The organism is Petrotoga sp. 9PW.55.5.1, from assembly GCF_003265365.1.
Lineage (GTDB): Bacteria > Thermotogota > Thermotogae > Petrotogales > Petrotogaceae > Petrotoga.
In genome coordinates this window covers 1-57671 of sequence record NZ_AUPM01000038.1, presented here as the reverse complement: position 1 = coordinate 57671, position 57671 = coordinate 1, and the positions used below count along the sequence as shown (strand labels likewise).

General features: G+C 30.5%; 60 protein-coding genes, 1 tRNA gene and 1 pseudogene (1 of these 62 running past the window's edge). 45 read left to right on the top strand and 17 right to left on the bottom strand.

Features of this window, described 5'->3' with window-relative positions; all coding sequences use genetic code 11:
- The 4 genes in view from PW5551_RS05880 to PW5551_RS05865 are tightly spaced (at most 42 nt apart) and all read right to left on the bottom strand, a layout consistent with a single transcriptional unit that may run on beyond the window.
- Window positions 1–666: the 5' portion of a glycine betaine ABC transporter substrate-binding protein gene (locus PW5551_RS05880; RefSeq protein WP_233488453.1), read on the bottom strand. 228 nt of this gene lie to the left of the window's left edge; only the first 666 of its 894 coding nucleotides appear in the window; its start codon is at window positions 664–666; its stop codon lies off the left edge, out of view.
- 42 nt (window positions 667–708) lie between these two features.
- A complete protein-coding gene (locus PW5551_RS05875; RefSeq protein WP_113074867.1) occupies window positions 709–1359 on the bottom strand; it encodes an ABC transporter permease in 651 nt (216 codons plus the stop codon).
- 13 nt (window positions 1360–1372) lie between these two features.
- A complete protein-coding gene (locus tag PW5551_RS05870; protein ID WP_113074866.1) occupies window positions 1373–2473 on the bottom strand; it encodes an ATP-binding cassette domain-containing protein in 1101 nt (366 codons plus the stop codon).
- A 34-nt stretch (window positions 2474–2507) separates the two neighbouring features.
- A complete protein-coding gene (locus PW5551_RS05865) occupies window positions 2508–3164 on the bottom strand; it encodes an ABC transporter permease (protein WP_113074865.1) in 657 nt (218 codons plus the stop codon).
- Window positions 3165–3349: 185 nt separating this feature from the next.
- Here PW5551_RS05865 and PW5551_RS05860 point away from each other — a divergent pair, with 185 nt between their 5' ends.
- Together PW5551_RS05860 and PW5551_RS05855 are read left to right on the top strand one after the other, a co-directional pair.
- Window positions 3350–3676 (top strand): helix-turn-helix domain-containing protein, encoded by a 327-nt coding sequence (locus PW5551_RS05860; protein WP_113074864.1) that lies wholly within the window; start codon window positions 3350–3352, stop codon window positions 3674–3676.
- A gap of 36 nt (window positions 3677–3712) precedes the next feature.
- A complete protein-coding gene (locus PW5551_RS05855) occupies window positions 3713–4141 on the top strand; it encodes a hypothetical protein (RefSeq protein WP_113074863.1) in 429 nt (142 codons plus the stop codon).
- A gap of 7 nt (window positions 4142–4148) precedes the next feature.
- Here PW5551_RS05855 and PW5551_RS05850 read toward each other — a convergent pair whose 3' ends face one another.
- From PW5551_RS05850 to minC, 5 genes are read right to left on the bottom strand one after another with little or no spacing between them, the layout of a single operon-like run.
- On the bottom strand, window positions 4149–4535 hold the full coding sequence (locus tag PW5551_RS05850; protein ID WP_113074862.1) for a methylglyoxal synthase: 387 nt from the start codon (window positions 4533–4535) through the stop codon (window positions 4149–4151).
- 35 nt (window positions 4536–4570) lie between these two features.
- A complete protein-coding gene (locus tag PW5551_RS05845) occupies window positions 4571–5575 on the bottom strand; it encodes a M42 family metallopeptidase (protein ID WP_113074861.1) in 1005 nt (334 codons plus the stop codon).
- A gap of 17 nt (window positions 5576–5592) precedes the next feature.
- Window positions 5593–6615, bottom strand: a complete 1023-nt coding sequence (locus PW5551_RS05840; RefSeq protein ID WP_113074860.1) for a M42 family metallopeptidase — start codon at window positions 6613–6615, stop codon at window positions 5593–5595.
- Entirely contained in the window at window positions 6612–7652 is a 1041-nt protein-coding gene (locus PW5551_RS05835; protein ID WP_113074859.1) for a M20/M25/M40 family metallo-hydrolase, read from the bottom strand. The genes PW5551_RS05840 and PW5551_RS05835 overlap by 4 nt, the downstream gene beginning before the upstream one ends.
- 40 nt (window positions 7653–7692) lie before the next feature.
- On the bottom strand, window positions 7693–8295 hold the full coding sequence (gene minC, locus PW5551_RS05830) for a septum site-determining protein MinC (RefSeq protein WP_113074858.1): 603 nt from the start codon (window positions 8293–8295) through the stop codon (window positions 7693–7695).
- 201 nt (window positions 8296–8496) lie between these two features.
- On the opposite strand from minC, the gene yajC reads away from it, so the two are divergent.
- From yajC to secF, 3 genes are read left to right on the top strand one after another with little or no spacing between them, the layout of a single operon-like run.
- Window positions 8497–8901, top strand: a complete 405-nt coding sequence (gene yajC / locus PW5551_RS05825) for a preprotein translocase subunit YajC (RefSeq protein ID WP_113074857.1) — start codon at window positions 8497–8499, stop codon at window positions 8899–8901.
- Window positions 8902–8937: 36 nt separating this feature from the next.
- Entirely contained in the window at window positions 8938–10356 is a 1419-nt protein-coding gene (gene secD, locus PW5551_RS05820; RefSeq protein ID WP_113074856.1) for a protein translocase subunit SecD, read from the top strand.
- On the top strand, window positions 10356–11264 hold the full coding sequence (gene secF / locus PW5551_RS05815) for a protein translocase subunit SecF (protein ID WP_113074855.1): 909 nt from the start codon (window positions 10356–10358) through the stop codon (window positions 11262–11264). The genes secD and secF overlap by 1 nt, the downstream gene beginning before the upstream one ends.
- 71 nt (window positions 11265–11335) lie before the next feature.
- On the opposite strand, the gene PW5551_RS05810 is transcribed toward secF, so the two are convergent.
- Window positions 11336–13741, bottom strand: a complete 2406-nt coding sequence (locus tag PW5551_RS05810) for a WD40 repeat domain-containing protein (protein ID WP_113074854.1) — start codon at window positions 13739–13741, stop codon at window positions 11336–11338.
- Window positions 13742–13841: 100 nt separating this feature from the next.
- On the opposite strand from PW5551_RS05810, the gene PW5551_RS05805 reads away from it, so the two are divergent.
- Window positions 13842–14966 carry an alanyl-tRNA editing protein gene (locus tag PW5551_RS05805; RefSeq protein ID WP_113074853.1) on the top strand — a complete coding sequence of 375 codons (1125 nt, stop codon included), beginning with the start codon at window positions 13842–13844 and terminating at the stop codon, window positions 14964–14966.
- On the opposite strand, the gene PW5551_RS05800 is transcribed toward PW5551_RS05805, so the two are convergent.
- Window positions 14963–15643, bottom strand: coding sequence for a thioredoxin fold domain-containing protein (locus PW5551_RS05800; protein WP_113074852.1), 681 nt, complete (start codon window positions 15641–15643; stop codon window positions 14963–14965). The two genes, PW5551_RS05805 and PW5551_RS05800, sit on opposite strands and share 4 nt — an antisense overlap.
- 27 nt (window positions 15644–15670) lie before the next feature.
- Window positions 15671–16354 carry a cytochrome c biogenesis CcdA family protein gene (locus PW5551_RS05795; protein WP_113074851.1) on the bottom strand — a complete coding sequence of 228 codons (684 nt, stop codon included), beginning with the start codon at window positions 16352–16354 and terminating at the stop codon, window positions 15671–15673.
- Between the two features lie 244 nt (window positions 16355–16598).
- Between PW5551_RS05795 and rpmH the strand changes: the two genes are divergently transcribed.
- The 6 genes from rpmH to PW5551_RS05765 are packed head-to-tail and all read left to right on the top strand — an operon-like array spanning window position 16599 to window position 20269.
- On the top strand, window positions 16599–16733 hold the full coding sequence (rpmH, locus tag PW5551_RS05790; protein WP_113074850.1) for a 50S ribosomal protein L34: 135 nt from the start codon (window positions 16599–16601) through the stop codon (window positions 16731–16733).
- On the top strand, window positions 16733–17122 hold the full coding sequence (rnpA, locus tag PW5551_RS05785) for a ribonuclease P protein component (RefSeq protein ID WP_113074849.1): 390 nt from the start codon (window positions 16733–16735) through the stop codon (window positions 17120–17122). Before rpmH ends, rnpA begins: the two co-directional genes overlap by 1 nt.
- The gene (gene yidD, locus PW5551_RS05780; RefSeq protein ID WP_113074848.1) at window positions 17085–17336 is read left to right on the top strand and encodes a membrane protein insertion efficiency factor YidD; all 252 of its coding nucleotides are present in this window, start codon (window positions 17085–17087) and stop codon (window positions 17334–17336) included. Before rnpA ends, yidD begins: the two co-directional genes overlap by 38 nt.
- Window positions 17337–17357: 21 nt before the next feature.
- Window positions 17358–18746: a membrane protein insertase YidC gene (gene yidC, locus PW5551_RS05775; protein ID WP_113074847.1), complete on the top strand. Its 1389-nt coding sequence runs from the start codon at window positions 17358–17360 to the stop codon at window positions 18744–18746.
- An 8-nt stretch (window positions 18747–18754) separates the two neighbouring features.
- On the top strand, window positions 18755–19420 hold the full coding sequence (jag, locus tag PW5551_RS05770; protein ID WP_113074846.1) for an RNA-binding cell elongation regulator Jag/EloR: 666 nt from the start codon (window positions 18755–18757) through the stop codon (window positions 19418–19420).
- Window positions 19421–19438: 18 nt separating this feature from the next.
- Entirely contained in the window at window positions 19439–20269 is an 831-nt protein-coding gene (locus PW5551_RS05765; RefSeq protein WP_113074845.1) for a hypothetical protein, read from the top strand.
- Between the two features lie 42 nt (window positions 20270–20311).
- Here PW5551_RS05765 and PW5551_RS05760 read toward each other — a convergent pair.
- Both PW5551_RS05760 and PW5551_RS05755 read right to left on the bottom strand, forming a co-directional pair.
- Window positions 20312–20386: transfer RNA gene (locus tag PW5551_RS05760), tRNA-Glu, on the bottom strand.
- An 82-nt stretch (window positions 20387–20468) separates the two neighbouring features.
- Entirely contained in the window at window positions 20469–21716 is a 1248-nt protein-coding gene (locus PW5551_RS05755) for an RNA polymerase sigma factor RpoD/SigA (RefSeq protein WP_113074844.1), read from the bottom strand.
- Between the two features lie 290 nt (window positions 21717–22006).
- Here PW5551_RS05755 and rsxC point away from each other — a divergent pair, with 290 nt between their 5' ends.
- Genes rsxC through rsxA form a run of 5 tightly spaced genes read left to right on the top strand, consistent with a single transcriptional unit; the run spans window position 22007 to window position 26229 of the window.
- Window positions 22007–23332: an electron transport complex subunit RsxC gene (rsxC, locus tag PW5551_RS05750; RefSeq protein ID WP_113074843.1), complete on the top strand. Its 1326-nt coding sequence runs from the start codon at window positions 22007–22009 to the stop codon at window positions 23330–23332.
- 1 nt (window position 23333) lies between these two features.
- On the top strand, window positions 23334–24344 hold the full coding sequence (locus PW5551_RS05745) for an RnfABCDGE type electron transport complex subunit D (protein ID WP_113074842.1): 1011 nt from the start codon (window positions 23334–23336) through the stop codon (window positions 24342–24344).
- A complete protein-coding gene (locus PW5551_RS05740) occupies window positions 24337–25035 on the top strand; it encodes an RnfABCDGE type electron transport complex subunit G (protein ID WP_113074841.1) in 699 nt (232 codons plus the stop codon). The genes PW5551_RS05745 and PW5551_RS05740 overlap by 8 nt, the downstream gene beginning before the upstream one ends.
- Window position 25036: 1 nt before the next feature.
- A complete protein-coding gene (rsxE, locus tag PW5551_RS05735) occupies window positions 25037–25657 on the top strand; it encodes an electron transport complex subunit RsxE (protein ID WP_113074840.1) in 621 nt (206 codons plus the stop codon).
- The gene (gene rsxA / locus PW5551_RS05730) at window positions 25654–26229 is read left to right on the top strand and encodes an electron transport complex subunit RsxA (protein ID WP_113074839.1); all 576 of its coding nucleotides are present in this window, start codon (window positions 25654–25656) and stop codon (window positions 26227–26229) included. Before rsxE ends, rsxA begins: the two co-directional genes overlap by 4 nt.
- A gap of 26 nt (window positions 26230–26255) precedes the next feature.
- Here the strand turns inward: rsxA and PW5551_RS05725 are convergent, their stop codons facing one another.
- On the bottom strand, window positions 26256–28298 hold the full coding sequence (locus tag PW5551_RS05725) for a metallophosphoesterase (protein WP_113074838.1): 2043 nt from the start codon (window positions 28296–28298) through the stop codon (window positions 26256–26258).
- 175 nt (window positions 28299–28473) lie between these two features.
- Between PW5551_RS05725 and frr the strand changes: the two genes are divergently transcribed.
- The 28 genes and pseudogenes from frr (at window position 28474) to PW5551_RS05585 (ending at window position 55017) form a co-directional block, all read left to right on the top strand.
- Window positions 28474–29037 carry a ribosome recycling factor gene (gene frr, locus PW5551_RS05720; protein WP_113074837.1) on the top strand — a complete coding sequence of 188 codons (564 nt, stop codon included), beginning with the start codon at window positions 28474–28476 and terminating at the stop codon, window positions 29035–29037.
- Window positions 29038–29054: 17 nt separating this feature from the next.
- Window positions 29055–29750 (top strand): polyprenyl diphosphate synthase, encoded by a 696-nt coding sequence (gene uppS, locus PW5551_RS05715; protein WP_113074836.1) that lies wholly within the window; start codon window positions 29055–29057, stop codon window positions 29748–29750.
- A gap of 19 nt (window positions 29751–29769) precedes the next feature.
- Window positions 29770–30615 carry a phosphatidate cytidylyltransferase gene (locus PW5551_RS05710; protein ID WP_158526150.1) on the top strand — a complete coding sequence of 282 codons (846 nt, stop codon included), beginning with the start codon at window positions 29770–29772 and terminating at the stop codon, window positions 30613–30615.
- A 9-nt stretch (window positions 30616–30624) separates the two neighbouring features.
- Complete coding sequence (locus PW5551_RS05705) at window positions 30625–31041, top strand: type II secretion system protein (protein WP_113074834.1); 417 nt, start codon at window positions 30625–30627, stop codon at window positions 31039–31041.
- 43 nt (window positions 31042–31084) lie between these two features.
- Window positions 31085–33716: pseudogene (gene alaS / locus PW5551_RS05700) on the top strand (alanine--tRNA ligase).
- Window positions 33717–33718: 2 nt separating this feature from the next.
- Window positions 33719–34522, top strand: coding sequence for a patatin-like phospholipase family protein (locus tag PW5551_RS05695; RefSeq protein ID WP_113074833.1), 804 nt, complete (start codon window positions 33719–33721; stop codon window positions 34520–34522).
- Entirely contained in the window at window positions 34519–35157 is a 639-nt protein-coding gene (locus PW5551_RS05690; RefSeq protein ID WP_113074832.1) for a hypothetical protein, read from the top strand. Before PW5551_RS05695 ends, PW5551_RS05690 begins: the two co-directional genes overlap by 4 nt.
- A gap of 8 nt (window positions 35158–35165) precedes the next feature.
- Window positions 35166–36314 carry a type II secretion system F family protein gene (locus PW5551_RS05685; protein ID WP_113074831.1) on the top strand — a complete coding sequence of 383 codons (1149 nt, stop codon included), beginning with the start codon at window positions 35166–35168 and terminating at the stop codon, window positions 36312–36314.
- Complete coding sequence (locus PW5551_RS05680) at window positions 36292–36723, top strand: hypothetical protein (RefSeq protein WP_113074830.1); 432 nt, start codon at window positions 36292–36294, stop codon at window positions 36721–36723. Before PW5551_RS05685 ends, PW5551_RS05680 begins: the two co-directional genes overlap by 23 nt.
- Before the next feature lie 19 nt (window positions 36724–36742).
- Entirely contained in the window at window positions 36743–37219 is a 477-nt protein-coding gene (locus PW5551_RS05675; protein WP_113074829.1) for a hypothetical protein, read from the top strand.
- A complete protein-coding gene (locus PW5551_RS05670; RefSeq protein WP_113074828.1) occupies window positions 37200–37601 on the top strand; it encodes a hypothetical protein in 402 nt (133 codons plus the stop codon). The genes PW5551_RS05675 and PW5551_RS05670 overlap by 20 nt, the downstream gene beginning before the upstream one ends.
- Before the next feature lie 13 nt (window positions 37602–37614).
- Entirely contained in the window at window positions 37615–38205 is a 591-nt protein-coding gene (locus tag PW5551_RS05665; protein WP_113074827.1) for a hypothetical protein, read from the top strand.
- Complete coding sequence (locus PW5551_RS05660) at window positions 38190–40355, top strand: hypothetical protein (protein ID WP_113074826.1); 2166 nt, start codon at window positions 38190–38192, stop codon at window positions 40353–40355. Before PW5551_RS05665 ends, PW5551_RS05660 begins: the two co-directional genes overlap by 16 nt.
- Window positions 40356–40365: 10 nt before the next feature.
- A complete protein-coding gene (amrB, locus tag PW5551_RS05655) occupies window positions 40366–41190 on the top strand; it encodes an AmmeMemoRadiSam system protein B (protein ID WP_113074825.1) in 825 nt (274 codons plus the stop codon).
- Window positions 41191–41204: 14 nt separating this feature from the next.
- Window positions 41205–41549, top strand: coding sequence for an Asp23/Gls24 family envelope stress response protein (locus PW5551_RS05650; protein ID WP_158526149.1), 345 nt, complete (start codon window positions 41205–41207; stop codon window positions 41547–41549).
- A gap of 16 nt (window positions 41550–41565) precedes the next feature.
- The gene (locus PW5551_RS05645) at window positions 41566–43233 is read left to right on the top strand and encodes a DAK2 domain-containing protein (RefSeq protein WP_113074823.1); all 1668 of its coding nucleotides are present in this window, start codon (window positions 41566–41568) and stop codon (window positions 43231–43233) included.
- Window positions 43234–43278: 45 nt separating this feature from the next.
- Entirely contained in the window at window positions 43279–44142 is an 864-nt protein-coding gene (locus tag PW5551_RS05640; RefSeq protein ID WP_113074822.1) for a glycine--tRNA ligase subunit alpha, read from the top strand.
- The gene (glyS, locus tag PW5551_RS05635; RefSeq protein ID WP_113074821.1) at window positions 44135–46201 is read left to right on the top strand and encodes a glycine--tRNA ligase subunit beta; all 2067 of its coding nucleotides are present in this window, start codon (window positions 44135–44137) and stop codon (window positions 46199–46201) included. The genes PW5551_RS05640 and glyS overlap by 8 nt, the downstream gene beginning before the upstream one ends.
- 27 nt (window positions 46202–46228) lie before the next feature.
- Window positions 46229–47329 carry a TM0106 family RecB-like putative nuclease gene (locus PW5551_RS05630; RefSeq protein WP_113074820.1) on the top strand — a complete coding sequence of 367 codons (1101 nt, stop codon included), beginning with the start codon at window positions 46229–46231 and terminating at the stop codon, window positions 47327–47329.
- A 90-nt stretch (window positions 47330–47419) separates the two neighbouring features.
- The gene (locus PW5551_RS05625; RefSeq protein ID WP_113074819.1) at window positions 47420–47965 is read left to right on the top strand and encodes a chromate transporter; all 546 of its coding nucleotides are present in this window, start codon (window positions 47420–47422) and stop codon (window positions 47963–47965) included.
- On the top strand, window positions 47962–48525 hold the full coding sequence (locus PW5551_RS05620) for a chromate transporter (RefSeq protein WP_113074818.1): 564 nt from the start codon (window positions 47962–47964) through the stop codon (window positions 48523–48525). Before PW5551_RS05625 ends, PW5551_RS05620 begins: the two co-directional genes overlap by 4 nt.
- A gap of 12 nt (window positions 48526–48537) precedes the next feature.
- Window positions 48538–49236, top strand: a complete 699-nt coding sequence (locus PW5551_RS05615) for a deoxynucleoside kinase (RefSeq protein ID WP_113074817.1) — start codon at window positions 48538–48540, stop codon at window positions 49234–49236.
- Entirely contained in the window at window positions 49237–50697 is a 1461-nt protein-coding gene (gene cls, locus PW5551_RS05610; protein WP_113074816.1) for a cardiolipin synthase, read from the top strand.
- Window positions 50698–50984: 287 nt separating this feature from the next.
- Window positions 50985–51926, top strand: a complete 942-nt coding sequence (locus PW5551_RS05605) for an ABC transporter substrate-binding protein (protein WP_113074815.1) — start codon at window positions 50985–50987, stop codon at window positions 51924–51926.
- A gap of 28 nt (window positions 51927–51954) precedes the next feature.
- A complete protein-coding gene (locus PW5551_RS05600; RefSeq protein ID WP_113074814.1) occupies window positions 51955–52944 on the top strand; it encodes an ABC transporter permease in 990 nt (329 codons plus the stop codon).
- Window positions 52917–53645: an ABC transporter ATP-binding protein gene (locus tag PW5551_RS05595; protein ID WP_113074813.1), complete on the top strand. Its 729-nt coding sequence runs from the start codon at window positions 52917–52919 to the stop codon at window positions 53643–53645. The genes PW5551_RS05600 and PW5551_RS05595 overlap by 28 nt, the downstream gene beginning before the upstream one ends.
- Window positions 53646–53810: 165 nt before the next feature.
- Window positions 53811–54368, top strand: a complete 558-nt coding sequence (locus tag PW5551_RS05590; RefSeq protein ID WP_113074812.1) for a GNAT family N-acetyltransferase — start codon at window positions 53811–53813, stop codon at window positions 54366–54368.
- Between the two features lies 1 nt (window position 54369).
- Window positions 54370–55017, top strand: coding sequence for a hemolysin III family protein (locus PW5551_RS05585; RefSeq protein WP_113074811.1), 648 nt, complete (start codon window positions 54370–54372; stop codon window positions 55015–55017).
- Between the two features lie 34 nt (window positions 55018–55051).
- Here the strand turns inward: PW5551_RS05585 and PW5551_RS05580 are convergent, their stop codons facing one another.
- Entirely contained in the window at window positions 55052–55936 is an 885-nt protein-coding gene (locus tag PW5551_RS05580) for a bifunctional enoyl-CoA hydratase/phosphate acetyltransferase (RefSeq protein WP_113074810.1), read from the bottom strand.
- A 27-nt stretch (window positions 55937–55963) separates the two neighbouring features.
- Window positions 55964–57340: an MATE family efflux transporter gene (locus PW5551_RS05575; RefSeq protein WP_113074809.1), complete on the bottom strand. Its 1377-nt coding sequence runs from the start codon at window positions 57338–57340 to the stop codon at window positions 55964–55966.
- Window positions 57341–57671 lie beyond the last annotated feature (331 nt).

Genomic DNA, 57671 nt, shown 5'->3' with positions numbered 1-57671 from the left:
TAAATTATATCTTAAAATCTTTGGATCGGTGGCAAAGACCATTGCTATGTCTATTTTTTTGTTTGCAAGAGCTTCATAAGTCAAACCGTCATCCATAGTTGATACTTGAGAATTTGGAATATTTAAACCGTAATGTTCTGCAAAAGCAAAGAATCCATCTGGTCTTTCGTAAAATTCATAACCAACTCCTACAACAAATTCTTTAGGATGTTCATTCCAATAAGCAACTAAATCAGATAAATTTTCAAATCCATACTTTTCATGATCTTCTCTTCGTATAGCTAATGCATAGGTATTATTAGCGTTGATCCTATCAAGCCAAACTATTTCATTTTCTGCATCTAATTCTCTTACTTTTTGAAGTAATTCATCGGGATCTGCTATCAATTCTTCTTGGTCAAGATAAGTAACCCATGCTGTACCTGTATAATCTGCGTATAAATCAATTTGTCCTGTTAACAAGGCTTGTCTTGCAACTAAAGAACTTAGTCCAAATCTTTCGACAATTTGAAAACCATTTTCTTCAAGAAGTAATGATGCTAAATTACCTAAAACATATTGCTCAGTGAAATTTTTTGCACCAACGGTTAAAGTAGCTCCAAACACACTAGTTAATGAAACAACACCTATTAAAAGAAGTAATACCAATTTTTTCAATGTTAACACCTCCATTAAAAGATTTTGGAAAGAAAGTAAACCAATATATCTTTATTCACTTTGTAATTTGAGACCTTCCGATGTCATTTTATTTTGAACTACTCCTAGAATGAGATCAATTAAGACAGCCATTATTGAAACAGGTATCGCACCGGCTAATATCATTTCATATTTGAACGTACCTAGTCCGATAAAGATAAGTTCTCCTAAACCTCCTGCACCAATTGCTGATGCTATAGTAGCTGTTCCCAGGTTTATAATAGCTGCGTTTCTAATACCTGAAAAAATAGTTGGTATTGCGTTAGGTATTTCAACTCTCCATAAAATCATTCTGTTGGTCATGCCCATACCTTTCGCTGCTTCAATCATATCTTTATCGATTCCGAAAAGCCCGGAAGCAGTATTAAATGTGATAGGGACTATACTATATAGAAAAAGTGCGAAAATCGCTGGAGCAGCTCCTATTCCCATGAATATAAAAACTAGAGCAATAACAGCTATACTTGGTACGGCTTGCGCCATACCGGTAATTATTAGAGCTACTCTTCCTCCTCTTTCTCTACCAGGGCGAGTAACGTATATTCCTATTAACATTCCAACAACAATAGCTAGTGCCCAAGATATAGCGAATAAATATAAATGTTCTAAAGCTTTTATTCCCATATATCCTAAATTCTGACTTACGTAAGAAAAAAAAGCCATATTATCCTCCTTTTCAAACTTCTTCACTGTTTGGTATCTGTTCGAATATAGCTTTTAAGTTTATTACTCCTAAGACCTCTTGCTTATCTGTGATTACTGGTATATTTGTACTAGAAGAACTTAATATCTTATTCAAAGCTTCATATAAGCTAGAATTTTCTGTGACAAAATCTTTTTTAAATGCTTTTTGAAGTCTGGAAAAATCGGGTATGCGTTTTAATTTTTTGGTTTCAACGAAGCCTATAAATTTATTATTTTGATTGACAAATATGGTGATAGGATAATAATTTTTTGATTTGCTTTTAATTTTTTCAAAATCTTCGTTCAATTTGAATATTTGAATGTCTTTGAATAAACTTTCCTTTACTTTCATGAATTCCAAGGATTTAAATTGGCTATCCTCACCTAAAATATCTTTCACGAAATCATTTTTTGGATTTTGAACAACTTGTTGTGTCTCATCATATTGAACGAGTTTTCCTTCATTAAAAATTGCAATTTTATCTCCTAGTTTTAATGCTTCTCTAATATCATGGGTAACAAAAATGATCGTCTTTTTAATTTTTTCTTGTATTTCTATAAAAGCATCTTGTAAAGTTTCTCTATTAATCGGATCGATAGCGCCAAAAGGTTCATCCATTAACAAAATATCTGGATCAGCTGCAAGACCTCTTGCTACACCCACTCTTTGCCGTTGCCCACCTGATAATTGAGCAGGATATTTTAAAGTTTGAGATTCTTCCAAATTTACTAAATCCACTAACTCATATACCCTCTTTTTTATTTTATCTTCAGTCCATTTTAAAAGTCTCGGAACAACTGCTATATTGTCAAAAACATTCATATGTGGGAATAATCCAATCTCTTGAATAACATAACCAATACGTCTTCTAAGTTCAATTGGGTTTATATCATCTATTGAAGTTCCATCGAATTTAATATCCCCTGAGGTTCTTTCAATTAATCTATTTATCATCTTTAATGTTGTGGTTTTTCCACATCCAGAAGGTCCTATTAGAATCGTTAATTTATGATCTTCAAATTCAATATTTAAATTGTTAACTGCTGTGAAATCTCCATATTTTTTGGTTAGATCTATTAATTGTATAGCCATTTGAAATTGTTCCTCCTATTTCTTTATAGTGTTTTTAATCTTTTATTTTTAATCCTTTAGGAGTTATTAAATCTTCGAATTTTAGAAGTAAATAATTAGCTAAAATACCTAAAATTGAAACTAAAATTACCCCAGTAATAACCATTGGATATCTTGATCGGCTTAAACCTGCGAATATAAAATATCCTAATCCTCCAGATGCAACAAAGTATCCTAAAGTTGCTACTCCTACTCCCATGACTACAGCGTTTCTTACACCGGACATTATTGTTGCTATAGATAATGGTAACCTGATTTTGAATAAAATCTGAGATTCTGTCATGCCCATGCCTTTGGCGGCTTCAATCATTCCGGGATCAAGAGATTGAATAGCAACTAATGTGTTTCTAATTATAGGTAGTAGAGAATAAATTATTAAAGCGATAACTGCAGGAGTTACCCCCAATCCAGCACCAAAAGGAGAAAGAACAACAACCATGATTCCAAAAAGCGCTAAACTAGGTATGGTCATTAAAATGCTTGCAATGTATATTACTATATTTGCAGCTTTAGGATGGCGGGAAATAAAGATTCCTGTAGGAACTCCTATACCAATAGAAAAAGGTAATGATAATCCAATAATCTTTAAATGATTCAGGAATTCTTTCCAAATAATACTTGAATTAGTCGAAATATATTCAAAAAGCTCCACAATCTCACTCCTTTACTGTTTCTTCATAAATAAATATTTTGAATAGAAATTTAATTGGATATAATTAGTTTGGTAATAATTATTATAACATACTTTTAATCTTTTTAAAATATAAAAAAGTTACAATTGAGTAAAAATATAAAAATTAAAATCTTTTAAAATATTTTTATTGAGAGGTGAGATAATTGAATGAGAAAGAAAATAAATGGGAAGAAATAGATAAGAGCTCTTTATTAGATTTCGTGTACGAGATAAAGAAAAGAAGGTTACAATTAGGGATTACCCAAAAAAGTCTCGCACAGAAGATGGGTACAACTCAAGCTATTATCTCCAAATTTGAAAAAGGTAATTATAACCCCACTTTTATGTTCTTACAGAGACTTGCAGAAGTTTTGGGTGGTAAGATAAAATTATATTTGGAGGTAGTAAATGATGAAAAAATAAAAAAAGATTCAAATTTTAATAATGAAGATAATTTCGAAGAGATTTTTCACCTAAAATTAGAGGAATAATTTGATAATAAATATAAAATAAGGAGTAGATTTTTTGTGAAAGAAAAAAACAACAAGATAAAGCTTCTTAGAGAATTAAAAATTAAAAATATCTTTTTAGAGAGTGAATTTTTTGAAAGAACAAGTAAAAAGCAATTGGAAAAAATTGATGAAATTTCTATAGAAAGAGGATATGTTTATGAGCAAGTTCAAAAAGAATTAAATTTAATAGTAACTTATAGAATCTTTCTGGAAAGAGAAAATACTAGGGTAGCATATTACACTATAACTTTTAGAGAAATTTTTGAAACTGATATAAATTTTGAATCATTGTTAAAAAATTCTAGGGCCAAAAAATTCTATCTAGAAAACTATGCAGATAAAATTCTTTGGCCCTATCTTAGAATATATTTAAATGAAGTTCTTATGAAATCCAGACTTCCGCAAATAATATTACCTATTAATATAGAAAATCAATCTTTTTAGAAAAATTTCACTTTTGATTGTTAAGCTTTTTTTGAATCTCTAAGACTATGGCTTCAGCAGTTGCTAAATTAGTTGCTAAAGGTATATTATGTACATCACATATTCTCAGAACAGCAGATACATCAGGTTCGTGTGGTTGAGCAGTTAAGGGGTCTCTAAGGAAAATAACAAAATCAATTCTACCGGATACTGCCAAAGCACCGATTTGCAAATCTCCTCCTAACGGTCCAGATTCAAAGGTTTGTATTTCTAATCCCACTTTCTCTTTTAAGATTTTTCCAGTGGTATTTGTGGCATATAATTTGCAATTTTTGAATACATCTTTCCATTCTTTGGCGAACATTGCTAAATCTAGCTTCTTTTTGTCGTGAGCTATCAAAGCTACATTTACCATGTTTTAATCTCTCCCGAAATAGATTTATTGAAAATTTAAAATTCACTTTCTGTTAGTTTTGACAACAACTCAACCGAGTGGGTTACATCATTATATGCGATCATTTCGTGTGGTGAGTGAATATATCTTGTTGGAATAGATATCGTACAGCTTGGGATACCTGATTTTGTTCTTTGATATCCTGCCGCATTTGTTCCTCCAAAAGTGAGCACTTCTAGTTGATAAGGAATATTATTTTTTATTGAAGTGTCTTTTATCCATTCTACAACTTCTCGGTCACTTACTGATAGGTTATCTTTTATTTTAATGCAAGGTCCTTTACCTAAGGCCATATTCATTCTTTTAAGAGCTTTTGGAGTATCCAAAGAATCTGTTACATCTACTGCTATAGCCCTGTCAACATCATAGTCATATGAAGAAACAAAAGCTCCAACAATACCAACTTCTTCTTGGACGGTAAAGGCAAAAATAATTGTATGTTTATTATTTTTTATGGTTTTTATGGTTTCTATAAGAATAGCACAACCAATTCTGTCATCCATGGCTTTTGATAAACAGTAATTCCCATAATCAACAAAACCATCGGAAAAAGTTCCAAAAGTACCGATTGGAGTTATTTTTTCCGCTTCCTCTTTTGATGAAACACCTATATCTACATATATATTATCGAAAGATAAATTTTTATAATTTTCTTGTAGTTCTTTCTGACTTTCTCCTTCAACCCCAACAACTCCGATTCTATCGTTCAATTTGAGTCTACTTCCAATTAAATTAACAACATCTTGCCCACCAACTTGTTCTACTTTCAAAAAACCATTATCTAATATGTGTGTAACAACAACGCCTATTTCATCCATATGAGCATCAAATAATATAGTTTTTCCAGAATTTCCTTTTTTTATAGCAATCAAGTTTCCTATTTTATCAGTTTTTATTTCATCTACGTGGTCTTTAATCTCTTCTTTTATAAAATCTCTTACCTTTTCTTCCCTTCCACTTGGTCCGTATAATTCAGTTATCTTTTTTATTAGCTCTTTCATAATTTATGCACCTGCCTTTAAAATTCTGTTTTAAAAACTAATTCTCTTACCAGGATGAAAGTATTTTCATAGTCGTTTAAATCAATTATAGATTGAGGGGAATGGATATATCTACATGGAACTGAGATAACGCCCGCGGGGATTCCGTATAAAGTTTTTGCAAGCCTTGCAGCATCTGTTCCACCAGCAGTTCGCATTTTATACTGATATTTTATTCCTAAATTCTTTGCAGTATCTACGATTTTTTCAAATATTTCTTTATTTAAAACTAATCCGCTATGCATGAAGGTTAGAACAGGGCCATTTCCAATGTGAGTAGCCCATTTATCAGGAGTGTTTTCAGGGTTATCTCCCGCAGTAGTTCCTTCTAGTACAATAGCAAAATCCGGTTTGATCTTTGAAGCGGCCGTTCCTGTACCTCTTAAGCCTGTTTCTTCTTGAGTTGCAAAATTGAAGTATGTATCATAAGTGGGAGTTTCATTATTTTTATGGTAAAAATCAATTAAATCAAGCATAATGGAACAACCAACTCTATCATCAAAGGCTTTTGCTAATGCATAATGATCTTTTTCAAGGTAAGAAGTGTCGAAAGTAACCATATCTCCTAAATTAACTTTTTCAGATGATTCTTCTTTATTTGAAAAGCCAGCGTAGATTTTCATTACATCATAATTTACTACTTTGGAAGTTTCTTTTTCAAGATGAATGGGCATTGAATTAACAACAGCAGTTATTTTCCCTTCTATTTTTAGCCGTTGACTTTTAACTACCCTTGGGTCTACTCCACCTACTGGAGAAATTCCAAAAGTTCCATCATCGTTTATTTTTGTTATCATAAAACCTACTTCATCCATATGAGCATCTATCATTAATCTTTTTGAAGGGTCTTTTCCTGGAACAAATGCCGTTAAATTTCCCATATTGTCTTCAAAAATTTCATCTACTTTATTTTCAATTTGATTTTTTATGTAATCTCTAACTTGTTCTTCCCTGGAAGCTATTCCTGGAATTTCTGTAAGTTCTTTTAAATATTCTCTCATTTCGAACTACTCCCTTTCTCTTTTACAGAAACATTTAAAGCAAATAAAGATAAAAGTTTTGAAGTTTCTTCAATATCTTTTACATCAACAACTTCATTTGGAGAATGCATATTTAAGATAGGGACCGATACAATACCTGTCTTTATCCCGCTATTTACAATTTGAACTACATCCCCTTCTGTTCCGCTTCTACGTGTTATCGTTTCTACTTGATAACTTATGTTATTATCTTTCGCTATTTTAGTAAGTTCTTGAAAGATAGTTCTATCAACTGTTGTTCCGATAGCGATAGCTGGCCCAGCACCTAAATTTATAGGTTCTATATTTTCAGGAAGTTTTTCTCCAAAGGTTACATCAGTAACTATGGCATAATCAGGATTAATATACTCAGCACTGCCTTTTGCTCCAACAAGTCCCACTTCTTCTCCTTTGTTGAATGAAAGTATTAATTGACCATCAAAACGTAATTTTTGTAGGTATTCTAATGATTTAATTAAAACAGCGCATCCTACCCTATTGTCTAGAGATTTTCCGGTTATCTTATTGTTTTCAAGTTCAATAGCTTCAGTTTTTATAACCCCCATATCGCCAACATTTAAATCTTTTGTGCCACCAGAAATAGAGAAGTCAATAAAAAGTTCGTCAAACGATGGTGATTTATCTCTGTCTTCTTTTTTTTGAAGATGTGGGGCCAAAAATCCAACTACACCGATTTTTTCTTGGTTTGCTGTTTTGAAGACCACTCTCTTTCCAATTAAAGTTCGAGGATCTACTCCTCCAACAGATGCTAGACGAGCGAAATGTTCATCAATAATTTTCGATACGACAATACCAATTTCATCAACATGGGCAAAAAAAGAAATTTTAGGTTTACCACTTCCATATGTAGCAATTAAATTACCTATTCCAATTTTTTCTAGCTTAATATCTGGTACAATATTCTTTAGTTCCTCTTCTATTACAGGAAAAGTATAACTTTCAAGAGAAGAAACGCCAAAAGAATTTGACAATTTTTTGATTAACTCAGAAGTTCGCATTTGTAGCCTCCTTTGCTCTTACAGTGTTATGTATATTTTTTTATAATTCAACGGGTTCGACTAATGCTTTATTTTCCTCTATTCTAATAGATACTGGTGATTTAGGCCACTCATGGTTGAAGAAAGGAATACCAGCAATTTCTACTAAAGGGGAGTTTAACTCGTAGGCTATAATAAAAACATTCTTTTTTAAAGTAATTCCTGCTCTAAGAGTGCCATATACCTTACCGAATATTATAATACTTCCGCCCGCATTAACTTCGGCACCTTGGTTCACATTGCCAAAAATAATTATGTCCCCTGGATTTTGTACTACTTGACCTGATCTTAAATGTTTTCTATAGATCTGGGTACTAGATAAATTTAACTCTTTGTTACCCACTTTTCCTTCAGGCAATTTACCAAAATAAGCGCCTGCAACGTTTAAATCCAAAGTTTTAGCGAATTTAATTACGCTATTTAATAAGTTATGCTGGGATCCGTCTTCAAAATAAACATAAAAACTATCTCCTATGTTAAAAAAGCTTTTCATCTTAACTAGTTCCTTTTTGAAGTGTTCAAATAGTTCTTTTTGAGTATTTCCTTTGGTGAAATAAAAAATTATATCACCATCGATGATTTTTGCATAAACGGGTTCTTCCATAAAAAACCCCCCTAAAGCATTTTTATATTTTTATATCAATAAATATCTACATATATAATAACACAATTTTTAGAAAACGTAACTTAAACTCTAGATATTTTCAAAAGGGTGTTTTTGAAATAATTGACCCTAACAAAAAAATATGGTAAAATCTAACGGTAAAGAAGCATGATATTAAGAAAATAATTTTGGAGGTGTATTATGTTATTTGATTTTATAAACTTTGGTCCTGCCGGAGTAACGGATTCGGCAAATGTTGTTGAGCAAGCTCAAGCTGCGCCTGCAGGTGGCGGTGGATTTGGAGGCTTACTTTTCTTTTTGGTTATAATAATATTAATGTGGGTGATGTTATTTTTACCTCAAAGAAGGCAAGAGAAGAAACATAAGGAAATGTTATCAGCATTGAAAAAAGGAGATAAAATAGTTACTTCTTCTGGTATAATAGGAAAAATTATATCTATAACTAACGAGAGAATTAGAATTACAACAGCAGATAAAACTGAAATTGATATAACAAAAAATGCTGTAGCAGCGGTTCTTTCTAGAAGTAATACAGAAGGAGAACAAGAAGTTTCAGCTGAAAAACCTGATAAAACAGAAGAATAAATATTTTTAGCATGTTTTAAAGAGGGGGCGAAGTTGTTGAGGAATCGAAGAATAAGGGCATTGTTTACAATAGTAATTATAGTTTTCGCTTTTTTAGGAATTATATTACCTCTTTCTGATAATGAGAATGATATAAGCATACTCAAGTTTTTCCCGAATATTAATTTAGGATTGGATATACAAGGTGGAGTCCTATTAGAGTATAGTTTAGATATACCCGAAGGACAAGACGGGGGAACAATTGTTGACAATGTAATAACAGTTTTAAGAAGAAGAATGGATAGTGCCGGTTATACAGAAGCTATAGTTTCTGAAGTTAACTCTGGTGGGGAAAGAAGGGTTAGGGTCGAGATACCCGGTATATCTGATACACAAAGAGCTGAGGAATTGATAGGTAGTAAGGGGAAATTGTATTTTGCCGAAGTTTTGGAGGTGGTTGAATCTTCAACAGTCCCTCAAATTACAAGAAATAGAGTAGTAACTATCGACGGAGAAGAAATCGAAATGTACAGTTACGTTAGGGATAGTAATAACCCTAATGTTTGGTATAGGGTAAAGAATATTTTTGAATTTGGTGATGATCCTTTTCAAATCACCGGATTAGATGTTAGCGATACAGTCGCTTCTCTCAACCCTCAAGGAGCAGGATTCGTTGTTAATTTGAGTTTTAACAACGAAGGTAGAAGAAAGTTTGAACTTGCAACAGCTAATCTTGTAAATCAAAGAATAGCCATAATCTTAGACAACGAAGCTATAATAGCCCCTGTTGTAAGAGAAAAGATTTCACAAGGTAGAGCAGAAATTAGTGGGATTGAAAATTTGCAAGAAGCACAAAATATTGCAGTTTTAATTAAATCCGGTAATTTACCCGTTGATTTGATCAAATTCCAAGAAAGAACTTTAGGCCCTACCTTAGGAAGAGATATAGTTACAACGATTATTAATGCTGGAATTATTGGGTTACTAATTGTGATGATTTACATGATAGTAGTTTATAAATGGATGGGAATTGTTGCTGTAATAGCTTTATTATATAACTCATTATTGTTGATGGGTATTTTAAGTTGGACAGGTGCAATACTAACTCTCCCTGGTATTGCAGGTATTATCCTAACTTTTGGTACTACGGTAGATGGCAACATTATTATATATGAAAGAATAAAGGAAGAACTTCGAGTTGGGAGGCCCCCTTTAACGGCAGTGAAGTTTGGATTTAATAAAGTTTTTTCAACTATTTTTGATGCAAATTTGACAACTATCTTAGCTGGTTTAGTATTGTTCTTTTTCACCTCAGGAAGTATCAGAGGATTTTCAGTTACTTTGATTATAGGTGTTTTAGGAGCCATGTTTACAAATTTAGTTGTTAGTAGGTTGCTTTTAGAAAGTACTTCAAGATTTTTAAAACCTGAAAAATATGTTAAAGGTATTGTTGTGGAAAAAGGGGGAGTTAAGTGATGCCTAATCTAGATTTCGTAGGTAAGAGAAAATTATTTCTTTATATATCATTTGCTTTAATAATATTTTCGTTAATCGTTATTTTTGTAAAAGGGTTTAACTTTGGAGTAGATTTTTCTGGTGGAAGTGAAATTATTTTATCTTTTGATAAAGAATACACAATTGAGGAATTGAGAGAAGGAATGCAAATCATTGACCCAAATTATGCTACAGCTAGAATTATAGAAACTAATCCTGGTGTAGGCTCAAGCGATAAATATTTCTACATAATAACAGTGAGAGATTCTTTTCCATCTTTAGAAGAAAAAGAAAAGTTTATAAGTGGTCTTGAAGAAGTTTTTTCTGATTCTAATTTAAAAGTAGAACAGTTTAACGATGTTTCAGGTTATGCTGCTAGAGAAATAAGATCCTATGCTTGGTATGCAGTAATAATTGCTTTAGTTGTTTTATTAGCTTATATTACCATTAGATTTCAATTCGTTTATGGAGTTGGTGCCATCATTGCTTTAGCACATGATGTAATTATTACTTTAGGTTTTTATTCGTTATTTGGCATAGAAATGAATTTAACAGCTATAGCAGCTTTTTTAACGTTAGCAGGATATTCTTTGAACGATACTATAGTTATCTATGATAGGATAAGGGAAAACAGGTCTAAAAGCAGAGGAACCCCTATTGAAGTAATAACAAACAAAAGTATTAACGAGGTAATTATAAGATCTTTAAACACTTCCATAACAACTTTTATTGTAGTTTTTATGATGTTTATCCTTGGTGGAAGATCTATCGCTTCGTTTGCTTTCGGTCTGACGATTGGTGTCATAATAGGTACTTATTCTTCTTTATACATAGCCAGCCCAATAATTATTGGATTTGTAAGTCGAAAGAGAAAAAAAGCAAAAGCTTAAATGGTTTATTGAAAATATAGAAAGCCTCTTTTTTAGAAAGAGGCTTTTTAATTGGGTGTTAAAACACTGGTTTAAAAAGGATTTGTATTTAAAGTTACATAAGCTTTTTTGATGAAACCTTCTTTGTCTTTGTATTCAACTCGGTAACTGTCTCCTAAAACTCCCTTTAATTTTAAAATATCTCCACGGTTTACAATTGCTATTACTTCGTTATTGATGTTTGTAATTTCAGCTTGATTCGTAAATACTTGGACGTAAATATCTTCGTATCTTAAATGGACAGTTTTTAGTGATCTGTTTCCATCACTATCAAAGGCTTCTATTTCTAAAACATCTGACTTAAGTTTTTCTAAGTTTACTCTCATAGATAAGTAGTAAGAATCACTATTAATTGTGAAAGTTTGATCAAGTATTCGGACTTTAGTTATAAATTCACTATCAAATATGTTGATGGGCAATAAATTATTTCTGCTAGTTATTAAAAACTCTGAAGGAGCTTCTATTATTGGGGCTTCTAAACTTCTAATATTTATAGAATCTATTCTCTGAAATTTTACAGATTCAAAAAGACTTATAGGTCTGTTTTTATAAAAGTAATTACTTTCTTTCTCTGGAGGGATATTGGTAGAGTATTCTCCGTTTTTTCTGTATGAAACAAAATATCCTTTCTCGAAGATAAGAGTTTGTAATATCACATTGATTTGCTGCAAATCTATTAGGCTTATTAAATTTCCTCTGCTTAAAACAAACAAATATCTTCCATCATCACTCCAAAATAAATCTAAGATTTCTGAATTAGAAACATTAATAATGGATTTCAAAGACCCGCTTCTAAAATCCCAAACATAAACAATTCCAGCAGTAGTTCCAGTAGCTAAGTAATTATCATCAGGGCTCCATTTAACAATATTTATAGGAGACGTCACAACTTCAAATTTTTTATATAAATTTTCAAATCTAGCATCCCAAATATGTAAAGTTCCATCAAAGCCACCAAAAGCAAGAAAGTTAGAGTTATTTGCCCAATCTATTGACCATATTATATACAAAAAATCTTCTATAAATGTTGGTAGGTGAAAGCCAGGAAACATTGATACACTTATTCTTTTATCTAACGCACTAACTGCAACTCGATTTCCTGTAGAGTTGATGGAGATATCTTTTATCCAGTTATTGTGAAGGTTCTCAACCGTTTTATAGATGCTTAAATCATCGATATTAATAACATAAATTTTATTGCCCCATCCACCAACGACTAAAAAATTTTCTTCGGGGGAAATCTCCAATGTTGTTAGTCTTGAATCACTTATCTTCTTACTTTTTTTTAAATTGCCTTCTATATCATATATAGAAACGTATCCAAGGTTATTACAAATGATTATATCTTGATTTTTGGTAATTATAAAATCATTTATTTCTTCATTAAAACTAAGATTTTTAACTATTTTTCCCGAGTCAGTATTTAGAATGCCGATTTCGTTGTTTGTAGATAAATAGTAGATTAGTTTATCTTGTTTAATTAATTTGACAACGTCAGATTTTTTTAATTCTAAAACTTTTTCTAAATTTCTGGTAGTTATATTAAAAGAGTATATATCAGAACCATTATTTATATATATGTATTCTGGGGTGATGTAATTCCAATCGAAACTTTTAGGATTTAACAAAGTGGAATTAAATTGAGATGTATTTTGTAGAGTAAAGGAATCGTAAAAGAACAAAGTATTATTTAGAGTTAAAACTGCGAATTTATCTTTGTTTGGAGAAAAAGAAACCTCTATAATTCTTTGCCCAATGTTTATTGAATTGATTGTTTCTAGTTGATAATTTAATAGATATACATTCCCATTCATAGTAAAAATTAATATTTTGTCTTCTACTATTTCCATCTCTAAGATTGAATAATTATCTATCTTTTTTGTATTAATTTCATTTCCATTTGTATAATCTATTAAATGTATATTTCCTTGATGATCGCCTATTAATATTGAGTTGCTATTATAAAATTTGATGGATACAAGGTTTGTTGAGAACTTTCTATGGTATTCTAGCCTTCTTTTTGTAATATTGTATACATAAGCAGTTTTGTCTAATGATGTAAAGGCGACTTTGTCTTCAAAAGTTGAAATATGTGTTATTGATTCATTACTAACACTTATCAGAAAGTTTAATAGTGAAGAGTCATTGTTAAAAACCTCTATTATTCCACTTTCTTCTGCAATCAAAGTGTATTTATTATCCATTATCCAAATTACATGTGTTGGCAAAGAGGATGTCTTGTAGTATTTATTAATAGATTTTTCAACAGGATCATAAGTTTTTACATAATAATTCTCTACGATTGTTGCAATTTCCCCGTTATATGGATTTACAAAAAAATCTATAATCTCTGTGTGTTCATAATTATTTACTATTAAATTGGAAAATAGACTTGTAGTCGTGAAGATAATAATAAGAATCCAATATATTTTTTTCAAAAAAGATCACTCTCTCTTTTATCAAAATTTCTTATTTAGTATAATTATATAATAAAATCTTTGTTTAGGGAAAAAATAATAAAAAAATGGAGGAATTAGATTGAACAGAACTGTTAAAATCAAAAAAATTTTCGAAGAAAATAAAGAAAAGGGAAGATACATAGCTTATTTAGAAGATTCACCTTTCTACCCAGATGGTAAAGGTGGACAGTTAGGAGACAGAGGTAAAATAGATGAAGCAAGAATCCTAGAGGTTACAAAAGATTCAGTGGTTATAGACAAATACTTAGAAATTGGAAATTACACTTACAAGATTAATGAAGAGAGAAGGGAAGATATTTCAAAGCAACATACCGCCCAGCACATTTTATCAGCGGCATTTGAAGAAGTTGCATCAATAAAGACCTTGTCTTTTAGAATGGACAATGAATATTCAACTATTGATTTAGACAGAGAATTTATTGACGTACAGATTTTTAAGAAAGCTGAAACCCTTTCAAACGAGATTATAGCAAGATGTATAAAAGTAGAAGAAATAATTACTTCTATAGAAGATATCAAAAATTATAAATTAAGAAAACCTTTAAGTCAAAAGATTTCTGGAGACGTAAGGTTAATAAAGATTGGTGATTTCGATACATCGGCATGTGGAGGGTTTCATGTAAAAAATACAGGTAACATAAATCTAATAAAAATATTAAACTCTGAAAAAATAAAGGGAAATTTAACAAGAGTGTATTTTGTTGCAGGAACTAGAGCGTTGAATGATTATTCAAAAAAAGACAGGATATTCCAAAAAATTTCTCAAAAACTAACATCTGGAATAGACGAATTGGAAAAAAAGATAGAAAATATTATTGAAGAAAACAAAGAGAGTAGAAATAAAATAAGAAAAATATCTGAGTATGCAGCGTTTTATTTAGCTAATGAATTAAAAAAAGATGCAATCTTAATAAATAACAAAAAAGTAATTTATTGTGAGAAAGAAAATGAAGCAGCAGATTTTTTGTATAAATACGTTGATTTAGAGGAATATATCTTATGTATTTACGATGGGGAAAGTAAAACAATCACTATTTTTTCAAAAGTTATAAATTGCAAGGATTTTATAGAAAAATTGAAAAAACAAAAAAGCCTCCAAGGTGGAGGCAGTCAGATAAGGGGAAATATTAAAGGTGATTTGAAAAAAGAAGAACTCCTTAAAGAACTAGAGTTATACAATTAAAGATTTTCTTCAATGATCTTTATATAGAACTCATCTAAGTCTGAAGAGTTTTTGTATGGATCTATTAAAACTATATTTGTAAAAGGATCGAGTTGTTTTTTTGAATCGTATAATTTTGTATTAGGATCAAGATAAACTAATCTTTCTATTTCATTTTGGCTTAAATAAATTGTTTTTGGTTGAATATCAATATTTTTCCCAATTTGTTCTTGAATGAATTTATCTAAGCTAATTTCATTATTAAGATCATAATTTACGTACTTTAAAACATCCAAAAATATTTCCGGCGGATATGCTCCTGTAATGGCACCAACGGGCGTTTGATCAGCTTCAAAGAAAACAAAAGTTGGTGTATATCTCGCACCTAAAACAAAGAAAAGATCACCATATCGAAATTCGTCTCCTTGAAATATAGCAATTTCATTAGTTGGATAAATCTCTGCAAAAACAAACTCTGTTCTTAACCACTTTTGGATTTCTTCATCCAAAAGCGTTGATCTTTTAAATTCAATACAAGCAGGACATGTTGGGGTGGAAAACATTATTACAACCTTTTTATTTGTAAGATTAGCGACTTCAAATGCATCGTTGAAATTTCTAAGTACAAAGTTTTCAATAGGAACTGAGAATATCACCGTTGTTATTAATATGATCAATATAGTCATTAGCTTTTTCATATTTACAAACCTCCATTTTTCATATTTTTATAAGTATCCAAGAGTATTAAAAAAACCAGTTGAAACTAATCCACCCACTAAGATAAGTAGAATACCGCCAAAAATTCTTAACGATTTCTGCCACTTTGGTTCACCAAAGGTTACTTTTGATATAATTTTGCTGACAATTCCAGTAAAAAATAAAAAAGGTATGGAAATTCCTAAAGAGTATACAAAAAGAAGCGTAGAACCTCTGAATGCGTTACCTGATGTAGAAGCAAGAGCTAGAATAGAAGCCAAAACAGGGCTAGCACATGGTATCCATACAATAGAGATTAAAATACCAATGAAAAATGCAGAGATGAAAGAGTTACTTTTGTTGTATTTATTAAGATCTATTTTTTTTGCTGAGATTATTTTTTTATTCATTAAAATCATCAAACCAAATATTATTATTAGAAGTCCCGCAAAAATATTTATTATATTTTGATATTTTGAAAATAATATTCCTATACTTCCAGAAACCACTCCTAAAATCGAAAAAAAAGTTGAAAGGCCTAAAAAGAAACCAAAACCACGTTTTAAAACTATCCATGGGTTAGAAATATTAGGTATTACTATGCCAAAAAAGACAGGTATCAAAGGTAGTACACACGGACTAAAAAAAGAAATCAAACCGCCTGTAAAAGCTGTTAAATAACCCACAGAAGTTGTAATTATTAATGAGTTCATAAGTAATTTTCACCTCACATGTACAGATAAAAAACAATTAATATACCCTTGATAGGTATTTAAATTTTATCATATTTTTCTAGATTTTCAAATATATTCTTTCTAAAAAAATGTTACGTCTATTTCTTGACATTAAAACATTAAATCATTATAATATATCCGACAACTTTAATTGGTAATCTTTCTCAAATGAATAAAAAAATAAATATTATAAAAATAAAAATTATACATCGGAGGTGAAAAGATGAAAAGAACATATCAACCATCAAGGATAAAAAGAAAAAGGACACATGGGTTTTTAGCAAGAAAGAAAACTCCAGGTGGGAGAAATGTTTTAAGAAGAAGAAGACAAAAAGGAAGGAAACGTTTAGTAGTTTGATGAAAAACCAAACCTTTAAGAAAAAAGAACGATTAAGGCTTAAAGGCAATTTTAGCAATGTTTTTGAAAAGGGCGGGCGTTTATTAAATAATTACTTGGTAATTATATATTTTCAAAACGGGTTACAATATAATAGGATTGGAATAATTGTTCCCAAAAAATTTGGTAATGCAGTAGTAAGAAATAAATTTAAAAGGTATATGAGAGAAATCTATAGAAAAAACAAAGAATCTTTTCAAAATGGTTTTGATTATATTTTTATTCCCAGAAAATTTTTGTCAAAAGAATTTAAAAGAATATCTTATAGAAAATTTGAAAGCATCCTTCTAGAAATGGTGAGGAATTTGAAAAATGAAGAAATTAGTTTTAAAAATGATAAGTTTTTATAGAAAGCGTATTTCTCCTGCGACTCCTCCAAAATGTATATATCTTCCTACATGCTCTGCATACACCTACGAAGCTGTAGAAAAATTTGGTGTTTTTAGAGGGTTGTATTTAGGTTTAAGGCGCTTCCTTAGGTGTAATCCATTCCGAAAAGGTGGGTATGATCCTGTACCCGATAGATTTTATTTTTTTGTTAGAAAATATAAAATAAAGAATTAAAAGAGAGAAGGAGTGTATGACTTGAAAAAAAGATTATATATGTTATTGTTTTTGTTTTTATTCAGTATTACTGCGTTTACGATCCCAGATATTTTCGTCACTGAAAGTACTTTGAAAGAAGAAATACGTATTGAGATGAAGCTTTATAGATTAACATTAGATCAAAAAGGCCATATATTAAATTTTGAGCTTTTTGATAGTAGAGTAAAAAAATATAACTTAATTTATGAATATATTGGAGATAGTTTTGATATTTTGGATAAACAAAATTTAGAAGAAATAGTGCCAAATAGTTATGATATAAGAATTGATAATGAACAACGTTACGTTGAAGTTGTATATTATTTTCCTGGTGGAGGTAATAAGACGTATAGATTTTATAATGATCCAAATTATCACTTTGATGTTGAATTCAATAATTTAAATGGCTATGTTGTACTCCCTACTATTTCTTTTCCTTCAGGAATAAGGTATAACAGTAATGAATTTGTTTCTTACATTGATAAATCAATTGCTACAGGAGAAAATCTTGATACTACTTTGGCTATATATACCCCACATCAGATAGAATATTCGCAGAACGAATATATGTTTGAATTAAAAGGGTATAATCAAAAAGTTGTTACATATTTGGGTCCTACTAAAAAAATATTTATTAGAGAAACATTTTCAGGTATCGAAGAAGGAGTTGTTTATTCAAATATAATTGATATGATGAAGGATTTAGGCAAGTTCGGACCTTTTTCAAACATTTTTTATTGGTTCGTATTCTTTTTTTGGTGGTTGTTCAATGTAAGTGGAAACTTTGGGTGGGCAATAATACTTTTCACACTTATTGTAAATGCTATTTTGTTTCCGATTTATGGTAAACAGAAAAAGTCGATGATTGAAATGAAGCAATTACAGCCGGAAATAGATAAACTAAAAAAGAAGTATAAAAATCCTCAAAAGCAACAAGAAGAAATGATGAAATTATATAAAGAAAAAGGTGTTAATCCAGCCGGAGGATGTTTAACTTCCTTGTTACCTTTACCTATAATGATTATTTTGTGGCAAGTTATTTATTATTTTGAAGGTAGTTATGCTTATAATCCCCAATTTCTTTTTTGGTCAGATCTTTCTCAAGGAGGGTTTCAAGCCAACTTTATTTTACTATTAGTTGCTATAGTAGCATCCCTTATTAATGCGATGTTAATGTCTCAAGATTCAAGAAGCGCTTGGACCTCAGTTATAATGTCTGTAGTATTTCCTTTTATTTTGATAAGTTTACCCTCTGGAGTTTTTATCTACTATGCTATGAACTCTATTATTCAAACAGTTTTGACTTTCGTTTACAATAAAATCTATAATGTTAAAGGTATAACTGTTAGAGAATTATTTGGTTTAGGTCCTAAACCTGTTAGGAGGTGAACTGGTTAGTGTTAAAATTGGAAAACGAGACTAAATTTGAAGGCGAAAATTTGGAAACTGTATTGGAAAAAGCCAAAATTTCTTTTAAGGCTTCTGACGTTGATGAGATATCCTACAAAATTATTCAAGAACCAAATAAAGGTTTTTTATTTGGTTTAGGTAAAAGGCCTTTAGTTATAGAAGCTTATCCAAATGAAAAATATTTAATAAACAAAGTAAAAGAGTTCTTAAAAAATATACTTTCTTATTTTGAAGAGGAAATTGAAATATATGTGAATTACAGTAATAAAATATTGAAAGTTTCATTAGAGGGAGAAAATTTAGGAAAAGTAATCGGTAAGCAAGGGAGGGTCCTTGGAGCATTACAACATCTAATCATGATTTATGTGAATCGAATGACGGATACAAAATGCGAAGTAAAATTAGATGTAGGCGAATATAGGAAAAATAGAAAAAGGAATTTAGAAATAATAGCTGAACAAGCTGCTAAAAAGGTCTTGAAAACAAAAACCTGCGTGGAACTAGCTCCGATGTTTTCATTCGAAAGAAAGATAATACATAAGTACATAAACTTTAATTATCCCAAGTTATATACTGTATCCGAAGGGTTAGAGCCCTATAGAAAAGTTATTATTTATCCTTCTAAAAATGGGAAAAAATATATAGAAAATTAATTCTTAGGAGGAATATTTTTGAAAACTTTTTATCAATATCAGGAACAATTCCTTTCTATAGTTAACAAGGAGAAAATTCCGGATATTGGGGTAGTAGGTGGGATTGAAGTTGAACATATTATTAAACATGGAGAAAAGAAAAGTAAAATAACAACTGAAGTAGGTGGTCCTGGGGGACGAGTTGCTATTTATCTTAATGATTTTTATGGCCTAAAACCTTCTCTTTTTGATTTTTTAAGTTACGATGAATATATAGATTTCATAATTAAAACTTTTAATGTAAAACAAATCCCAATAACTTGGCTTGATAAACCTAATGGAAATACTAGAAAAGTCAGGAATGTTTCTGAAGACAAAGAATACAAAGATTACCGAAATAAAGGGATTAAAATAGAACCAGAGTTCTTAAATGAGTTTTTGTATAATGTTAGCAATGTTTTTATTAGCTTTGCCTCTTGGAATAGCCAGTTATTAAGTTTCATTAATAAAAAGAACAGAAGAACCTTTCTTGATATCAGGGATTTAAACTTAATAAAAGATGAAGAAATAGTTAGCGACTATTTATTTTTTATTTCAGATAAAATTGATAATGAAATAAAAGCTCAAATTAAAAGATTTACTGGAATAAAGATTCTAATAACAAAAGATGTTATTTCTTATGAAGGCAGAATTCAAGAAGTCAAATCTAAAGAGAAAAAATATTTTGAGGAAGCAATATCAGCCTATGAGGCAACTTTTATATCAGATATTATGAAAGATCATACACTGAAAAAAGCGTTAGAGCATTCTTTCAATATTTACAACTATGTAATTGAATATGGGACATTAGTGAATTTTGATACTCTATAAATAAAATTACCCCCAATTAATTAAAGGGGGTTTTTAATTTTTTGGCAGCCCCACAGGGAATCGAACCCTGACTCTTGGACTGAGAATCCAATGGACTAGCCGTTATCCTATGGGGCCATCAATATTATTTTTAATTTTTCTTAGTTTATTATATCAGTAACCGGTAAAATTGTCAATGTGTATTATTGATTCTCTCTTTTTAAAAGTCTTGCATAATATTTTCTATCATCTTTTTTCTTGCGGGATGCTTTAATTTTCTAATAGACTTTGATTCTATTTGCCTAATCCTTTCTCTAGTAACGTTGAAAAATTCTCCAACTTCTTCTAAAGTTTTTTGTTTTCCATCTATGAATCCATATCTCATTTTTAAAATAAGGGCTTCTTTTGGAGAAAGTGTATCTATGATTTTTTCCATTCTTTGTCTAATAATCATCTTTCTTCCTTCCTCGTCAGGGGTAGGTATATCCGAATCAATAAAATCCAGAACCTCCGATTCTCCTTCTGAATCGCCATCATTTGAGATAGGCGCATTTAATGAAAATATATTTTTGGCATTTATCAAAACTTCTTTCATTTTGTCAACCGGTTTATCCATCAATTCAGCCAATTCTTCAAGGTCAGGAACTTCACCTTTTTCTTGAACATACTTGTTTACAACTCTATTCATCTTATTTATTGTTTCTACCAAATGTACGGGTATTCTTACAGTTCTTCCTTGATCAGCGATAGCTCTGGTAATAGCTTGTCTAATCCACCAATAAGAATAAGTAGAAAATTTATAACCTTTTTTCCAATCGAATTTGGTTACGGCTTTCATTAAACCTATATTTCCTTCTTGAATCAAATCCAAAAAGCTTAAACCATGACCCACATAGCGTTTTGCGATGCTAATAACCAGTCTCAAATTTGCTTTGATTAGTTCTTCTCTTGCTTTCATCTCACCCATTTGAGCTCTTCTTGCCAATTTTCTTTCCCTAGAAGGAGTAAGCAATTTACTTTTACTTATTTCTTTTAAGTAAATTTTAATTGGATCTTGCATTGAAATATTGTCACACATTTCAACTTCGACTTCAGAAAAATCACTAAATATTTCATTAAATTCTTCTGAGCCTTTGAAATCCTCAGAACCATCATCATTTTCATTATTATCCGATTCCATATCTAATTCTTCTTGTGAATCATTAATTACGTTAATATCGGCATTTTTTAATTCTTTGTAAAAAAATATTAGGAATTCCAGAGTAAAATTATCATTCATAAAATCGGGGATGGATTCATCTATCTCTTCAAAAGAGATAGTATTCATATTTTTTAAAGCCTTTTTTTTGATTTTTGATACTATTTCTTTGTTAATATCTAAACGGTTTTTTTTAACAATACTTATTATATTTGGCGAAATTTCTTCGCTCTTCGATTCAAAATGTTTACTTATTTCTTTTTTAGGCATTTATATCTCACCTTCTGTTTTGAAGTTGAAAAAATGGAAGAAACCAGTTAATAATGAAATGGCTAAGAAAGGTTAGGTATTAAAAAAATTTTTTAAAACATACAGTTATTTATCTGTTAAATATTATAACTATATAATATTAAATAAGCATGAAAAAACAATTAAGATACAATAATGTAATAAAAAAATTAAATCTGAAAATACATTTAATAAATATTCAGAAGTAAGTGTTATAATAAAAAGCGAGCTTTCAAAATAATAATAAATAATAATGAAAGGGAGGTTTGTTTGTGCCAAGTGCTACTTTTAAAGGTGGGGTACACCCACCACAGAAAAAAACTCGAACTATAAATAAGAAATTTCAAAAATTGAATTTACCAGACGTTGTCTACCTATATCTCACAAATCATTTGGGAGCACCCGCTAAGCCATTAGTAAAAGAGGGGGATAAATTAAAAACAGGTCAGTTGATAGCTGAAGCAAACGGTGCTATATCTGCAAATCTTCATTCTTCTGTTACGGGAGAGGTTATAGGAATTGAATCTTTTGTTAATGCAGCAACAGGTAGAAAAGATAACACAATAGTAATAAAAAGAACTTCCGAAGATGATTGGCAGTTGTTGGAACATGATGAGGATTTTGAAAAGTTTGCTCCAGAAAAAATTATCGAAATAGTAAAAGATGCAGGAATTGTAGGGTTGGGGGGAGCAATGTTTCCATCCCATGTAAAATTGATTATTCCCGAAGGGAAAAAAGTAGAGCATCTCATAATAAATGGAGCCGAATGTGAACCTTACATAACAGTAGATGATTCACTAATGAGAGAAAAAACTGAAGAGATAATAAAAGGTATAAGAATTATTCAGCATGTAGTCAAACCCCAACGTACCTTTATTGGTATAGAAGATAACAAAGCTGAAGCTATTAAAATTTTATCAAATGCAACAAAAAAAGAAAATATAGAAGTAATTCCTTTGAAAACAAAATACCCTCAAGGAGCAGAAAAACAATTGATTAATGCAATTACTAAAAAAGAAGTTCCTTCAGGTGGCTTACCTATAGATGTAGGATGTATTGTTTTCAATGTTTCTACAACATACGCGATTTTTGATGCAGTTGTAAATGGTAAACCTTTAGTAGAAAGAGGTATAACAATAAGTGGGGAGGGGGTTAGAAACCCTGGTAATTTCTGGTTTCGTATCGGGACTAAGGTTTCAGATATATTAGATCAAGTTGGTATCATAGAAGAGGAAAACATTGACAGAATTTTGTATGGTGGCCCAATGATGGGTATTCCTCTTCCAAATATAGATCTTCCAACTTTCAAAGGAAATAATGCACTAACAGTTTTAAGTAAAGGTGAAATTCAAACGAAAACAGAATATCCATGTATTCGATGCGCATCTTGTGTAAAAAGTTGTCCAATAGGTCTTCAACCTTACTATCTTAAGAAACTTGTTGATAGTAGAAAAAACAATATTGCAGAGGAAAATGGAATTATGGATTGTATAGAATGTGGTTCATGTTCATATATATGCCCTTCAAATATTGATTTGGTAAAAAGTTTTAAAACAAGTAAAAAAGTTATAAAAGCTATTCAAAAGAGGAGGGGTTGAGTTGAAGCTAAGTACTGAAGCAGCTCCCCATTTCAGAACAAAGGATACTACTAGAAAGATAATGCTTGATGTATTAATAGCGTTGATACCTGCTGTAGTTTTTTCCACATGGATCTTTGGATTAAGAGCTTTATATATAATGTTGTTTTCTATGGTTTTTTCTGAAATACTAGATTTTGTAGTGGTACGTTTTCTCAGAAATCAAAAAAATTATACACCTGATCTTTCTGCATCAGTAACCGGATTACTATTGGGTATGAACTTATCCTTAGCAGTAAATTGGTGGCAAATTTTACTTGGTGTAACTGTTTCTATTGTGTTAGCTAAACAAATTTTTGGAGGTTTGGGGCAGAATTTCTTCAACCCAGCTTTGGTTGGAAGAGCATTTATGCTTATTTCTTTTCCAACCGCAATGACTACATGGTATGCACCTTTTTTTTATAATAATTCAGATATTATAACCATAGCTTCACCTTATCAAGATATTATAACCACAGCATCACCTTTGGGAATGGTTATTGGATCAAGTTTCGAAAATGTTCTTCAAAGCTATAGTTATTGGGATATGTTTATTGGGAAGATTCCTGGTTCAATAGGGGAAGTAAGCGCTCTAGCTTTGTTGATAGGTTTTATATATCTAGTTATAAAAGGAAGAATTAAATTAATGATTCCTGTATCGTATATATCAACCGTGTTAGTTTTTAGTTCTATATTTTATTTAGTCGATCCATCTAGATTTGGATCACCTCTATTTCATCTTTTGGCAGGGGGGTTAATGCTTGGAGCTTTGTTTATGGCTACAGACATGGTAACATCTCCCATGACATTAAAAGGCCAATTTGTTTTTGGATTAGGTGCAGGAGTTTTAACAATGGTTATAAGATATTTTGGAAGTTATCCAGAAGGCGTTTCTTTCTCAATATTAATTATGAATGCTTTGGTTCCATTGATAGATGATTGGCTTAAACCAAGAATCTATGGAACAAATAAAGGTGGGATAACAAATGCGTGAATATTTAAAGACTGGACTTATCTTAGCTTTATTCATGATAGCTTCTGCTTTACTTGTTTCTGTGGTTTATAATTTTGTAAATCCTTTAATTCAACAAGCTGAGTTTGATAATACCTTATCTGCCATTGAAAAAGTACTAAAAGATGCTGAAAGCGAAGAATATCTTATTAGTAATATCCCTTCAAACAAAGAAGAATTAAACCAAAATATTTGGAAAGAAGATGAATCAGGTGTTTTGTTTGTAAGCCTTAAAAATGCAAAGGTTTATTCTCCTGTATATAAGTTTAATACTGAAACTCTTGATGTTTTTGTTTTAACTGTTTCTGGTGTAGGATACGGTGGTGATGTGACTAGTGTAATTTCTTTTGTAAAGGAGAAAAATAATGAGATAGTTTTGAATAAAATAGAAGTGATAAACTACTCTCAAGAAACACCCGGTTTAGGAGCGAGAATTGCTGAAGATGAAGTAAAAAAGAGATTCAGTCTAATTCCAGAGTCTGGTTTAATCTCGGGAGTAAAAGTTGACAAAGATGCGGGAGTTAATATCCCTTCTAATTCTTTAGAATCGTTTAAATCAGAAGGTGTAGTTAAAACGAGTGATGTCATGACAGGAGCAACTATTACTCCTCGTGCGGTATCAGATTCTATTAACGCTGCTGTTGAATTTTTGACTCAAGAAGGGGTGATCTGAGGTGGCGAATTTTAAAAATTTTACCAATGGTTTAATAAATAACAATCCCGTTTTTGTACAAGTTTTAGGAATGTGTCCAACTTTGGCAACTACTACTAGTGCTCAAAATGCTCTTGGAATGGGTATAGCAACTTTATCTGTTTTAACCATGTCTAATATTGTTATTTCTTTAATAAGAAAAATAGTTCCAAAAAAAATAAGGATACCTATTTATATTGTTGTTATTGCTTCTTTTGTTACAATGATTGATCTAATCATGCATGGGTTAACTTATGAATTATGGCAAACTTTGGGAATTTTCATTCCTTTGATAGTTGTAAATTGTATTATTATGGGAAGAGCAGAAGCCTTTGCCTCCAAAAATGGTGTAATAGACTCAATTTTCGATGCTTTGGGAATAGGCATAGGATTCACTGGGGCATTAGTTCTCTTGGGTTCAGTAAGAGAATTATTAGGAAATGGTACTATTTTTGGATTTCCTATCTGGGGAGATGCCTTGAATCTATATCTTTTCATCCTTCCTCCCGGAGCATTTATAGCTTTGGGGTTGTTGTTGGGAATGTTTAATTCCATAGGTATAAGTAGAGAAAACAGAAGGAAAAAGGCAGGTGCTAAGAAATGAATTTAGTTTTGTTATTTATTTCTGCGGCTTTAGTCAATAATATAATTTTAACAAGGTTTTTGGGTATCTGTCCCTTTTTGGGAGTTTCAAGATCTAAAAGTTCAGCTATAGGGATGTCTATTGCGGTTGTGTTCGTAATGACAATGGCGGGAGTAATCACATGGTTTTTAAACCAATTACTTATTATACTTGGCGTTGAATTTTTAAAAACCATTGTATTCATCTTAGTAGTTGCTGTTTTAGTACAATTTGTTGAGTTTTTTATAAAAAAATCAAGCCCGGCTTTGTACGAGGCCTTAGGAATATATCTTCCACTTATTACAACCAACTGTGCTATATTAGGAGTAGCCTTATTAAATGTTCAAACTAATTATAATTTTATGGAAACCTTGGTGAATTCTTTTGCATCTGGGTTAGGTTTCGCGTTAGCATTGATAATCTTCTCTTCTATTCGAGAAAAGATGGAGTTAAATAACGTTCCAAAAGCTTTTCAAGGAACAGCATTGGCCCTTGTAACAGCAGGATTATTATCTATGGCTTTTATGGGGTTTTCTGGACTTGTAAAACTCTAATAAATGAGGGGAGCTTTTCCCCTTTTTTATTTTTTGTAGATATAAAACTCATCTATTATTTCGTTAATTTCAGTATATTCGTTTGGGAAAAGAGGATTGTCAATCTCTCCAACTGCTTTTACAGTAACTTTTATAGAATCTTCAAACACTTCAAAGAGTATGTAATGCAGCTTTCCTAAAACGTGCTTAACGTGCCAAGGTAGGGGGTTAGCTTCATGAGAAGTATTGAGTTTTGCTCCACCACCACCTGTAGTAATGAACATTATGCCGTCTCTGAAATGTCTTTCATATGCGTGAATATGTCCGTTAATTACGACATCAACATTGTATTTTTTAAACAAAGGAAGCCAATTTTTTGTGTTGAAATGCCCTTGTGGTGAATTTTCTTCCATTGATCCATATTCAGTAGCAGTAGTCCAAAAAGGATGGTGAAAAATAACAAACGTGAATTTCTTGTCTTGATTGTCTTTGAGATCGTTTTCTAACCATTCCATTTGTTTTTTATATAAAGAAGAAGACTCTAAAATATTGGAATCTAATATTATGAAATGAGCATTTCCATAATCAAAAGAGTACCACCTTTTTGAGTAATCCCCACCACCCTTTGGGAGTGCAAAAGCTCTATAATAAAGCAAACTATTACGTTCGTGATTTCCAAGAGCTAAATAATATGGAATTTGAGAACTCAATGGATAAGTTGATTCAAAAAAATTGTGCCAACTATTTTCTGAAGTGCCTTCTTCAGTATGATCTCCAGGTTTAATAATAAAAATAGGTTTAAGTTCTTCATTTTCAAGTATTTTTTCCACCACAAAAGTATGTCTTTCATCATATATTTGAGTATCACCATAAACTACAAATTGGAAACTTTTAATATCCTTATCCAAAGGTTTGGTGGAAAAAGTTTTCTTCTCACTTTCTAATTTGTTTATAGTATAAGTATCTTCAACATTTACTACATAGTAATAAGTTGTATTAGAATTTAAAGTAGAAATTTCTATGTTATGATACTCTAAAGGTAAATTATTTTGAACCTCCATAATTATTGAATTTTCTTTCAAAGAATACACTGATATTTTCGAACGAGCAGGAACAAAGGTTCTAAAATTAACAGTTATACCGTCTTCTTTTTTTACCGTCAAAAAAGGCTTGTAGTAAAAATAATTTTCTGGGACTTCAATAAAAATGTCTTTGGAAGTAAGAATATCAATAGGTTCTGTTTTTAGATTTCCATGATCAACCTTCATTTTGTAATTTTGATAATTTTTTTCTAATGGAATATAAAATTTAGCTTTACCTTTATCGTCAACAATTTGAACACTTAGTATCTTATTTAGTTCATCTTCTAATATAACTCTTATTCCTTGAGAAGATTTTTCTGTATTTAAAATAATATCTTTCTCAATAGTATTATACGGAATATTGAATTTATCAAAGTACTTTTTTTCAATTTCACTAACGCTTCTATCAACAGTTACAGTTCTGTTTAATTCAATAGCTTCATTTGGATTAATATTGAAGAACGAAATGCTAGTTGTGAATGCATCGTTTGATATCAATCTTTGAAAAGAAGAGCTGTTTAAATTGAAATATCCAAGACTTCCATAATCTTGTTGCAATAAAAAAGCGTAATTCTCAAAAATCTTAGGGCTCCTAAAAAAGGGGTAAGTATCTGAGTAATCGATAATTTCGTTGATTTGAATCTTCTTATTTGTATTTGTTTTATTAGTTATTTTCGTCATTATAACTACTTCATTATGCTCTAAATAGTATTTCGTCATGATAGTGTAATCATCGGTGGTAGAAAGAAATGAGATAGAATTCTCAGAAAGTTCTATAATTTCATTCTTAAATTCTATTCCCGAGATAATGAATCTATGAGAGGAAAAAAGTGATTTATCTATTCCTTTTTGTTTTAATGACTCTATAAAACCTGTTTCTTTAGATATTTCTACTTCTAGATATTCATTGGACAAAAGGAAAGAATTATTAATTTGGCTGGCTTGATTATTTGGAAGTGAAATTAAGGAAATTAACATAATTAAAGAAAGCAAAAAAAGTTTTCTCATAATCTTGACCTCCGATTTGCTGATTTCTAAAGTTTTTTAAAATTTTAACACAAATTTATTTTATCTTGATTATTATGAATGGCAAATGTTACTCAGAAAAGTTCAATGTGGTATAATATTGACTGTGAATATCGTTTAAAGTTATAATGATGAAATTTAAGATGGAGGTGAATTTATGGCAAAGAAAAGCGTTTATGCTAGACAAGCAGATGAAAAAATGAAAAAAACTTTGGAACATTTTGCGGATGAGTTAAAAAAAGTAAGAACTGGAAGGCCTTCAACAGCTATCTTTGAGGACATAAAAGTTGATTACTATGGTGTTCCTACTCCTATAAATCAAGTAGCAAATTTGTCTGTTGGAGAAGAAAGGGTAGTTATTATTACACCTTGGGATAAAAAAATGCTAGAAGCAATTGAAAAGGCAATAAACTCTTCTAATTTTGGTTTTCACGCAATTAACGATGGTAACGTAGTAAGAGTTTCTTTCCCTAATCCAACGATTGAAGAAAGAAAAAAGTTAGTTAAAGGCGTAAAAGAAATGTTGGAAGAAACAAAAATCGCCTTAAGAAACATAAGAAGAGACGATATCAAAAAAATAAAGGAAGATTTGAATTCAAGTGTATTAAGTGAAGATGAGGCAAAAAAAATGGAAGATGAAATTCAAGAAATTTTGAAAGAGAATGAAGAAGAGGCAGAAAAAATATTTCAAAAAAAAGAAAAAGAAATTATGGAATCATAAAGGCGGTAATAATTCAAATGAACTTCTTAAAAGTTCCTAAACATGTTGGTATTATTATGGATGGAAACGGAAGATGGGCTATAAAAAATAATAGAGAAAGAAATTATGGCCACAAAAAAGGTGTAGAAGTTGCAGAGAATGTGATAGAATGGTCTAAAGAATTTGGAGTTGATTATCTAACACTTTATACATTTTCTCAGGAAAATTGGAAAAGGCCTAAAGAAGAAATAGAATTCTTATTCGAACTTATTATAAGATACTTTGAGGAGAATTTAAATAGAATTATAGAAAATGGAGTAAAAATAAGTTTTTTGGGGAAAATTGACGATCTTCCCAAAAGTTTAAAAGATACTTGTAAAGAGATTCAAAATATTAGTAAAAATAATAAGGAATTTAATCTAATACTAGCACTGAATTATGGAGGAAAGCAAGAAATAGTAGACGCTGTTAATAAGATTATAAAAGAAGGGAAAGAAGAAATAACTATAGAAGATATGGAAAGAAATCTGTATTTACCCCATGTACCAAATCCCGATCTAATTATTAGAACGGGTGGAGAGGTCAGACTAAGTAATTTTTTATTATGGGAATCAGCCTATTCTGAACTTTACTTTACAAAGACATTATGGCCCGATTTTTCATACGAAGAATATTTAAATGCTCTGAAAGATTATTCAAAAAGAGAAAGAAGATTTGGAGCTATTAAACAATAAGCATAGTGGAGGAAATGTCTTGAATAAAAAAGAACTCGCAATTAGAGTATTATCTGGGGTTATAATAGGCCCCATAGTTGTTTTTTCTTTTTTAACTTATCCAACTTTACTTGGATTAGTTACAACAATAGTTATGCTTTCGTCATTTGAGTTGATTGAATTATTTACCAGTGACGTAAAAAACAATCTTATGAAACTTGTATTAACTTTTATTATCGGGGCATCTAGCCTTTTGTACGGTTTTTCAATCGAAGCAGAGTATAGAGGAATATTACCTTTTGAAAGTGAAGGAATATTTTTTTTAGCCTTTGTTGCGAGTGTCTTTTCAATAATGATTTTAATTAAAGATATTACTCATGCAAAGAGATTCATAGAGTCAAGTGCTCTAAGTCTTATTTATGTTTCATTTTTTTTGTCTAATTTTTACTTAATTCAAATAAATTATGGTGCTGGCATGGCAATTTTAGCTTTAACATCTGTTTGGGCTTATGATGCAGGAGCCTATTTCTTTGGTTTGAGTTTTGGAAAACATAAATTATCACCTAATTTTTCACCAAAAAAAAGTTGGGAGGGATTTATTGGTGGTACCTTCATCACTTTTATTTATATATATTTATTTGATACCATTGGGATTTTTTTTGGAACGATTCAGAAAATAACTATATTACAAGTTTTATTTTTTGCGATTATGGTAAGTTCTTTTGATACAATAGGAGATTTGACCGAATCAATTATAAAAAGATATTATAAAGCAAAAGATTCAGGGAATGTTTTACCGGGGCATGGGGGTATGCTAGATAGAATAGATGGGTTGCTTATAGTTACTCCTATGTGGTATTTATTGCTTAGAATACTTTGGATATAGGAGGAAATAATGAAAAAAAAGAAACTAAAAGAAGGGTTTACACTTGTTGAAGTGTTGATAGTTTTAGGGATTATCGCGGTTCTAACAAGTATCGCTGTTCCGTCTGTCAAAGGGATAATAAATCAAGCAAATGCTACAAAGATAGTGACCGATATGCAGAATGTTCAGGTAGCAGTGTTAAATTATTCACTATATAACAATAACCTCAGTGGTTTAACAATAGAGACCTTGATTTCTGACGGTTATTTATCATCTAGCTTTAATTATAAAGAAAATGAAAATGAAATAATAAGTTTAGCTGACGGAGGCATCAATCAAATTAAAATTTTATACACAGGTGATTCTCCTTCTGCGTTAGAATTGAAAAAAATAAATAATAATCTTACAATTGAAAATAACAATGCTTATTTACTCGTAAAATTCTAAATAGAACAGTATCGATTTTTAATAACAGGAGGAAAAAATATATATGAAATACCGTAACTCTGAAGAAATCAGAGAATTATTTTTGTCTTTTTTTGAGAAAAAAAAATCACAAAAGGCTTTCAAGTGCTTCGTTGTTACCTAATGATCCTCAATTATTATTCACAGTAGCTGGGATGGTCCCTTTCAAACCTATATTCTGGGGGAAAGTGGAACCCACATACAAAAGAATAACTACATGTCAAAAATGTTTAAGAACAAATGATATAGATAATGTAGGGCGAACAGCCAGGCATCATACTTTTTTTGAGATGCTGGGAAATTTCTCTTTTGGAGACTATTTCAAAAAAGAAGCGATAGAGTGGGCATGGGAATTTTTAACAGAAGAATTGGGGTTATCTTCCGACAAACTTTGGGCATCGGTATATGAAACGGATGATGAATCTTTTTATATTTGGGAGAATAACATAAAATTGCCAAAAAATAAAATTCTGAGATTTGGTAAAGAAGAAAATTGGTGGGGACCAGCCGGGCCAACAGGGCCGTGTGGACCTTCATCAGAAATTTATTTTGACACAGGACATATAGAAAATTGTCCCGATTCAGAAAATTGTACCCCTGCCTGTGATTGTGGACGTTTTGTTGAAATATGGAATATAGTATTTACAGAATATTATTCTGATGAAAACGGTAATCTTTCAACTCTTCCAAGAAAAAATATCGATACTGGGGCAGGTTTTGAAAGGATTTGTGCAGTAGTTCAAGACAAGTACGATAATTTTGAATCAGATTTGTTTAAAGAGATAATTGAAAAAATAGAAAGTTTATTTAAAGTAAAATTCCGAGAAGACAAAAACAAAGATGTTTCCATAAAAGTAATTGCCGACCATGCAAGAGCGGTATCTTTTTTGATTTCAGAGGGACTTATTCCTTCGAATGAAGGCAGAGGATATGTTTTAAGAAGATTGATCAGAAGGGCTGTCAGGCATGGAACCTTACTAGGAGCAAATCAACCTTTTTTAAATAGTGTGCTTAAAACTGTTATTAAAAAGATGGGAGATATATACCCTGAGCTAAAAGAAAAAGAAAAATTAATATTAGAGATAGCAACTGTAGAAGAAAGGAAATTTATTGAAACGATGGGCAAGGGTATAGAAAGGTTGAACAATATATTAAGCTCTCTAAATGATGAAAAAACTCTTCCTGGAAATGTTGCGTTTGAACTTTATGATACATATGGATTTCCGTTGGATCTTACAAGAGAAATTGTATCTGAAAAAGGGATGAAGGTAGATGAAGCAGTATTTGAAGAATTAATGGGAAAGCAAAAAGAGATGGCAAGATCTGCTTCTGGCAAAGTGGAATATGATGAATCTAAATCTGTTTATAACGAGATAGATAAACATTTACCTTCAACTATTTTTATAGGTTACAATGAACTTGTTTCAAATGAAGAAGTGAAATTGATAATAAAAGATGACGAAATAGTCCAAAAAGTTGAAGAGGGAGAAGAAGCGGAATTGTTTTTTATAAGGACCCCGTTTTATGCTGAAAAAGGAGGACAAGTATCTGATAAAGGAATTATTTTTAATGAAAATTTTGAGGCTGAAGTTATTGATGTTAAAGCTGTAAAAAATGATATCGTATCTCATAAAGTAAAAGTTAAAAAAGGCTTCTTGAGAGTTGCTGATAAGCTAACTCTCAAAGTCAATAAAGAAACAAGAAAAGCCATAGAAAAAAATCACACCTCCACTCATCTTCTTCATACCGCATTAAGGAAATTAGTTGGCAGCCACATCAAACAAGCTGGATCGTATGTTGGACCAGATAGGTTAAGGTTTGATTTTACTCATTACGAGCCTCTAACTCTCGAACAAAAACACCAGATCGAAGTTTTAATAAATCAACAAATACAAAAGGCTCTACCAGTTAAAACTTACATAAAAAGTATTGAAGAAGCAAAGAATATGGATGTTATAGCCCTTTTTGAAGAGAAGTATGGTAATACTGTAAGAATTGTTGATATAGAAGGATTTTCAAGAGAGCTTTGCGGAGGCACCCACGTTACAAATACGGGAGAGATAGGTCTTTTTAAGATTGTTGATGAGTATTCAATTTCCTCTGGGGTTAGAAGGATAGAGGCTGTATCCGGTATGGAATCTTTAATTATGGTTTCAGAATTAGAAAAAATGATAAGAGACCTTTCTTATATTCTAGAATCCCCTAAAGAGAAGTTATTAGAAAAGGTTGAAAATATCGTTGAAACAGTTAAGAATCAAGAAAGAGAGATAAAAAAACTTCAATCTATTCTCTCAGTAGAGAAAACTCAAAATTTAGTAGAAAAACCGTTAATAATAAAAGATGAAAAAGTAATAATCGGTGAATTGGAAGGCGTTGAAAAAGATGTTCATTCCAATACTGCCGATCTTTTACTTCAAAAGTTGAAACGTGGAGTAGTAATAGTTTTCAATAAAAATAATAACGAAAGTATCAGTTTGGTTGTTAAAGTTTCTAAAGATGTTACAGATAAATTTCACGCTGGAAAAATTGCAAAAAAAATCTCTTCTTATTTAGATGGTGGCGGAGGTGGTGGGCCTACTTTCGCCCAAGCTGGTGGGAAAAAAGTTGAAAAGCTAAAGGATGTAATGGATCATATATCTGATTTTTTGGAGGTTTAAAGGTGTTAGCCCTTTCGTTATCTGGCGGGGGAGCAAAGGGTGCCGCACATGTAGGTGCTCTTTTAGAACTTGAAGAGTTGGGTATTAAGTTTGATATGATAGTTGGAACGAGTATAGGGGCTCTTGTTGGAGCTGGTTATTCACTTTTGGGTGAAGCAAAACCTTTGCATGATTATGCTTTAAGATTAGGAAAAAGTGTATTATTAAAAAAAATGCCAGGTTCAAAAAATGTCCCTTCGTTTTTGACCTGTATAGGAGCAAATTTATTGCCCTCAATCTTTCCTTCATATGTTTATTTTTATATATTAAAAAAAATCTTTAAAGGCGTAAAATTTGAAGATTTAAAAATGAATTTTTTTTGTACAGCTGTCAATCTTGAAAGTGGAGAATTAGAAATCTTTAATGAAGGACTTCTTTACCCTGCTTTAAAAGCAAGTATGGCAATGCCCGGAGCTTTTAGACCTGTAAAAATAAATGGAATGAGATATATAGATGGTGGGGCTTTAGAAAAAACTCCAGTATTAACTCCAAGAAATCTTGGTGCTGATAAGGTTATTGTGTTGAAACTTTTATCAAAAAAAATAAAATTTAAAGAAGTCAAGAATTCTGCTAGTGCATTTGAAAGAATAGACGACATAAGAGAGAAAATTTCAGAGGATTTAACAAAAAGCGGTGAGAATCTCATCATAGAACTTCCTACAGAAAATTTTCACACATTGGATTTCACTCAAACTAAAGATTTAATCGAAACCGGAAGGAAGGCAATTTCAGATAAAAAAGACCTTATATTGGAGACAATATCATGATCTTGGTAGTTGGAGGTTACGGCTGGAAAGGTATAGAAGTTGCAGAAAAAATTAAACATTTAAATTTAAAAAGATATGATAAAATAATCACTAATGGTTTGCCCGGCTTTTTTATGGCTTGTAATTATTTAAATAAAAAAGAATTATCAAAAGAAGTAGTCAAAAGTTTAAAGCCTTATTTAAATACGGTAGATAAAGATTACCCTTTGTTTGGAAATATAAAAAATTGTTTTAAACTCAATTCATCTTTTGGGGATTATAATTACGAGTTTGAATTAGATATAAAATTAGACTTTAATTTAGAAATAGAAATTATAAACTTAAAATCAAAGAAAATTGAAACTAAGCGAATAGATACACTGAAAGGAGCATTTTATTACTCCACTCTTTTACCAGGGATAAGACCCCCATCAAATGACTGGTATAATACTTCTTCGTTTTCTAGAGCACCTTGCTATTCACTATTAAAGTATAAAGATGAAGAAATAGAAATATACGCTGACTCTTTAAAATACAATAAATCTTCAACGATACAAAGATTGTACAAATCGATACAAGTTATGAGAAGTAGATATTTTTATAAGATATGTATTGATAAAGTAAGTTCTCAAAACAAAGTGAAATTATTATCTTAGGGGGATAAGTGAAAAAGCTTTATAAGGTATCAGTCGAAGAAATAGATTCAAAGAAGAGATATAATTTTTATATAACTTTGAACCCAGAAGAAAAAATTGACTTTTTTTTAAACAATTTGAGTATTAGAGTTATCAACATAAAAGTTGATAGCTTTTATTTTAGTTCAAAAAAATTCAATATTGATCAAATGATTACATTAGTTGATAATTTGTATTTACTTGTAAATTCGGGTATGTCACTGTTTGAAGCTTTAGAGTTTTTAGTTTTCAACGAACAAGTTGATAAGTTCACAAAAGGCATAGTTACCAAAATTTATTTTTTAGTCAGAAAAGGTTTTAATTATGAAACTGCATTTGATTTTCCAGAGATAGATAAATACTTTAAATATACAATTAATATTTCAAAAACAACCTCAGTTCTCAGGCAAAACTTAGCTAATTTAAAAAATTATTATAATAATATGAAACTTTCAAGGTCAACTGCCGAAAAATCTTTAATTTATCCTCTAGTAGTTCTTTCTTCTATTTTAATTCTATTATTTCTATTAAATTTTTTTATTATCCCTCAGTTTTCTAATTTGTTAGGTTATGAAATAACTTTAGGTTTTTCAACATATATGTTGATAACTATGTTGATAATTTTTATCTTGGGGTTGATAATTTTTATTGTTGGAAAAAAGAACGACCTTTTATGGATTAAGATACCTTTAGTAAAGACTCTTTATAAAAACTATGTTCTGCATGATTTTACACGAAACGTAAATTTATTGTTGAAGAGTGGGTTTACCATATATAATTCACTAGAAATAGTATTGTCACACATAAAATCTCATTACATATATACTAATTTTTTATCTGTTTATTTGGATATAGAAAAGGGAGAGGATTTGACAGAAGTATTTTCAAAAGTTAAAGATGTCAAGGAATTATCTTTAACCATGAGTGTTTCAAAAAGAAAAGGAAATTACCGTGAAGTTTTTGATTTTTTGGAAAAATTTTATTATTCTTCGTTTAAAGATATGGCGGATAAAATTATGAAGATGATCGAACCAATTTTAATAATTTTTTTATCCATAATTATTTTGAGTTTAGCTATAGAAGTATATTCAAATGTCTATTTAGGGGGAATGGGTTTTGAAGTTGAAGGCTACTTGTAAAGATTATAATAAAGGTTTTTTGCTAATTGAAGTTGTAATTTCTTTACTTGTCGAAATTATCTTTTTCTCTTCAATAAGTTTTTTTGTGGTAGTTCCACTTAAAGAGTACTTCACGACTCTTACTGAAAAATTTATCGCGTCTGAAATGGTTTATAAAACAAGGAGCGCTTCCATGCATTATGGAGAGGATTATAACTTAAACGGGATAATCTCTTCTCAAATTGTTCAAGGAAAGATTAAGATTGTTACTAACGATATTAAGTACTACGTAACAGGAGAATCAGGAGAAGCTCTTTGGTGGTATGAAGGGAAAATTATAACCCCTGGAGGAAAAATTATAAATTCTGAAGGAGAAACTATTTTTAATGTTGTTCCGGTTACTGGTATACTAACTAATCCTAAAAAATGATATTTCTAGGTAGGTGAATTTGAAAATTAAAAATAATAAAAATGATATAATCAATTTCAAATTCAAGGGTAAAAGTGTAGCTATAAGTCATATGGATTGTTTTATTAAACCCTTTGAAAATGAATTTCAATTGAGGAAAACATATTTTGAAGAGTTATCTTCTAATAAAATCGTTTTTAAAAAGATATATTCTTCTCAAAAAGATTATTTTCTGATAATCAACAAGAAATATTATAAAAAATGGAAAAGATCAATTTTGTTTGATATTCTTTTACCGGTTCAGTCGATTTTTCTAAAAAAAGTCTTAGAATTCCCAGAAGGAAGGTACATAATAGGAAGTGAACATAATAATTATGAATTTATCAGAGATAGTGAATTTGCATATTCAGCTCGGGAAGTTGTTGAAAAAAATGAATATTTCTATAACAACAATGAATTAATAAGGTTGGCTTTGAACAGTTTGGAGGATAAAAAAGATGTTTTTATTAGAATCTAACGTGAGAAAAATTCTTAAAATTTTGCTTTTACTAGTCTTAATATTTCTTTTTATAATTCTATTTTTTGAAATCTTTAGAAAACATCAAGACTTTTTAGCTATCAAACAGTTTGGGAGTCAGTTAAATTATAGTTATACTAATTATATTAGTAGAGTTTCAACTCAAAGAGAAAAATTATATGATTTCTTAATTTTTCTAGATAACAATGATTTCAAGATTATAGAATTTAATTATTCTTATAATTATGGTTTATATGCAAAAGTTGCTAAAATAATGTCCGCTTCAGAAACGATAACGAGTAAATATTCATTGACAGAAATCACAAAGGTTAGAATAGAAGACAAATACTTTTTGATTTTAGAGATTAAAGAATTGAATTAGGAAGTGAAGAAAAATGAAACCTTATTTAATTTTAATTACCCTATTACTCATTGGGATTTTATTCATAAGAAATTATGAAATATCTAATTCTAATTCTAGTTTAGAATTGAAGATTAAAAGCGCCATGGATATCAATGACAATTTTTCTTCGAAAGTATTGCAAGAAAAATTTGATGAAATATTACATTCTCAACTTTTAATAGAAAATCTCAATCTTAGTAGAAACACAGAGTATTTTTTTGATCTTCCAGATGATTTTACTTTTTCTGTATATTTTTCTAAACCACAATTTCAACATATTGCGGTTAAAACTCAACTTTCATCATCTTTTTTTCAAAATACTTCTATTTTCAACAGCTTTAAAATTGAATTGAATGATCTTTGGAATGAAAAAGAAATTATTTCAAAATATGATAAGTCAGGAATTGAATTTTCAGGTTATTACCAAAACGAAAAAGGAGAAAAGGTTGGATTTCTTTATTATTTTGATGAATTGTTAAAGGTGTCTGTTGGAGATAAAATTGGGGAAGATCAGGTTTTAGAAGTATTTGAAGACGGAATCTTAATTTTAACAAAGGAGAAGAATTTATGTGCAATTTTCTAGTAAAATATCAAAGATTTTTAATTTTATTTTTATATATAATTTTTATATTGCCAGCTAGTTTTTTTGCTTTTTATATTGATTATGATATATCGTCTAATTCGAATATACTTTACTTTGAATCTGAAAATGTCTTTCAAATATTCTCTAACGATAATAAAACCATTTATAAATTAATTTTTGACTCTCAAGAATTTGAGCAATCCTCATACAAAATAAACAAAGGCCCAATGAAAGAAATCTCTTCTTCCAAAGATACTTTAACTATAAAATTCTTATACCCAATGAAAAATGTAGAGGTAAAAAAAGATAAAATTACATTTTATGGGTATCTACCTGTAACTTCGCAAAAAGTCAGTTTTGAAAAAATAAAATTAAATGATGCTATTGAAATGATTTTTAACTATGTTGGATGGAATTGGATAAAAACCGATGAAATTCCAGATGCAACCCTATCAGTGAACTCTAAAAAAATAAGTGTAGAATATTTTCTTAGAATGTTAGCAGAAGTATATTCTCTAAATACTACTTTTTATGATGAAAACACTCTTTTATTAGGCAAAAATTCATATCTTTTTGAAAATGATCTACCTTTGTTTATAGAAAATATAGAGAAAATTAGTTCTGAAAATGCTGTAGCAACTGACGAAAGTACTTTAAATTCGATAATTTTTGATCATTCAAAAATACATAACAGTCAATTAGAGGAAGATGTTCTTATTCTTTTAGAATCAAAATATGATCTTACTAGTTTAAAAGAACTTTTTAATTGTAAGGTTGTGTTATTCGATGGAAATCAATATGCAATTCTAGCCAAAGAAAGTCAGAAGGAAAAGATCGACCAACTGTTAGAGTATTTGGATTCTATTTCTACTTTTACTCCTTCAACTTCTTTGGTAGAAATAGATGAGAATATAGAAAAGGATGAAAAAACTATAAAAAATGAGAAAGAAATCGAAGAAAGTTATGAGGTTTTTATTTCGGAATATGATCTTTCTTTTTTGAGTGATATCTTTCCTGTTAGAGTGTATAAATTGGATGATAATAATTATTTCATCCAAGCAGATAAAGAAACTCTTAGTTTAGTTGATGGAGTTATTAGAATTATAAATACCAAAACAAGTATAGAGGAAGATGTCAAACTTTCTGAAGAAAAAAAAGTGACCCCTGAAGCTACGATAAAGAAAGAAATTGTTTCTATACCAGTTAAAATGACCGATTTTTTTGATAAAATATTTATAGAAGAAAAGATAAAATTTTCAAAAGTTTCGATTCTCGAAAATAATGTTCTCTATCTTTTGGAATATGAAGAAAACCAAAAAGAATTCGTTCAAAATATTTTTAATGTGATTGATTCTAAAGATACTAAAGTTAAAATTACTCTAAAAGAATTAATCTCATTAATTGCCGAAATCGAATCTATAAACGTTATATCAGATTTTGAAAATGATAAAGAATTATACATTAACAATTTTGATATAGATATGCACTCTTTACAACCATACTTAGTTACACAAGATGTAATGTATGAAAAAATAGGAGAGAATACATATAGATTTTTTGAACAAAAAAAGTTGCTGAAATACGAAGTATTTCTTTTTTCAGGGCAGAATATTGATAGATTTACTATAGAAGAACTTTATCTACTAACTAAACAGTTTGATGGTATAATTAGAAATGGTAAAGATTCCGCTTCTTTGATATCTAAACCGGTGATTTATGTTAACGAAGAGAAAGAAGCCTCCATAAAATCTGTATTATCAGTTCCTGTGTTTGATGAAGATGGGAAGATAATTTCAAAAATTGAATCGGGATTTGTGATGAAAATATATGGAAGTTACGATAATATAACAGATGTAGTTGATACTCAGTTACAAATAAGTATTAGTGAGTTAAAAAGCGAAGAAAAAAATATTGTGGATGAAAGAAGTATAAGTAGTCATTTTATAATACCAAATGGTGGTTTTATTAAACTAGGTGGTTTAAATTTTACAAGTGTAGTCGAAAATAAAACTGGGATACCTATTTTGAAAGATATACCGGTGGTTGGGAAGTTGTTTACGTCATATAATAAAACAGAAAATATTTACGATTTGTTTATTATAATTAACGTAGAAGTTTTAAATGGGCCTCAATTTGAAGATTATTTTTAGGTGAGAGTATATGGAAAGAAAACCGGTGGTAGCGGGATTTTTTTATCCATCAAATCTGCAAGAGTTGAAAAGAGTTGTAAGGGATTTTTATGGGGAAAGTTTTAAAGTTAACGGAAATACTTTAATTCCTCCTATAGGAATAATAGTACCTCATGCTGGGTACATATACTCAGGCGAAACTGCTGCTAAAGCGTTTAAAAAAGTCTTTGAAAGAGGCGTTGTAAAACGTGTCTTTCTGTTAGGTCCTAACCATACAGGTATGGGTTTACCTATATCAATTTTTCCTGAAGGGTCTTGGGAAACTCCTTTTGGTAAAGTGCAAGTTGATGGTGAAATCTCTAAATATATTTCAAAAGCTTTAAATATACCTAATGATGAAATTGGGCATCTACAAGAACATTCTTTGGAAGTTCAGTTGCCTTTTATTCAATATGTCATGGATAATAACTTTAAAATCATTCCAATATGTATGATGGATCAATCGAATTCTGCCGCAAAAAAAATCGGGCAAGTTTTAAGAGAGATAATTTCAGATGGTGATTTAATAGTCGCCTCATCTGATATGAATCATTATGAAAGTCACGAAACCACTTTAAAAAAAGACCAAAAAGTTATAGAAAAAATAAAAAATATGGATATAGAAGGTATTTATGATACAATTAAAACATACAAAATAACTATGTGTGGTTATGGACCTATCTCAACTTTGCTATACATGGGATTTAATGATATAGAAATAATTGAGCATGTTACTAGCGGCGAAAGAAGCGGAGATTTTGAAAGTGTTGTTGGGTATATGTCTGCAATTTTAACTTCAGTAAAAAACATTAAATAATGGAGGTGAACCTCATGTTAATGGAAACGGAATTTGGAACCATTGATGTTAAAAGCGAAGTAATCAAAGAATTAGTTTATAAAGCGGTTATTGAATCTTATGGAGCCGTTGAAATCACTGGGAAGCAAGGTTTTTTTGATAGAATATCGAGTCTGTGGTCAAAAAGTGAAGACAGAGGAATTAATATTTTAGAAGATGAAGAAAGTGTTACTGTTGAGCTTTACCTTGTGCTTGAATACGGTTTACCTATAAAAAAAGTTGCTCAAAATATACAAGAAAATGTTCATCATAGAGTAAAATCCATGTTAAATTTCAACAATATTAAAGTGAATGTGAGCATATCTGGATTGAAATATTGAGAGAAGGTGTAATTCAATGCAGAGATTTTTGTATGCTAAAGATTTGTATATAGCGCTAAAAAAAGGTACGGAAGAATTATCTAAGAACAGAGATGAAATAAATGCGTTAAATGTTTTTCCGGTTCCCGATGGAGATACTGGAACAAATATGTTAGCAGGTATGCTCGAGGCATGCAAAAGTATGGATGAAGTAGAAGATAAAGATGATATGAAATCTATGATGGAAGCATTAAGAAGAGGTCTTTTATTAGGTGCCAGAGGTAATTCTGGAGTTATTCTTTCACAAATATTTAGAGGTATGACGGAGGTTTTAGAAAAAAAGAAAAGGATTAACACTCAAGATTTTTTAAAAGCTCTTCAAAATGCAAGGGAACTGGCTTATAAAGCAGTTATGAAACCTGTTGAAGGAACTATGCTTACTCTTATAAGAAGATTATCGGAACAGATGGAAGAGACCATGAAAGATGAAAAAGATTTTCTCCTTTTTTTTGAAACAATGACTAAATACTCATTTGAAATAGTAAATGAAACACCTAAATATTTAAAAAAATTACGTGATTCTAATGTTGTTGATGCGGGTGCGAAAGGCTTTGCCTACATTATTAAAGGTATAAATGATGCAATTCATGGAGATATAGAAATAGAAATAGAAAGATTAGAAGAAGCTTCTCCTGAAGAGATAGCAGAAATAGCTTATGAGGAGTTAACTTTTCAGTATTGTACAGAGGCGATTGTAAAATTTAATAAGAGACCAGTTCAAAAGAGAATTTTAGAAGAACTAAAAGGTTTTTTGGAAAGTATTGGAGATTCTATTGTTTTGGTTAATCAAGAAGAAATATTGAAATTACACGTTCATACAAATCATCCAGGTTTGGTCTTTGAAAAATTTTTGGAATACGGAGAACTAATTAAGACAAAAATTGATAATATGAAAGCTCAGCATGAGCATGTTATTGAGGGGCAAAAAGAAAAAAAATCTAACGATATTCAACAAGCTAAAGTATCTAATCTCAATAATAAAAACAATAAAAAATGGGGTATAGTTGCTATTTCTCCAGGGAAAGGAATATCTAATATTTTTAAAAGTTTGGGAGTAGACGAGATTATTTTTGGAGGACAGACAACTAACCCCAGTGTAAAGGATATTTCTAATGCTATTAATAAATTATCCCAAAAAAAGGCTATCGTGCTGCCCAACAATCCTAATATTATTGTGGCAGCAGAAAAGGCAAAAGAATTAACAGATAAAGAAGTTTTAGTTTTACCTACAAAACATATTCAAGAAGGGATAAGTGCAATGTTAGGATTTAATGATAGTATGGATAGTGAAGAATTAACTGAATCCATGACGGAATATATTAGGTCAGTTGTTCCTATCGAAGTAACTTATGCTGTAAGAGATTCTGTTGTAAATGGTGAAAAAATAAAAAAAGGCGAGTATCTATTATTTATTGGGAAGGAGTTAAAATCTCATAGTAAAAACATCTACAAAGAAGTCGAAAAAGGTTTGGAAGAACTTATTAAAAAAGGATATCAGATGGTTACAATTATATACGGAGAAGGAGCAAAGAAAGAAAAAATCGATCAATTAGTAAAAAATTTAACACAAAAATTTGCAGATATAGAAATTGAGATACACGAAGGTGGGCAAAGGCATTATCCTTTACTAATCTCTGTTGAATAAAGGTTCACAATTTGTTATTATAGTTAAGAAATGGAGGAATAACTTTTGTACATTCAAGAAGTGATTATAAATTTAGAAAAATTTTGGTCTGATTTTGGATGTGTCATAGATCAACCGTATGATTTAGAAATGGGGGCAGGGACGTACAGTCCCGCCACTTTTTTTAGGTCCTTTGGAGAAAATGAGTGGAAAGTAGCTTATGCACAGCCTTGCAGAAGGCCAACAGATGGTAGGTATGGTGAAAATCCTAACCGAATGCAAAGATTTTATCAGTACCAAGTAGTAATTAAACCATCTCCTGAAAATATTCAAAACATCTATATAAATTCTTTAAAATCTTTAGGAATTTCTCCTAAAGAACATGATATTAGATTTGTCGAAGATAATTGGGAATCACCGACTTTAGGTGCTTGGGGCGTAGGTTGGGAAGTGTGGCTTGATGGGATGGAGATTACCCAGTTTACCTATTTTCAACAAATGGGCGGGGTGCCATTAACTTTTATACCTGTTGAACTAACATACGGTATCGAAAGGATAGCTATGTATCTCCAAGGGGTAGATAACGTTTATGAAACTATGTGGAATAAAAATGTAAAATACAAAGAAATATATAAAGAGAATGAAAGACAGTTCTCTATTTATAATTTTGAGATAGCAGATACTGAAATGCTTAAAAATCTATATTATACTTACAAAAGAGAGTTTCAATCTCTTATAACAAAAGGATTGTATCTTCCTGGGTACGATTATTTAGCAAAATCTGCGCATGTTTTCAATTTATTAGATGCAAGAAATGCTATAGGAGTTAATGAAAGGCACCAATATATTTTAGATATAAGAAATATGGCCAAGAGCTGTGCAAAATTATATATAGAGAGTCTGGAAGAGGAGGTAATCGACGTTGAATAAAGTAATTTTTGAATTAGGCGTTGAAGACTTACCTCCTACTGAATTTGACAGTATAAGAACTCAACTAGAAGAAGGATTGAAAAATTCTTTTGAAATGAATGGGATTACTTTTTTATCTTTAAGAATATTTATAACTCCCAGAAGATTTGGTGCTTATATTGTAGGATTACCTGATAAACAACCTGATAAAAAAGATGAAAGAAAAGGTCCTCCAAAAAATATTTGTTTTGATAAAAACGAAAAACCCACAAAAGCACTTGAAGGTTTTGCGAAGAGTTCAGGAGTAAAAGTAGAAGAAGTTCAATTCAAATGGTTTAATAATTGTGAGTATGCATATATAGAATTAATAAGAAAAGGCGAACCAACGAAAATCATATTGAAAAAGATCATATCAGAAATAATAAACAAAATGACCTTCAAAAAAAGTATGAAATGGGGTACAGGGAAATATTCATTTGTGAGGCCAGTTCATTGGTTAATGGCTATATATAACAATGAAATCATAGATTTGGAATTGTTCGGAAAAATGGCTTCAAAAAAGAGTTATGGTCATCGTTTTTTTGGAGAGGAGATATTAGTTCATACTCCTGAAACTTTTTTTGATAATTTAAAAAGAAATTATGTTATACCTTCATATGAAGAAAGAATAGAATTGATAGAAAGAGAAATAAAAGAATTGCAAGAAAAAAACGATATAGAGGTTTCTATAGAAGAACATAAAGATTTAGTTGAAGAGATAGCGAAGATGGTGGAATTTCCACAAGGAATCGTTGGAACTTTTGAAGGAAAGTACTTATCTTTACCACAAGAAATTGTAGTTGCCACGGTAAAACATCATCAGAGAAGTTTCGTTGCTATGAAAGACGGTATTATAACAAATAAATATATAGCCTTTCAAGATGGTTTAGACCGTGAAAAAAATGTAATCAACGGTTATAGCAGAGTTATAAACGCTAGGTTAGATGACGCCGCTTTTTATTATGAAGATGACTTAAAAGTAGATATAGAAAGTCGACTCGAGCAACTCAAAGATATTATGTATCAAGAAGGGCTTGGAAGTTATAAAGAAAAGTGTGAAAGAATTTCAAAATTATCTATAAAAATTGCAGAGAAGCTTGGAATAAAAGATTTGGAATTAGTTAAAAGAGCTGGAATTTTGTGTAAAATAGATATACCTTCAAAGGTTGTTTATGAGTTTCCCGAATTACAAGGAGTTATGGGAAGAATTTATTTGAAACATAAAGGCGAAGAAGAAGATATTTATTTAACTGCACAAGAGCATTACAAACCACTTTCTGAAAATGATGAAATATCAACTAACTTAATTGCAAATATAGTATCTTTAGCGGATAAGATCGATGATATTGTAGGTTATTTTGGTATTGGTAAAGTTCCATCGGGATCCAAAGATCCTTTTGCTTTGAGAAGGAAAGTTTTTGGGATTTTGAGGATATTACTTTCTTTTGAATGGGATTTAGATCTTGAATATCTTTTTAGATTGTCACAAGAAATTTATAATGAAAGTGGGAAAAATAATATCTCAATTTCACTTGAAGATAATAAGTTAAGAGATTTTATTGCCAACAGATTAGAAACAATTCTAGAAAAAGAGAATATAATTAAAGAATCAACAAATTCCGTTTTAATTAATTCATTTAAGCCTTTAAGGGCTTATTTGGCTGCTAAAAGCTTAGACAAATATTTCAAAAAAGAAGAATTTCAGAATTTTATAATTGCATTTCAAAGGGTTAACAATATTTCTAAAAATCATAATAGTGATAAATACTATGGAAGATTGTTTGTAGAAGATGCAGAAAAGTCATTATTTCAAAGGTATTTAGAAGTAAAAACCCAATTTGAGTATCATTTGAAAAAATTGGATTACGATGGAGCTATAGATGCTTTGATCTCTCTTAAAGAAGATATTGATAGATATTTTGATAATGTCTTTGTGATGTCAGAAGACGAGTCTATAAGGAACAATAGGCTTAGTTTCTTGAAAGTCCTATCAAAATTATTTTATGAAATTGGAGACATAGAAAAGTTATATAAAGGATAAATGTTGGAAATGAGGCGTTTTTGGTAAATGGATTTACTTTATTATGAGAATTTTAAACATTGCACCTACTTTATACCTACTTATAAAAGAGAAGGAATTTCTTTTGAAACGAACATCAATGGATTAAAAGTTCAGGCTAATTACGAAAGTATTGATAAGGGTGTAGTAAAAATTTTTAGAATGGGTCAAAGATTTAAAAAATCTTATTGGCTACATATATATGCTGTATACAAATATTTTGAAGAAAAGGGAACTAATCTAAAAAGAATTGTTTTAGAAACTCCCAATGGCAGTGAAGAAATAAGTATTACAGAAATTCTTTTAAAAGAGAAATGGATAAAAAAAGAGTTTAATAATCTTTCGCCAGAAAAGAAAAAACATGGGCCGCACTGTAAGTTTTGCAAGTTAAAAAACGATTGTCATATTCAGTTTCTAAAAGGTGGAGACTATTCGGTTGTTCCAAATTTTAGTAAAAATATGGTTGAAGAATTAAAAAAGATGAATCTTGATCCTATAAATATTATAAAAACTGATCAGATTGAAAAATTTGGAAAAGAATTCAAAAAACCTCTTTATAACTTAAAATCACTAGTTGAAAATAAATCATATGCCATTAATAGGGCCGATCTTCCGAGTGATTATATTGTATTTGATGTGGAAACGTATAAGAATAAAGATTTTTTGTTTGGTTTTTTAGATGAAGATAGGTATATTCCTTTTTTCCTTGGTAAAAACGGGATAAAAGAAGTTGAAAAGATGGTTGATTATCTTTATAATAAGGACAAATTGTTATTGCATTACGATCAAAATGATATAACAGCTCTTAGAAAACTTTCTTTCATGTATCCAAAGTTGAAAGGAAAAATAAACAAGATTGTTTTAAAATCTTGTGATCTATATGAAATCATAAGAAAGAATTACAGTTTGCCTGTTGTTTCTTATTCTTTAAAAGATATAAGTAAATATTTTGGTTTCTCCTGGCAAACAGAATTAAATGGATTCACCGTTATCCTTGAATACTCTTCTTATTTAAAAGGGAATCAAGAATCATTAAATAAGATTTTCAGATACAATGAAGATGATTGTAGAGCCACGAAAGTTGTATTAGAAAATCTAAGAAAAATCTAATGTCAATAAATCATAATTATTTAAAAAAGACCTATGTATAGTGTGTGCTGTACATAAGTCTTTTTCAATGAAAAGGAGATTCAAAGACATATGAAAGAATTATGGGAAATATTTATAACTTTTGCCAAGATTGGTAGTTTGACCTTTGGGGGAGGTTACGCTATGTTGCCTATGATTCAAGAAGAAGTTGTAAAAAAACATAAATGGGCGACAGACGAAGAAGTTATAGATTATTATGCTATTGGACAAAGTACTCCAGGAATAATTGCCATAAACACTTCCACTTTTGTTGGTTATAAGTTAAGGGGAATTTCTGGAGGTATCTTTGCCACCTTGGGAATGGTTTTTCCTTCTATAGTAATAATAACCTTAATAGCTATTTTCTTTCAAAGATTTCAAGAATACGAAATAGTTCAACATGCCTTCGGCGGATTAAGAGTCGCTGTTGTTGCTTTAATATTGAACGCGATAATAAATATGTGGAAAAAGTCTATAAAAGATAATATAGGTATAATAATCTTTCTAATATCTTTTTTGGTTGCAGCTTTTTTAAAGGTTTCACCCATCGTAGTTGTAGTAATATCTTTTTTAACAGGTATTATCCTTCAAAATAAAAAAGAAGCTGAAAATAGATGATTTACCTATTATTGTATTTTGAGTTTTTTAAAATTGGGCTTTTTTCAATAGGTGGCGGATTAGCAACCATACCATTTTTACAAGAACTCTCCTACAAATATCCATGGTTAACAGCTCAGGATTTAGCAGATTTTATAGCGATCTCAGAATCTACTCCAGGTCCTATAGGAATAAACACAGCTACGTTTGTAGGTTTTAGAGCTGGCGGAATATTTGGTGGTATAATAGCTGTACTGGGAATAGTTACACCATCTATAATAATAATTAGTTTGATAGCTCATTATTTTTCAAGATTTAACGAAAAACCTTTAGTTCAAAACGGATTTTATGCATTAAGGCCAGCAGTAATAGGATTGATAGCTGCGGCAGGATATGAAGTAGCAAAGGTAGCTCTTTTCAATTTAGAAATCTTTTATAATACTCAAAATTTGTCAGATTTTTTTAATTTAAAAGGAATTTTGTTGTTTCTTGTAATAATTTATCTTATGAAAAGATTTAAAAAACACCCAGTAGTATATCTTGGTTTAGCTGCAGTAGTTGGAATAATATTCAAATTTTAAAGGAGATTATTAATGAAAAAAGGGATGCTAATTGTTATAGAATCAGGCACAGATGCAAGTGGAAAAGCTACACAAGCTGAAAAGTTATGCGCCAGATTACGAAATGCGCATGTAAATGCTATTAAAGCAGAGTTTCCAAACTATAAAAGCGAGTCTTCTGCTCTTATTAAAATGTATTTAAAAGGAGAATTTGGAGAAAATCCTGAACAAGTAAATCCTTATGCTTCATCTACTTTTTTCGCTGTGGATAGGTTTGCAACATATCAAAAAGAATTAAAAAGTTTTTATGAAACAGGAGGAATAATAATTGCAGACCGGTATTCTACTTCTAATATGATATATCAATCTTCAAAATTTGAGAAAGTTAAAGAAAGAGACGAATTTTTAGAATGGTTATGGGATTTAGAATTTAAGAAATTTGAGTTACCAGAGCCAAAACATGTTATTTTTTTGGATATTCCCCCACAAGTAAGCATTAATTTATTGAAAAAAAGAAAAGAAAAAATAATAGATCTTAAGGGAAAAGATATTCATGAGAAAGATATTAATTACATTAATAAAACTTACCAAAATGCCAAATATATCGCTAAAAAATTCAATTGGAAAATAATTAATTGTATGAAAAATAATAAAAACTTAAAAACCATAGAAGAAATTCACGAGGAGATTTACTCTTTTTGGGAATTAATTAAGAAGGGCGAGGGAATATAAATGGCTTTTGCTGTTATATTTGAGTTTGGTTTTTGGACATTATTTGTATTAATATATGCCGTAATTGCAACAACTGTAGTAATTTTGGAAAGAAAAAGGCCAGAGAAAACCATAAGCTGGCTTTTAATTTTCGCTGTATTTCCTCTTATAGGATTTGGAGTATATCTTTTTTTTGGAAGGAATTGGAAACGGAAAAAATTAACAAGTGACCTTTATCTTGATTCAAAACCAACTCTTTCTGAAAATGAAAGAAAGAGTTTAATAGATACTCTAGGAGAAGTTGGAACAGAATATATTCAACTTATTACCCTATTGAAAAGAAATTCTAAATCCCCATTATTTATTGGGAATAAAATTGAAATCTTTAAAAACGGGAAAGAAAAGTTTGAAGATTTTTTTAGGGAAATTGAAAGTGCCAAAAAAACTATAAACTTAGAGTATTATATAGTTAAAGATGATGAAACAGGAGAAAAACTGAAAGATTTGTTGATTAAAAAAGCAAATGAAGGTGTGGAAATTAAATTTGTTATGGATAAAATAGGATCGGGGCGACTTAAAAAAAGTTATATAAAAGATTTAGAAAATGCAGGTATAGAAGTTGCTTTCTACAGTTATTTTTTATCTCCTTTGCTAAAATTTATGAATACTCAAGTTAATTATAGAAATCATAGAAAAATCGCTGTTATAGATGGAAATGTTGCTTTTATTGGAGGAATAAACATAGGAGATGAGTATATTGGAAAAAGCAAAATGGGATATTGGAGAGACCTACATTTAAAAATTAAAGGAGAAGCAGTTACTGGATTACAGAAGGTCTTCTTAGAGGATTACAAAAAAATAATAAAAGCAGAAAAAAAAGAGGAAAAAATAGATACAAAAAAGTACTATACAAAACAAGAAGCAGTTGGAAATTCACTGATACAAATAGCATTAAGTGGTCCAGAATCTGAAATGCCTTCAATAATGCAGATGGTTCTTAAAATGATTAACATTGCAAAAGATCACATATATATAACTACCCCATACTTCATACCAAACGATAGTATAGTTTCCGCTATAAAAACCGCTGCCCTTTCAGGTGTTGATGTGAAGATATTATTTCCAGGGAAGATGGATCACTTTTTAGTGTATTTTGCTTCTAGAACTTACTTAGAAGAACTTATAAAATATGGGGTTGAAGTATATTTTTATAAAAAAGACAGGTTTATACACTCAAAATTTATTTCTGTTGATGGTTTGATTTCTACAGTGGGTACAGCAAACATTGATATCAGAAGTTTTGAGTTAAATTATGAATCTAACCTTTTAATATACGATAAAAAAGTTACACAGCGGATAGAAGAGATATTTTGGAATGATTTAAAAATCAGTGATCTTATATCAAGCCACTACTTCAATACAATGCCTTTCTCAGTTAAATTCATAGAAGCTTTTTCTAGAATTTTTTCAAATCTTTTGTAAATATTTTATTTTTCTCTTGACAAATCTTCTTTTTTAATGGTATAATCTCAAAAATTAATTTTGAATTAAGAGAGGGTTACTATGAAAAAAAATTCATGTTTAATTCCTTATTCTAATTTAGATAATAATTATAATCACTTTTACTTTTGGTATTGGAAAGACACCTGATTTGGTGCCTATTCAATGCCTGTTTTTCAAAAAAAGGTTGAAAGGTAAAAAATCGGGTGTCTACGAAAAAGTAGACACCCTTTTTTTATACGTCAAAAAACTTTCGGAGGTGTAAAGGTATGAAAAAGTTAGCATTAACATTGAGCGTTATATTGTTGGTAACATTATCTTTTTCTGTTAAGATTGGAATTACTCAAATCGTTGACCATCCTGCTTTAAATAGGATTTATCAAGGTGTACTCGATTATCTAGAAGAAAAGAATGTTGATTTTGAATTCGAGCATCAAAGTGCTCAAGGCGCCTTTCAAAACGCAATAGCGATTGCGAATAAGTTTAAAAACGATGTTGATATTATAGTAGCTATAGCAACTCCTTCGGCACAAGCAGCTGCCACAGAAATAAAAGATAAACCTGTTGTTTTTAGTGCAGTTACCGATCCAATAAGCGCCGGTCTAATTCCAAAATTCGGGAAAAATCCAGGAAATGTTGTTGGAATAAGCGATATGGTACCTGTAGAAACACATGTTAATCTTATGAGATCAATATTTCCAAATGCTAAAAATTTAGCTATACTTTACAATCCTGGAGAAGCAAACTCTGTATTTCTTGCCGATCAAACTAAAAAATTTGGTTCCCAGTTGGGATTTAATGTGATAGAAATCACAGGAACAAACGCCAGCGAACTTGTTACATCTTTAAATGCTAATGCAAATAGAATAGATGTTGGATACTTATACACAGATAATCTTGTTGCTTCATCTGCTGAAATTTTAGGTCAAGTATTCGAAAAATTAAATATTCCAGTTGTGGCTGGAGATATAGATATAGCAAGAAATACTTCTGTTTTGGGATTCGGATTTGATTATTATCAAGTAGGAATTGAAACAGGGAAGATTGTATACGATCTTATAAACGGCAAAAAACCATCAGAAATTGAATCTCGAGTGTTAAGTGCTGATTCACTCACCTTTTACATTAACTTAGACAGAGCCAAAAAGCTAAACGTAACTATTCCACAACAATTTATAGAAATAGCAGATGAGGTTGTAGGTGTAAACTAGGAGTTTTAAGATATATTAGGAGGAAAAAATGGATTTAATAGGTATATTAGAACAAGGTTTAATTGCGTCCTTAGCGGCTATGGGAGTATTTATAAGTTTCAGGGTAATAGATCTTCCAGATTTAACTCCAGATGGGTCATATGTTTTAGGGGGAGCAGTAACCGTCGCCTTTATGTATGCTGGAATGCCATGGTTATTGTGTATGATTCTGGGAGGATTAATGGCAGGCTTTTTTGGGATAATAACTGCCATAATTCACAACAAACTAAAGGTTAATTCATTATTAGCTAGCATCTTAGTAATGACTATGCTTTATTCAATAAACATTAGGGTAATGAATGGTCCAAATATCTCTGTACCTAAAGAAGTAAAAGCACAACAGGAAGCACAGTATACAGAAAGAACAAAGTTAGACGATCTTTTAGGAATGAGTTCAAACAGAGAAACACAGGATTATATTACTATAGAAGAATCAAAGGAAACTTTGTCTCCATTTAGACAAAATTCAGGATATAACTCCACTCTTTTAATAACGTTAGTAGTTATAATTTCAACTGTTTTAACAATTATTTTTTTAAGAACAGAATTTGGAATAGCTCTAAGAGGGTATGGAGGTAACAAACTTGGAATTAAAAACTTGGGAATGAATCCTGAAATTATGAGTATAGTAGGATTGTTTTTAGGGAACTTCTTTGCTGGATTATCTGGGGCTTTATTTTCTATGTATGGTGGATTTTCGGATGTAAATATGGGACAGGGTATAGTAGTTACTTCATTAGCAGCAGTGATATTGGGAGAAATAATATTTGGTAAATTAAATCTCTTTTACAATATGCTTTGTCCCATAATCGGAGCTGTTGTATATCAATTTTTACTTGCCTTGGCTATGAGATATGGTTATACAATAGGATTTCAATCCAGTGATATGAAATTAATAACCGCTTTATTCATAATAATTGTAATCGGATTAAGGAGGGTGGAATTTAAAAAATGGTTGAGCTTAAAAACATCAGAGTAGTATACAATAGAAATCAAGTGAATGAGAAAATTGCTTTAAATAATTTTGATCTATCTATTAAAAAAGGAGAATTCGTCACTATAATAGGTCCAAATGGTGCGGGGAAAACAACACTTTTCAAAGTACTCACAGGTGAAGTAGTATTAGAACAAGGAGAATTCATTTTAAATGATAGAATTATTAAGCGGACAAAACCGTATAAGCTTTTTAGAAATGTAGGAATAGTTTATCAAGAGCCTGATAGAGGTGTATTCCCTGATCTCACTTTAGAAGAAAATCTTATCTTAGGCTCAAAAAAAGGCAATAGGTTCTTCTCTTTTGGTAAATACAAGGGACTTGAACTTTTAAAATCTTTGAATATGGGGCTAGAAGACAGATTAAGAACAAAAGTAAAGGAATTTTCAGGAGGACAAAAGCAGGCACTTGCAATGGTACTTGCTTCAATAACAAAACCTGATCTTTTACTATTAGACGAACATACTGCAGCACTTGATCCAAAAAATGTGAAAAAGGTAATGGAACTTACCATGAAGATAAACAAAGAATTGGGATTAACAATAATCATGGTTACACATAACATGAAAATTGTAGAAAGGTATGCTGGTAGAATAGTAGAAATCAAAGATGGAAAAGTTACAAAAAATTTTGTTTATGAAAGGACGGATACGCAAGAAGAAAAGAAAGAAATAAAAGCTATTTGAAAACGAAAAAATTTAAGAAATTTAATTGATTAAGTTTCTAAATTGTGCTCATTTTGAGTATAATTTGTAATTATAGAATCATAGCAACTTTTCTTTTGTATACAGGAATTTTTCATTAACATATGATATAATGCATATAAGTTAGAAGAAAGAAGGGAAAATAATTTGAGCAAATATTTTCGGAAAATAGTTGGAGAAAAATGTTATTTATCACCTGTAAATCCAGAAGACTTTGAAGAATATACTGAATGGTTAAATGACCCTGAAATATATGAAAACCTTCAAGTACAACCTAGTATTATCTCATTATATAAAGAAAAAGACATATTAGAGAAGATGGCTAAAAGCAACGATACAGTTTTCGCTATAGTAGATTTAAAAGAAAACAAGCTTATAGGTAACTGTGGTTTGCATAATGTTGATAGTATAAATCAAACTGCTACATTAGGGATATTCATAGGAGATAAAGAATATTTGTCTAAAGGCTATGGCACGGAAGCTATAAAATTGCTATTAAATTATGGTTTTAGATTTTTAAATCTTCAAAATATAATGCTTGAAGTTTTTAGTTATAATAAAAGAGCTATAAAATCATATAAAAAAGCTGGTTTCAAAGAAATAGGAGTGAGAAGAAAAGCTAAGTTTTTCAAAAATGAAAGATTCGATATCTTATTTATGGATATTTTAAAAGAAGAATTCTTAAACTTGAAAGGGGAATCATGATTTGAAAGATTTAGAGAATGTAGAAAAATTTTCTATAAGAGAGGAAATAGCCAACGCTGTAATTCATGGTATAGGGGCATTACTGAGTATAGTTGCATTAGTCTTGTTGGTGGTTTTTTCAGCTATCAACAAACAACCTTGGAGCATTTTTAGCTCTATTATTTATGGTTCTTCTTTGATAATTCTTTATTCGGCTTCTACACTTTATCATAGTTTCCAGAACAAAAAGGTTAAAGAACTTTTTGAAATCTTTGATCATTCAGCAATCTATATTCTAATAGCAGGAACTTATACCCCTTTTGCCCTTATTACATTGAATGGACGTTTAGGATGGATTTTATTTTCTGTTGTATGGATTTTGGCGGCTATAGGAATTTTGTTTAAGATCTTCTTTGTTAAAAAATTTATGATACTTTCAACACTCCTATATATAGCCATGGGATGGCTAGTTGTTTTTGCAATGGGGCCTTTAGTAGAAAATTTAGATTTTTGGGGTCTTTTTTGGTTGGTAATAGGTGGAGTTTTATACACATTGGGAACAATTTTCTACATCTGGCGTAAAATTCCTTATCATCATGCGATATGGCATTTAATTGTATTAGCAGGAAGTATCTGCCATTTTTTCTCTGTATTTTTTTATGTGATTTAATACTTCTTAGTTTGGTTTTTACCTATTCATTTCTTCAAGCGTTTAGAACTCCGAGTGCAAGAGCCACTAGTTTGGATTGCGAGTTATCCGATCTAGAAACCACAACAACTGGAGCTTTAGCTCCAACAATCATACCGGCTACATTCCCACCCGAGATATACACAGCTGATTTTCCCAATATATTTCCTGAATGAATATCAGGAACTATTAATATATCCGCTTTACCTGCGACATCGCTTTTTATATTTTTGATTTTAGCTGCTTCTTCACTAATAGCATTATCTAAAGCCAAAGGCCCATCTATTATGCAATCTTTTATTTGGCCTCTTTTGTTCATTTGAGATAGAATCGAAGCGTCTATTGTTTCTGGCATATCGGGGTTTACAACTTCAACAGCAGCTAAAATAGCAACTTTTGGGATGTCTATTTCAAGGTTTTTGGCAACCTTAACAGCATTATTTATAATATCAATTTTCTGGGTTAAATCAGGGTTAATTATCATTCCGCCATCACTTACTAGCAGTAACCTTTCTAAATATGGTGTTTCAATAGCAGCTACGTGAGAGAGCAAACTTCCTGTTCTTAATCCCCATTCTTTGTTTAAAACCGCTTTTAAAAGTTCAGAGGTTTTTATTTTTCCTTTCATCAAAAGATCTGCGGCGCCGCTTGAAACTAGTCTTACTCCTTTTTCTGCAGCTTCTTTGGGGTCTTCGGCTTCTATGATATCAAAATCTTGTTCTATACTTTCAAGATTTTTTGCTATTGTTTCTTTATTGCCAACTAAAACTGGATTTACAAAACCTTCTTCATAAGCCATGGAAATTGCCTTTAGAGCTTCTAAATCTTCTGCTCCAACTAAAACGACATTTTTTCTGGTTGAAGATTTAGCCTTTTTTAAAAGTTCTTGGAAGTTCTTCATTCTTTATGCCTCCCTTAACTTCTTTTACTATGCTTTATTAGGAGCTGCTTCTTCTATAACAGGCTTCTTCCAATTTCCAAAGACTAAAAAGCCCATAGCAAGTAAAACAGCCGAGAAATTGCTTATTATCATGGCTATAAAAACTCCTATATAGCCGTGGGTTTCTGCCAAGAAAAACACCAACGGAACTCTTATCCCCCATAACCTTATCATATCTATAATAGTAGATTGTGTAGTATGGCCCGTTCCTCTTAAGGCGCCTAAAAAAATTGAAACGAGTGAGAAAAAGGGAAGAGAAAAAGATACATATCTAAAGAACTCCTCTCCTACTTTAATCACATCTGGGTCGTTTATGAAAAATTGTGTTATGTTGTGGCCAAATAAAAACATAAAAGTAGAAGCTGTGCCTACAATCAGCAGAGTTGCAATTGAAGCTTTTTTCACTGTTTCATCGGCTTTTTCAGGTTTTTTTGCCCCAACGTATTGACCTGCCATGGTTGCAGTTGCCAAAGAAATACCCATAGCAAACATAGTGATTAAATTGTTCATTCTATTTCCAATACCATAACCACTAATTACAACAGGTCCAAATTGGGCTATAACTCCCATTATTATAGCGAATCCTATTGCAGTAAAAGATTCTCCGATTGATGAAGGCAATCCTATAGATAACACCTTTTTTATTATCTTAATATCCGGAGTAAAATCTTTGATATGTATTTTAAAACCTTCACTACCCTTAAATAATAGTACTAAAAAAGCTATCGACATAATTGCTTGAGCTAACAAAGTAGCCAATGCTGCTCCAAAAACTCCGAGTTCAAATTGAAAAATAAAGATAGGATCAAGAACCACATTTAAAAGAATGGCTATTCCATTAAATTTTAAAGCAATTAGAGAATTACCCCATCCTCTGAAAATTCCTGCAATGGTTTGCATTAAAAAACTAAAAGGTAAACTCAAAGATATAATTTTCAAATATATTTGACTGAGTTCAAGTAATTCTGAATTTAATTCTAATAGCCCCAAGATTGGTTTATTAAAAATCATTATAACGGCCATAATTGAAAAAGAAACTAATGCCATCACTATAATAGTTTGTGAAGCGGATTTTTCAGCCTTTCTTTGGTTCCCGTAACCCGTATATTGTGCTACCATGGATGTTCCTGCGTAAGAAAATCCAGCGCTAAAAGAAATGAAAACGAATATTAATGGCCAAACTACCGTGGGAACGGATAGTTCCAACGCACCCAACTTTCCTAAGAAAAAAGCGTCAGTTATGTTGTAAATTGCCTGCATCATATTTATCAATACAATCGGCCATGCAAGAGTGAAAAGTGCTTTCCATATTGGTATTTTCAAAACATCAACTTTTCCTGAAATCTTTGTTTTTATTTTAGTCACCTTCTATTGTTAAAAATGATTCGTTATCCGTATTAATATATTACCAAAATAAAAGGATTTTTATGTTAAAAAACAAGCCAATTGTATTAAAATTTTATAGCTTTGAGTATTAAATTATCAATAAAAAAAGCTGCGGTATTATGATATGATACCTCCAAATTAGACGCGTAATTAATAAAAATTACAAAACTACTTTGGAGGTATAATTATTATGTTACGGTCTCACTCTTTAATTCCTCTCTTGAGAGGTTTTTGGTTTTAATTCCCCGCAAAATTAGCCCCTGTTGGATTTGGATAAAGTAGGGGGAGTAGTAAAATAAAAATAAGTATG

Excerpts from the sequence above, each read along its gene's own strand:
- PW5551_RS05875 (WP_113074867.1), bottom strand. The coding sequence starts at position 1,359 with ATGGCTTTTTTTTCTTACGTAAGTCAGAATTTAGGATATATGGGAATA.
- PW5551_RS05870 (WP_113074866.1), bottom strand. The coding sequence starts at position 2,473 with ATGGCTATACAATTAATAGATCTAACCAAAAAATATGGAGATTTCACA.
- PW5551_RS05850 (WP_113074862.1), bottom strand. The coding sequence starts at position 4,535 with ATGGTAAATGTAGCTTTGATAGCTCACGACAAAAAGAAGCTAGATTTA.
- PW5551_RS05845 (WP_113074861.1), bottom strand. The coding sequence starts at position 5,575 with ATGAAAGAGCTAATAAAAAAGATAACTGAATTATACGGACCAAGTGGA.
- PW5551_RS05840 (WP_113074860.1), bottom strand. The coding sequence starts at position 6,615 with ATGAGAGAATATTTAAAAGAACTTACAGAAATTCCAGGAATAGCTTCC.
- PW5551_RS05835 (WP_113074859.1), bottom strand. The coding sequence starts at position 7,652 with ATGCGAACTTCTGAGTTAATCAAAAAATTGTCAAATTCTTTTGGCGTT.
- minC (WP_113074858.1), bottom strand. The coding sequence starts at position 8,295 with ATGGAAGAACCCGTTTATGCAAAAATCATCGATGGTGATATAATTTTT.
- yajC (WP_113074857.1), top strand. The coding sequence starts at position 8,497 with ATGTTATTTGATTTTATAAACTTTGGTCCTGCCGGAGTAACGGATTCG.
- secF (WP_113074855.1), top strand. The coding sequence starts at position 10,356 with ATGCCTAATCTAGATTTCGTAGGTAAGAGAAAATTATTTCTTTATATA.
- PW5551_RS05800 (WP_113074852.1), bottom strand. The coding sequence starts at position 15,643 with ATGAAAAAGCTAATGACTATATTGATCATATTAATAACAACGGTGATA.
- PW5551_RS05795 (WP_113074851.1), bottom strand. The coding sequence starts at position 16,354 with ATGAACTCATTAATAATTACAACTTCTGTGGGTTATTTAACAGCTTTT.
- rpmH (WP_113074850.1), top strand. The coding sequence starts at position 16,599 with ATGAAAAGAACATATCAACCATCAAGGATAAAAAGAAAAAGGACACAT.
- rnpA (WP_113074849.1), top strand. The coding sequence starts at position 16,733 with ATGAAAAACCAAACCTTTAAGAAAAAAGAACGATTAAGGCTTAAAGGC.
- yidD (WP_113074848.1), top strand. The coding sequence starts at position 17,085 with ATGAAGAAATTAGTTTTAAAAATGATAAGTTTTTATAGAAAGCGTATT.
- PW5551_RS05755 (WP_113074844.1), bottom strand. The coding sequence starts at position 21,716 with ATGCCTAAAAAAGAAATAAGTAAACATTTTGAATCGAAGAGCGAAGAA.
- PW5551_RS05740 (WP_113074841.1), top strand. The coding sequence starts at position 24,337 with ATGCGTGAATATTTAAAGACTGGACTTATCTTAGCTTTATTCATGATA.
- rsxA (WP_113074839.1), top strand. The coding sequence starts at position 25,654 with ATGAATTTAGTTTTGTTATTTATTTCTGCGGCTTTAGTCAATAATATA.
- PW5551_RS05725 (WP_113074838.1), bottom strand. The coding sequence starts at position 28,298 with ATGAGAAAACTTTTTTTGCTTTCTTTAATTATGTTAATTTCCTTAATT.
- frr (WP_113074837.1), top strand. The coding sequence starts at position 28,474 with ATGGCAAAGAAAAGCGTTTATGCTAGACAAGCAGATGAAAAAATGAAA.
- uppS (WP_113074836.1), top strand. The coding sequence starts at position 29,055 with ATGAACTTCTTAAAAGTTCCTAAACATGTTGGTATTATTATGGATGGA.
- PW5551_RS05705 (WP_113074834.1), top strand. The coding sequence starts at position 30,625 with ATGAAAAAAAAGAAACTAAAAGAAGGGTTTACACTTGTTGAAGTGTTG.
- PW5551_RS05690 (WP_113074832.1), top strand. The coding sequence starts at position 34,519 with ATGATCTTGGTAGTTGGAGGTTACGGCTGGAAAGGTATAGAAGTTGCA.
- PW5551_RS05670 (WP_113074828.1), top strand. The coding sequence starts at position 37,200 with ATGTTTTTATTAGAATCTAACGTGAGAAAAATTCTTAAAATTTTGCTT.
- PW5551_RS05665 (WP_113074827.1), top strand. The coding sequence starts at position 37,615 with ATGAAACCTTATTTAATTTTAATTACCCTATTACTCATTGGGATTTTA.
- PW5551_RS05660 (WP_113074826.1), top strand. The coding sequence starts at position 38,190 with ATGTGCAATTTTCTAGTAAAATATCAAAGATTTTTAATTTTATTTTTA.
- amrB (WP_113074825.1), top strand. The coding sequence starts at position 40,366 with ATGGAAAGAAAACCGGTGGTAGCGGGATTTTTTTATCCATCAAATCTG.
- PW5551_RS05650 (WP_158526149.1), top strand. The coding sequence starts at position 41,205 with ATGTTAATGGAAACGGAATTTGGAACCATTGATGTTAAAAGCGAAGTA.
- PW5551_RS05645 (WP_113074823.1), top strand. The coding sequence starts at position 41,566 with ATGCAGAGATTTTTGTATGCTAAAGATTTGTATATAGCGCTAAAAAAA.
- PW5551_RS05630 (WP_113074820.1), top strand. The coding sequence starts at position 46,229 with ATGGATTTACTTTATTATGAGAATTTTAAACATTGCACCTACTTTATA.
- PW5551_RS05625 (WP_113074819.1), top strand. The coding sequence starts at position 47,420 with ATGAAAGAATTATGGGAAATATTTATAACTTTTGCCAAGATTGGTAGT.
- PW5551_RS05620 (WP_113074818.1), top strand. The coding sequence starts at position 47,962 with ATGATTTACCTATTATTGTATTTTGAGTTTTTTAAAATTGGGCTTTTT.
- PW5551_RS05615 (WP_113074817.1), top strand. The coding sequence starts at position 48,538 with ATGAAAAAAGGGATGCTAATTGTTATAGAATCAGGCACAGATGCAAGT.
- cls (WP_113074816.1), top strand. The coding sequence starts at position 49,237 with ATGGCTTTTGCTGTTATATTTGAGTTTGGTTTTTGGACATTATTTGTA.
- PW5551_RS05605 (WP_113074815.1), top strand. The coding sequence starts at position 50,985 with ATGAAAAAGTTAGCATTAACATTGAGCGTTATATTGTTGGTAACATTA.
- PW5551_RS05600 (WP_113074814.1), top strand. The coding sequence starts at position 51,955 with ATGGATTTAATAGGTATATTAGAACAAGGTTTAATTGCGTCCTTAGCG.
- PW5551_RS05595 (WP_113074813.1), top strand. The coding sequence starts at position 52,917 with ATGGTTGAGCTTAAAAACATCAGAGTAGTATACAATAGAAATCAAGTG.
- PW5551_RS05580 (WP_113074810.1), bottom strand. The coding sequence starts at position 55,936 with ATGAAGAACTTCCAAGAACTTTTAAAAAAGGCTAAATCTTCAACCAGA.